Source organism: Methanofollis sp. UBA420 (assembly GCF_002498315.1).
Classification (GTDB): Archaea; Halobacteriota; Methanomicrobia; order Methanomicrobiales; family Methanofollaceae; genus Methanofollis.
The window spans coordinates 400,507-458,177 of sequence record NZ_DAGX01000002.1; the positions used below are offsets into that span (position 1 = coordinate 400,507).

General features: G+C 59.5%; 49 protein-coding genes, 1 tRNA gene, 1 pseudogene and 2 riboswitches. Of the genes and pseudogenes, 25 read left to right on the forward strand and 26 right to left on the reverse strand.

Going from position 1 to position 57,671, the window contains the following annotated elements; all coding sequences use genetic code 11:
- The first annotated feature begins 79 nt into the window (after nt 1-79).
- From BP869_RS02050 to BP869_RS02060, 3 genes are all read left to right on the forward strand, one after another.
- Nucleotides 80-1,699: an asparagine synthase-related protein gene (locus BP869_RS02050; RefSeq protein WP_342676412.1), complete on the forward strand. Its 1,620-nt coding sequence runs from the start codon at nt 80-82 to the stop codon at nt 1,697-1,699.
- 318 nt (nt 1,700-2,017) lie between these two features.
- Entirely contained in the window at nt 2,018-2,926 is a 909-nt protein-coding gene (locus BP869_RS02055; protein ID WP_342676414.1) for a hypothetical protein, read from the forward strand.
- Between the two features lie 289 nt (nt 2,927-3,215).
- Entirely contained in the window at nt 3,216-4,811 is a 1,596-nt protein-coding gene (locus tag BP869_RS02060) for an asparagine synthetase B family protein (RefSeq protein WP_342676416.1), read from the forward strand.
- Between the two features lie 379 nt (nt 4,812-5,190).
- On the opposite strand, the gene BP869_RS02065 is transcribed toward BP869_RS02060, so the two are convergent.
- From BP869_RS02065 to BP869_RS02080, 4 genes are all read right to left on the reverse strand, one after another.
- A complete protein-coding gene (locus tag BP869_RS02065; RefSeq protein WP_342676418.1) occupies nt 5,191-5,826 on the reverse strand; it encodes a GNAT family N-acetyltransferase in 636 nt (211 codons plus the stop codon).
- Between the two features lie 337 nt (nt 5,827-6,163).
- Nucleotides 6,164-7,189, reverse strand: coding sequence for a polysaccharide deacetylase family protein (locus BP869_RS02070; protein ID WP_342676420.1), 1,026 nt, complete (start codon nt 7,187-7,189; stop codon nt 6,164-6,166).
- A 534-nt stretch (nt 7,190-7,723) separates the two neighbouring features.
- Nucleotides 7,724-7,852 carry a hypothetical protein gene (locus tag BP869_RS02075; protein WP_342676422.1) on the reverse strand — a complete coding sequence of 43 codons (129 nt, stop codon included), beginning with the start codon at nt 7,850-7,852 and terminating at the stop codon, nt 7,724-7,726.
- Nucleotides 7,853-7,876: 24 nt separating this feature from the next.
- Complete coding sequence (locus BP869_RS02080; RefSeq protein ID WP_342676424.1) at nt 7,877-8,425, reverse strand: glycerophosphodiester phosphodiesterase; 549 nt, start codon at nt 8,423-8,425, stop codon at nt 7,877-7,879.
- Between the two features lie 97 nt (nt 8,426-8,522).
- Here BP869_RS02080 and BP869_RS02085 point away from each other — a divergent pair, with 97 nt between their 5' ends.
- On the forward strand, nt 8,523-9,956 hold the full coding sequence (locus BP869_RS02085) for a dihydrolipoyl dehydrogenase (protein ID WP_342676426.1): 1,434 nt from the start codon (nt 8,523-8,525) through the stop codon (nt 9,954-9,956).
- A gap of 26 nt (nt 9,957-9,982) precedes the next feature.
- Here BP869_RS02085 and BP869_RS02090 read toward each other — a convergent pair whose 3' ends face one another.
- Nucleotides 9,983-10,726 (reverse strand): transporter substrate-binding domain-containing protein, encoded by a 744-nt coding sequence (locus BP869_RS02090; RefSeq protein WP_342676428.1) that lies wholly within the window; start codon nt 10,724-10,726, stop codon nt 9,983-9,985.
- Between the two features lie 216 nt (nt 10,727-10,942).
- Here BP869_RS02090 and BP869_RS02095 point away from each other — a divergent pair, with 216 nt between their 5' ends.
- Together BP869_RS02095 and BP869_RS02100 are read left to right on the forward strand one after the other, a co-directional pair.
- Complete coding sequence (locus BP869_RS02095) at nt 10,943-11,215, forward strand: DUF504 domain-containing protein (RefSeq protein WP_342676430.1); 273 nt, start codon at nt 10,943-10,945, stop codon at nt 11,213-11,215.
- Nucleotides 11,216-11,298: 83 nt separating this feature from the next.
- Nucleotides 11,299-12,516, forward strand: coding sequence for a hypothetical protein (locus BP869_RS02100; protein ID WP_342676432.1), 1,218 nt, complete (start codon nt 11,299-11,301; stop codon nt 12,514-12,516).
- Nucleotides 12,517-12,539: 23 nt separating this feature from the next.
- On the opposite strand, the gene BP869_RS02105 is transcribed toward BP869_RS02100, so the two are convergent.
- On the reverse strand, nt 12,540-13,058 hold the full coding sequence (locus tag BP869_RS02105; protein ID WP_342676434.1) for a hypothetical protein: 519 nt from the start codon (nt 13,056-13,058) through the stop codon (nt 12,540-12,542).
- A gap of 144 nt (nt 13,059-13,202) precedes the next feature.
- Here BP869_RS02105 and mmp10 point away from each other — a divergent pair, with 144 nt between their 5' ends.
- Nucleotides 13,203-14,426, forward strand: coding sequence for a methyl coenzyme M reductase-arginine methyltransferase Mmp10 (gene mmp10, locus BP869_RS02110; RefSeq protein WP_342676436.1), 1,224 nt, complete (start codon nt 13,203-13,205; stop codon nt 14,424-14,426).
- Nucleotides 14,427-14,533: 107 nt separating this feature from the next.
- Here the strand turns inward: mmp10 and BP869_RS02115 are convergent, their stop codons facing one another.
- Together BP869_RS02115 and BP869_RS02120 are read right to left on the reverse strand one after the other, a co-directional pair.
- Nucleotides 14,534-16,186, reverse strand: a complete 1,653-nt coding sequence (locus tag BP869_RS02115) for an AMP-binding protein (protein ID WP_342676438.1) — start codon at nt 16,184-16,186, stop codon at nt 14,534-14,536.
- Nucleotides 16,187-16,940: 754 nt separating this feature from the next.
- Nucleotides 16,941-18,623 (reverse strand): AMP-binding protein, encoded by a 1,683-nt coding sequence (locus tag BP869_RS02120; protein WP_342676440.1) that lies wholly within the window; start codon nt 18,621-18,623, stop codon nt 16,941-16,943.
- A 194-nt stretch (nt 18,624-18,817) separates the two neighbouring features.
- Between BP869_RS02120 and BP869_RS02125 the strand changes: the two genes are divergently transcribed.
- The gene (locus tag BP869_RS02125) at nt 18,818-19,036 is read left to right on the forward strand and encodes a hypothetical protein (RefSeq protein ID WP_342676442.1); all 219 of its coding nucleotides are present in this window, start codon (nt 18,818-18,820) and stop codon (nt 19,034-19,036) included.
- A 70-nt stretch (nt 19,037-19,106) separates the two neighbouring features.
- Here BP869_RS02125 and BP869_RS02130 read toward each other — a convergent pair whose 3' ends face one another.
- Both BP869_RS02130 and BP869_RS02135 read right to left on the reverse strand, forming a co-directional pair.
- Nucleotides 19,107-20,156, reverse strand: a complete 1,050-nt coding sequence (locus BP869_RS02130; RefSeq protein WP_342676444.1) for a hypothetical protein — start codon at nt 20,154-20,156, stop codon at nt 19,107-19,109.
- A gap of 191 nt (nt 20,157-20,347) precedes the next feature.
- Nucleotides 20,348-21,325, reverse strand: coding sequence for a methyltransferase domain-containing protein (locus BP869_RS02135; RefSeq protein WP_342676446.1), 978 nt, complete (start codon nt 21,323-21,325; stop codon nt 20,348-20,350).
- Between the two features lie 133 nt (nt 21,326-21,458).
- Here BP869_RS02135 and BP869_RS02140 point away from each other — a divergent pair, with 133 nt between their 5' ends.
- The gene (locus BP869_RS02140) at nt 21,459-22,055 is read left to right on the forward strand and encodes a DUF5591 domain-containing protein (protein WP_342676448.1); all 597 of its coding nucleotides are present in this window, start codon (nt 21,459-21,461) and stop codon (nt 22,053-22,055) included.
- Between the two features lie 4 nt (nt 22,056-22,059).
- Here BP869_RS02140 and BP869_RS02145 read toward each other — a convergent pair whose 3' ends face one another.
- Nucleotides 22,060-22,311, reverse strand: a complete 252-nt coding sequence (locus BP869_RS02145) for a hypothetical protein (protein WP_342676449.1) — start codon at nt 22,309-22,311, stop codon at nt 22,060-22,062.
- Nucleotides 22,312-22,555: 244 nt separating this feature from the next.
- A riboswitch (Fluoride riboswitch) is annotated at nt 22,556-22,617 on the forward strand.
- Between the two features lie 177 nt (nt 22,618-22,794).
- Between BP869_RS02145 and BP869_RS02150 the strand changes: the two genes are divergently transcribed.
- The 3 genes from BP869_RS02150 to BP869_RS02160 all read left to right on the forward strand — a co-directional run bounded on the left by BP869_RS02150 (nt 22,795) and on the right by BP869_RS02160 (nt 24,479).
- On the forward strand, nt 22,795-23,469 hold the full coding sequence (locus BP869_RS02150; RefSeq protein ID WP_342676452.1) for a hypothetical protein: 675 nt from the start codon (nt 22,795-22,797) through the stop codon (nt 23,467-23,469).
- 57 nt (nt 23,470-23,526) lie between these two features.
- Nucleotides 23,527-23,591, forward strand: a riboswitch (Fluoride riboswitch).
- Between the two features lie 154 nt (nt 23,592-23,745).
- On the forward strand, nt 23,746-24,129 hold the full coding sequence (gene crcB / locus BP869_RS02155) for a fluoride efflux transporter CrcB (protein WP_342676454.1): 384 nt from the start codon (nt 23,746-23,748) through the stop codon (nt 24,127-24,129).
- On the forward strand, nt 24,126-24,479 hold the full coding sequence (locus tag BP869_RS02160; protein ID WP_342676456.1) for a DUF190 domain-containing protein: 354 nt from the start codon (nt 24,126-24,128) through the stop codon (nt 24,477-24,479). Before crcB ends, BP869_RS02160 begins: the two co-directional genes overlap by 4 nt.
- Before the next feature lie 24 nt (nt 24,480-24,503).
- Here the strand turns inward: BP869_RS02160 and dnaJ are convergent, their stop codons facing one another.
- The 4 genes from dnaJ to BP869_RS02180 form a co-directional block, all read right to left on the reverse strand.
- Nucleotides 24,504-25,640, reverse strand: coding sequence for a molecular chaperone DnaJ (gene dnaJ / locus BP869_RS02165; RefSeq protein ID WP_342676458.1), 1,137 nt, complete (start codon nt 25,638-25,640; stop codon nt 24,504-24,506).
- Nucleotides 25,641-25,646: 6 nt separating this feature from the next.
- The gene (gene dnaK / locus BP869_RS02170; RefSeq protein ID WP_342676460.1) at nt 25,647-27,494 is read right to left on the reverse strand and encodes a molecular chaperone DnaK; all 1,848 of its coding nucleotides are present in this window, start codon (nt 27,492-27,494) and stop codon (nt 25,647-25,649) included.
- A gap of 10 nt (nt 27,495-27,504) precedes the next feature.
- Nucleotides 27,505-28,062, reverse strand: coding sequence for a nucleotide exchange factor GrpE (locus BP869_RS02175; RefSeq protein WP_342676462.1), 558 nt, complete (start codon nt 28,060-28,062; stop codon nt 27,505-27,507).
- 120 nt (nt 28,063-28,182) lie between these two features.
- Complete coding sequence (locus BP869_RS02180) at nt 28,183-29,556, reverse strand: phosphoadenosine phosphosulfate reductase family protein (RefSeq protein ID WP_342676464.1); 1,374 nt, start codon at nt 29,554-29,556, stop codon at nt 28,183-28,185.
- A gap of 84 nt (nt 29,557-29,640) precedes the next feature.
- On the opposite strand from BP869_RS02180, the gene purH reads away from it, so the two are divergent.
- The 9 genes from purH to BP869_RS02225 all read left to right on the forward strand — a co-directional run bounded on the left by purH (nt 29,641) and on the right by BP869_RS02225 (nt 42,852).
- Nucleotides 29,641-31,125: a bifunctional phosphoribosylaminoimidazolecarboxamide formyltransferase/IMP cyclohydrolase gene (purH, locus tag BP869_RS02185; protein ID WP_342676465.1), complete on the forward strand. Its 1,485-nt coding sequence runs from the start codon at nt 29,641-29,643 to the stop codon at nt 31,123-31,125.
- Nucleotides 31,126-31,886: 761 nt separating this feature from the next.
- Nucleotides 31,887-32,549 (forward strand): DUF4013 domain-containing protein, encoded by a 663-nt coding sequence (locus BP869_RS02190; RefSeq protein ID WP_342676467.1) that lies wholly within the window; start codon nt 31,887-31,889, stop codon nt 32,547-32,549.
- A 167-nt stretch (nt 32,550-32,716) separates the two neighbouring features.
- Nucleotides 32,717-32,911, forward strand: a complete 195-nt coding sequence (locus tag BP869_RS02195) for a hypothetical protein (protein ID WP_342676469.1) — start codon at nt 32,717-32,719, stop codon at nt 32,909-32,911.
- 517 nt (nt 32,912-33,428) lie between these two features.
- On the forward strand, nt 33,429-34,904 hold the full coding sequence (locus BP869_RS02200) for a 2-isopropylmalate synthase (protein ID WP_394339007.1): 1,476 nt from the start codon (nt 33,429-33,431) through the stop codon (nt 34,902-34,904).
- Nucleotides 34,901-36,571, forward strand: coding sequence for a biosynthetic-type acetolactate synthase large subunit (gene ilvB / locus BP869_RS02205; RefSeq protein WP_342676473.1), 1,671 nt, complete (start codon nt 34,901-34,903; stop codon nt 36,569-36,571). Before BP869_RS02200 ends, ilvB begins: the two co-directional genes overlap by 4 nt.
- Entirely contained in the window at nt 36,568-37,071 is a 504-nt protein-coding gene (gene ilvN / locus BP869_RS02210; RefSeq protein ID WP_342676475.1) for an acetolactate synthase small subunit, read from the forward strand. Before ilvB ends, ilvN begins: the two co-directional genes overlap by 4 nt.
- A gap of 702 nt (nt 37,072-37,773) precedes the next feature.
- On the forward strand, nt 37,774-39,276 hold the full coding sequence (locus BP869_RS02215; RefSeq protein ID WP_342676477.1) for a sodium:solute symporter family protein: 1,503 nt from the start codon (nt 37,774-37,776) through the stop codon (nt 39,274-39,276).
- A 260-nt stretch (nt 39,277-39,536) separates the two neighbouring features.
- Nucleotides 39,537-40,409: a malate dehydrogenase gene (locus BP869_RS02220; RefSeq protein WP_342676479.1), complete on the forward strand. Its 873-nt coding sequence runs from the start codon at nt 39,537-39,539 to the stop codon at nt 40,407-40,409.
- Nucleotides 40,402-42,852, forward strand: a complete 2,451-nt coding sequence (locus tag BP869_RS02225) for a DNA-directed DNA polymerase (protein ID WP_342676481.1) — start codon at nt 40,402-40,404, stop codon at nt 42,850-42,852. Before BP869_RS02220 ends, BP869_RS02225 begins: the two co-directional genes overlap by 8 nt.
- A 569-nt stretch (nt 42,853-43,421) precedes the next feature.
- Here BP869_RS02225 and BP869_RS02230 read toward each other — a convergent pair.
- On the reverse strand, nt 43,422-43,667 hold the full coding sequence (locus BP869_RS02230) for a hypothetical protein (protein WP_342676483.1): 246 nt from the start codon (nt 43,665-43,667) through the stop codon (nt 43,422-43,424).
- 445 nt (nt 43,668-44,112) lie between these two features.
- Here BP869_RS02230 and BP869_RS02235 point away from each other — a divergent pair, with 445 nt between their 5' ends.
- A complete protein-coding gene (locus BP869_RS02235) occupies nt 44,113-45,723 on the forward strand; it encodes a sodium:solute symporter family transporter (RefSeq protein WP_342676485.1) in 1,611 nt (536 codons plus the stop codon).
- A gap of 368 nt (nt 45,724-46,091) precedes the next feature.
- Here BP869_RS02235 and BP869_RS02240 read toward each other — a convergent pair whose 3' ends face one another.
- The 6 genes from BP869_RS02240 to iorA all read right to left on the reverse strand — a co-directional run bounded on the left by BP869_RS02240 (nt 46,092) and on the right by iorA (nt 51,572).
- Nucleotides 46,092-47,084, reverse strand: a complete 993-nt coding sequence (locus BP869_RS02240) for a hypothetical protein (protein ID WP_342676487.1) — start codon at nt 47,082-47,084, stop codon at nt 46,092-46,094.
- A 228-nt stretch (nt 47,085-47,312) separates the two neighbouring features.
- Nucleotides 47,313-47,840: a flavodoxin domain-containing protein gene (locus BP869_RS02245; RefSeq protein ID WP_342676488.1), complete on the reverse strand. Its 528-nt coding sequence runs from the start codon at nt 47,838-47,840 to the stop codon at nt 47,313-47,315.
- Complete coding sequence (locus tag BP869_RS02250; protein WP_342676489.1) at nt 47,837-48,763, reverse strand: DUF2156 domain-containing protein; 927 nt, start codon at nt 48,761-48,763, stop codon at nt 47,837-47,839. The genes BP869_RS02245 and BP869_RS02250 overlap by 4 nt, the downstream gene beginning before the upstream one ends.
- Nucleotides 48,747-49,175 (reverse strand): GNAT family N-acetyltransferase, encoded by a 429-nt coding sequence (locus tag BP869_RS02255; RefSeq protein ID WP_342676491.1) that lies wholly within the window; start codon nt 49,173-49,175, stop codon nt 48,747-48,749. Before BP869_RS02255 ends, BP869_RS02250 begins: the two co-directional genes overlap by 17 nt.
- 49 nt (nt 49,176-49,224) lie before the next feature.
- Nucleotides 49,225-49,803: an indolepyruvate oxidoreductase subunit beta gene (locus tag BP869_RS02260; RefSeq protein WP_342676493.1), complete on the reverse strand. Its 579-nt coding sequence runs from the start codon at nt 49,801-49,803 to the stop codon at nt 49,225-49,227.
- Nucleotides 49,800-51,572 (reverse strand): indolepyruvate ferredoxin oxidoreductase subunit alpha, encoded by a 1,773-nt coding sequence (gene iorA, locus BP869_RS02265; RefSeq protein ID WP_342676495.1) that lies wholly within the window; start codon nt 51,570-51,572, stop codon nt 49,800-49,802. Before iorA ends, BP869_RS02260 begins: the two co-directional genes overlap by 4 nt.
- A gap of 135 nt (nt 51,573-51,707) precedes the next feature.
- On the opposite strand from iorA, the gene BP869_RS02270 reads away from it, so the two are divergent.
- Both BP869_RS02270 and BP869_RS02275 read left to right on the forward strand, forming a co-directional pair.
- Nucleotides 51,708-51,780, forward strand: a tRNA-Ile gene (locus BP869_RS02270).
- Nucleotides 51,781-52,387: 607 nt separating this feature from the next.
- A pseudogene (locus BP869_RS02275) lies at nt 52,388-52,540 on the forward strand (GNAT family N-acetyltransferase); the annotation flags it as partial.
- 125 nt (nt 52,541-52,665) lie between these two features.
- Here BP869_RS02275 and BP869_RS02280 read toward each other — a convergent pair.
- Together BP869_RS02280 and serS are read right to left on the reverse strand one after the other, a co-directional pair.
- On the reverse strand, nt 52,666-53,337 hold the full coding sequence (locus BP869_RS02280) for a TMEM175 family protein (RefSeq protein ID WP_342676497.1): 672 nt from the start codon (nt 53,335-53,337) through the stop codon (nt 52,666-52,668).
- Nucleotides 53,338-53,473: 136 nt separating this feature from the next.
- The gene (gene serS / locus BP869_RS02285; RefSeq protein ID WP_342676499.1) at nt 53,474-54,751 is read right to left on the reverse strand and encodes a serine--tRNA ligase; all 1,278 of its coding nucleotides are present in this window, start codon (nt 54,749-54,751) and stop codon (nt 53,474-53,476) included.
- Between the two features lie 397 nt (nt 54,752-55,148).
- Between serS and BP869_RS02290 the strand changes: the two genes are divergently transcribed.
- Nucleotides 55,149-55,601, forward strand: a complete 453-nt coding sequence (locus BP869_RS02290; protein ID WP_342676500.1) for a hypothetical protein — start codon at nt 55,149-55,151, stop codon at nt 55,599-55,601.
- 227 nt (nt 55,602-55,828) lie between these two features.
- On the opposite strand, the gene BP869_RS02295 is transcribed toward BP869_RS02290, so the two are convergent.
- Together BP869_RS02295 and BP869_RS02300 are read right to left on the reverse strand one after the other, a co-directional pair.
- Complete coding sequence (locus tag BP869_RS02295; protein ID WP_342676502.1) at nt 55,829-56,362, reverse strand: hypothetical protein; 534 nt, start codon at nt 56,360-56,362, stop codon at nt 55,829-55,831.
- A gap of 12 nt (nt 56,363-56,374) precedes the next feature.
- Entirely contained in the window at nt 56,375-57,619 is a 1,245-nt protein-coding gene (locus BP869_RS02300) for a tRNA (N(6)-L-threonylcarbamoyladenosine(37)-C(2))-methylthiotransferase (RefSeq protein ID WP_342676504.1), read from the reverse strand.
- Between the last annotated feature and the right edge of the window lie 52 nt (nt 57,620-57,671).

Here is a 57,671-nt window from a genome sequence, read left to right on the forward strand (position 1 = left end):
TTGCTATATCAAAGGCCACATATTCGTCGACAACATCCTGACAGACGACGAAGACCTGGCATCATATCTCTCGGGGGAGGTGTCTCTGTCTGTCAGAGACAGCGATGATATCGCAGGACTCTTCAGTCACCTGAACGGAGAATATGCGATTGTCGTCGATGCACCTGACTGCGTGCTCTGCGCCGTCGACAGGGTCAGGAGCATCCCCCTCTTTTATTCCCGGACTCAGGGAGGCCTCCTCGTCGCCGACGAGGCGCAGGCCCTGAAACAGTCGGTGCATGCGGTGCCCGACGACATACGTGCGGCCGAGTTTCTCGTGACCGGATTCGTCACCGGCAGAGACACTCTCTTTGACAGGATTGAACAGATACAGGCAGGAGAGTTTCTTCTGCATGATAAGATCACGGGAAAAACCGACCTCTCTCCCCATTACAGGTACGGACACGGGGACTTTTTTCCGGTCTCCGAAGAGGATATGATCGAGCGCCTGGACCAGGTCTGCACGAACGTCTTCGCCCGCCTCATCACGACCACCGTTGACCAGGGGAAACATATCGTCGTCCCCTTAAGCGGCGGACTCGACTCACGAGTCCTTGTGGCACTACTCAAACGTCTTGGAGTTGAGGACGTGACCTGCTTTACGTACGGGATCAGGAACAACCGGGAGTCGCGGTTCAGTCGGGAGGTGGCCGCTGCACTGGGGTACCCCTGGCATTTCATCGAATATACCCCGGCAAAGTGGGCCGACCTGTACCGTTCGCCCGAGCTGGCAGAAGCGCTCATATACAGCGGAAACTTCACGTCTCTCCCTCATATCCAGGACATGCCCGCCGTCAGGGAACTGAAAGAACGCGGGATCGTACCTGACGGATCGGTTTTTGTCCCTGGCCACGGGGCCGACGTGCTCTCCGGGTGTAAATTACCCCGGTCCTACGATGTCAGGCAGGGATGCACCCCCGAAGAGGCCGTGCGCTATGTCCTTGCCGACCACCATTCCTACTGGGACATAGGTAATGACGAACCGCTCAGGAAGATCTTTGAAGAGAGAGTCCGGTCTCTCTCCCCTGCGGTCCACGGGGACGACAGGGAGTCGGGAGCCAACGCCATCGAATTTTTTGATTACAGGGAGAGACAGGCGAAATATATCATCAACTCAGTCAGGACGTACGAATATTACGGGTATGAGTGGCGGACCCCCTTCTGGGACAACGAATTCATGGAGTTCTTCATGAAGGTTCCCCTGCAGTACAGGATGAAGCAGAGACTGTACATCCGTTTCGCACGGGAGAAGGCCTTCTCGGGCGACCTGAAAAAGTTAAAATCTATCGAATGTACGACCCGAATCGGCGATTCCCTCTCTCAGAGATGGATGTCGGCACAAAACAAACTCAGATTGGTCTACGACCGTATCGCGGACAGGGGAATCTATGCCCTGTGGTACCGGGATCTCCGGCCCCTCCTCCTCAAAAAGAATGCTCTTATGACAGATATCAGCGGCAGCAGGTATCCTCACGTCAGGACGATGGTAATGCAGCGCAGGCATGATCCATCTGCATTAACAATCATCAGCCTTCTGAACCTTGAATATCTCCTGCAATATGGAGATATTCCGCGTCTTGACGAAGGAAACCTGAAAAGCAAAAAAGAATGTATCTGGGAAGTCGGCATTCCCGAATACTCCAGAGAGACTCCTCGATGATTTCCCGCTTTTTTTTCACCCGGGATAAATATATATATCTGAATGAATATGGGATGGTCGGGGGGGCACGTGGCATACTTATCAGACAGGATGCAGGTTCCGGATTCTTCAGGATATAACGAAGCACTCCGACGGGTTCAGGATCTGGCCAGGAATGTACGGGGCCATGAGACGGTTAAAACAGATCATATTGATTACTCGCTTCCGATCGGAACCGACGAGAGAGTCGGTCACATGGACGGGAAACCCTGCAGGCGCCTTGTGATTTTTCTTCGGTCGACAGGGTGCGAATGGGTCCGGGAAAGTGGTGGGTGCACGATGTGCGGTTTTTACTGCAGCACCAACCAGGGGGTCAAGGTCTCGGACGAGGACTATATCAACCAGATCGAGCATGTCGCCGATACCGTGGATCTGAACGATTATCCGGTCGTCGCATTATACAATGACGGCAACTTCCTTGACGAGAGGGAGATCTCATGCGAAGCCCAGAAAAAGATCTCGTCCGTCCTCAACAGTTTTCCGGGCATCAGGAGAGTGGTCATCGAGTCCCGGATAAATGACGACTCCATTGAAATGGCACAGCGGATTAAAAAACATCTCCCGGATAAGGAACTGGAAATATTGTTCGGGTTCGAGTCGGCCAATCCCGAGGTCATGAACCTCTGCATCAACAAGGGCTTTACCGCCCGGAACTATGATCATTATCTTGCAAAGATGAATGGTTCTGGTGTGTCCTTCAAACCGCTTCTCCTGCTGAAACCCCCCTTCTTAACCGAGCAGGAGGCCATCTCCGATGTGGTTTCGACAGTGGGGTACCTGTATGCCCGAGGCATCCGCAGGGTGGACCTCGAGGTCACGACGGTCGAGAGGAACACGGTCGTTCACGAACTCTGGAAGAAGGGCCTCTACTCCCCGCCCATGTTATGGAGCGTTCTCGAAGTGATACGGCAGTATAAGGGGATGTACGGGGAGGGGATGGACATGTACATCAGTCCGTCCCAGTACTCGGTCCAGTCGCTGGACGTCGCCAGAAATTGCGGGACATGCGACAGGGAGATCCTTGAACGGATCGACATGCATAATCTGGATTTCAACACGGAGGTCTTTGACGGTCTCGACTGTGATTGCAAACATACCGGGTGGGCGGACAGGATGGGTGAGCAGAACCCGCGTGGCATCCCGGAGAGGGTGATGGGCCAGTTAAATCTGCTGGACACTCCCGATTAATATTTTAATGATTTTACATCGCTTTCAATACGAAAACCTGCCTTCCGAAGATGATTGTCGATGACACGATGGGAATACCGGTTCAGCGAAGGCGGGAAGAAAATACATTTATAGCATCACACGGACGTGACATCGATAGATCTAAGATTTCTGGGACGGAGAGCGCATGTATCTGGAACTATACCTGAATAATCCCTATTACCCATGGAAACAGGCAGAATCCGGGGGGTTCCGTTGCTATTACAAGGGGACATTTTTTCGGGGGACCGATGTCCTGTCTGATTCTGAGGTGGTCAGGGAAGTCATAGGGCAGGGTTCCGGCGTCCCTGAAGTCGACCGCCTCAGGGAGGTCGCGGCCAGAACCATCGGCGAGTTCTGCATCGTCATCGAAACGGACGCCCGCCTCTTCTGTATATCTGACCGGATACGGAGTGTCCCTCTCTTCTATGCCACAGTTCAGGACCGTATCATCGTCTCGGACGATGCGAACATCATCAGGTCTGCCCTGCACCCGGCACTGGACCCGGAGAGTGCAGCGGAGTTTCTGGTAACAGGGTATGTAACCGGCGAAGGCACGCTTTTTCAGGGCCTGAGGCAGACGAATGCGGGCGAGATCCTTGTCCTGGATAAGAGAACGGGATCGGTCCATACGACCCCCTACTATCGGTACCTCCATGGCGACTACTACCAGGAGGACGGGACAGCATTGATGAATGTCCTGGACGAGATCCTGTACAGGGCCTTCGAGAGGCTGATGGCATCCACTGCCGGGAGAGGGCAACAGATTGTCGTTCCTTTGAGCGGCGGACTCGATTCGCGGATCATCGCCGCAATGCTCCGAATTGTGGGGGCGAAAGATGTTGTCTGTTATAATTACGGGCACCCCATCAACAGGGAGAGCAGAGCAAGCCAAAAAGTGGCGGAGGCACTGGAGTACCCCTGGCATTTCATCGAGTACACGCAGGACGCCTGGGAAGAGTGCTACACATCCCCTGAGATGAGGACGTACCAGAAATATAGCGGAAACCTGGCGTCGCAACCTCATATCCAGGATTTTTTTGCCGTGCGTACGCTGAAAGCGGAGGGCATTGTTCAGGACAATGCGGTCTTTGTGCCGGGGCACGCGGGAGATATGCTCAGCGGGTCGCATATCCCGGCATCGTACCAAAAAGACGGGAACTATTCGCAGGAAAAAGTCATAGACGATCTTCTCACAAAACATTACTCCCTGCTGGGCTGGAACCACAATGGTCTTCGTTCTCTCTATTCACAGAAGATTGCACGGGGGTGCGGGGATATCAGGGTCCACGACAATGACTCCTGTGCAAACGCCCTTGAATATTTTGATTTCTACGAACGCCAGGCAAAGTTCATCGTAAACGCGGTTCGTGTGTACGAATTTTTCGGCTATTCCTGGAGTTTGCCCTTCTGGGATGCCGAGTTGATCGATTTTTACCTGCATGTGCCCCTGCACCACCGCATCGGACAGAAATTGTACAAGAGGTATGCCAGGGAGAGATTGTTTGTCGGAAAATATGAAGCCCTTCGCAAGATAGAGTGTACGAGCAGGTTTGAGACACCCCTGAACAACTTCCTCTCAGATGCGAGACACGGGCCGTCCTTCCTCATGCATCTCATCTGTACAGGGGGACAAAAAACATCATGGTACAACAAAATCCTTGCCATGCTGGAAGAAAACCGCCTGCCTCTTCCGGATGCGCTGATGAAGTACCCCTCCCTTGTCTCACTGGTCGGCCAGGAAAGTGCGGTCCCTGAAATCAGACTGAACGGCCTTATCATACAAAGCTATCTGAGTCTTATCATCCCTGACGACGGGATCCAGGGATCCTGCCCTGTGGCCGGAGAGGTTCGGATCGAGCAATAAATAGTGCGGAGACTCACTCCAGAAACATTCTTTTCAGGTGGCTCCATGAAAATGCTCCGGTGTATTTCAGGGTAATTCGACTCTGTTGATATCCTCGCAGAGAGCGATCGCGTAATCGCGTATTATAGAGTCCACAGTAAAATTCCTGTTCAGAAGTGCCAGTGACGAGGGTAAGCCCCCTTTCTCAAGTTCACGAGCGCTCGCTCCCCACACCCGGACAGAGGTGGAATAGCAACCATCCTCATCAGGATCCCTGTCTTATCTTTCCGGGGCCAATCCAGAATGAGAGATGAACAAAGGGATTCGAGAAAAACTCCAGACCGGCGGCGAGCAGATGAACACTATCTCCCGAGCAAAAAAAACAGGATGATGAGCCCTTTCAGGTACCCATGATCGCGGAAGAAAGTTTCAGATACGCGGACTTTTTCGTTACCCCGTAATAGGGGACGAGGTTCGGACTGAAATTCTGGGTAAACTCGGCGAGATAGGGAATATTTGCGGTCATCAGGTTCATCTCGCGGTATCCCCTCTCCTTGAACTCCCGGATGGCCTCGGAGAGAAGGAGGAAGGAGGCCCCGGAAGCCTTGGACTCGTGACTGGTTGCGGCAGCCCAGCGGTAGACCCTCCGGTTGTCGAAGAGATAGAAATCCCCACTGATCACGTCGCCGTCCGGGTTCTGCGCGGTGATCAGTTCGCAGTTGCCGCGTGCGTGGAAGGTCTCGAATATGCTGCGGAACAGGGGTTTCTGAAGGGGTGGCGCCATGCCCCTGTTCTGGAAAGTACGCTCGAAGAGTTTATAGAATGTGTCGATGTCTTCTGATTTTCGGATTACAATCCCGGTTTCTGTTCCTTTTTTCACATTCCTCTTTGCATTTCTCGACAAACTGACCGCGGCCGGGTCGATATAGTACGTATACAACACATTGGTCTGCCACCCTTCCCAGATGAAGCACCTGATATCTCTCCACTCCGGAGCGTTCACAATATGAAGGCTGTCAAAGTCCTCCGCATTCATATACCCGATCAGGGACCGTATCGCATCCTGCCGCCTCTGCTCGCGGGCACGGCCACTGCCCCCCTCCTGAGACAGAAAAACGATCCCGCCGTAGGGATTCATCGGCGGGATCGATGTTCCGATATGGAGGAGACCTCCGATCTGATAGAAAAAAAGAGGACAGCCCCCGATAAGTTTTCCCTCATCGAAACACCCGTAGATTTTATAGTCCATCCCCCGTGCACGGCTCATGACAGATAGCCACGGACTGGAATGGAATATCGAACCCTCAGGCGCAGATCTCACGACCGCGTCCCATGCAGGGAGTTCGTCCATGCCAAGACGCCGGACCGAGATGTCAGAGATACCTGGACCACCAATCATAAAGCTCCTTGCCCGATGTCATCCACGCACCTTCCTTTGAACAATAATCCAGCAGTTTTTTATACAGTTTCAGATAGTCCCCTGACATGCAGTTGTTATGCCAGAGGACATTGAGAACGCCGTGGCACTGCTTCACATTCTCAATAATCTGCCGGGTCAGCTCCCACGAGAGGTCCAGGTCAAGATGCATGTAGTAAAAGAGCGTCTTGTCCATGATCGCGAGAGGGATCTCAACGATGTCCATCGGCCGGTTATTCCTGAGATCAAACGGTTTGTACGGATAACACATCCCATTTCTGAAACCGGCGCAATCAGCAAATCCCATTGTCGAATCATACTGAAACCCGGCCTTTAAGAGATATTCCCAGGTATCAGGTACTTTAATTTTGAGATAGTGGTTCCGATAACCCACTATCGGTTCATTCAGCAATTTTTCCAGCCGTCTTTTTTTCTCCCTGATGTCCTCAGGATTATTATAGGTCTGGTGGCCGCCATGGAGGCCGACCTCATGTCCCTGGTCCACGATCATGCCCAGATCCGGCCCCAGATCTTCGATATCATAGGCATAATCCTCGCTTTCAGGGTCCAGAACAAGAAAGAAAAAGGTTGAACTGGCACCATAGGCCTGTTCCATCGCGATAATGTCCTGAAAATTGCACCAGGGCAACCTCTTCGTCTTCATCTGCACCAGGGACCGCTTCGCATCAGAGAAACGACCGTCGCGGAGGGCATTGAACGCTTTCACCCCTTTGCCATGGAGAGAACTGTACACTGTATCGATATCATGTGTCAGGCAGAGCGCGAACTGCCTGCCGTCAGGGTACTCAGGGCGGAAACCCCTGTCAAACAGATACCGTGAGGCAACCGGTTCGAAAATATTCCGGTTCTTGCTGAGATAGAAAGGAAAACGGTCATACCGGTCGCGGAAGCCGGGAGTATATTCTTCACTCCGTGTATAGAGGGCCCAGACTTCAGGATCTTCTCTGAGTATTCCCAGCATGAATCAGATATCCCTCGCATTATCCCCAAAATACGACACTACCTTTTCCAGGGAACAGTTTGAGACGTAGGTATTCGGATCAGATATATATAAGTTTCCCAGCCCTCTGGTCGATTCCCTGACGAGTGTGCCCGGATCCGGTGTGCACTCCATAATGGCGATTCACAGGCTATTCTCCCATGACTGAGATTATTTCTCACCTTTCCCTGCCCTCTGGATGGGCAGGCTGGACAGCCACACCGACCTCATTCCCATGAGGTTTTCACGACTAGTGGCCAGTCAAGAATGAAAGGTCGCCAACACGATGTAATTGAACGAGATCTCTCTCTCCTCATATGAAGAGAACTGAGGGAACGACATTATCCTCTTCATGATCCACCCTCTCCTTCCCGGCCCAATCACAATCCAGACCCACCCATGGTGATGATAGGGGCGGGGCGGCGACGAAGCGGTGATCCCCCTCGCCGCCTCGCCGTGAAGAGCGTGATCAGTGGCCCCCCGGTTAGACATTTGGGGGTTGACACGACACTAGCATCACTGTTCTCGTCTCCGGGTCTTCTCCGCGTCCGTGAGAAACGCTCTCATCGTGCAGGGGTCGTCCGATGCAAAGCCGTCGGCACCGGCGTCCTGTGCCGCCAGAACATCGTCTCCTGTATTCAGCACCCAAGGGATCACGATGAGGCCCAGTCAATGTGCCGGGTCAACGAGAGAGGAGGTAAGGAGGTCTTTCCTGGGGAGGATCGCATCAGCACGGACAGAAACGGCGAACGAGAGGGGATCCCCCCCGCATCGCGAGAAGATGAAACCTGTCCTGACACCGGGCAGGAGGTCCTTCACTTTTCTGATGCTTTCTTCATGGAATGATACGACAAAGAGTTTTTCAGGATCATATCCGCTCAGCACGCGGCAGACCGTCTCCTCACTCCCTTTCTCCTTGATCTCGACAAACAGGCCACATCGCCCGGTGACCAGAGAGACGATCTCCTGAAGAGTCGGGATTTTTTCTCCGTCTCCGGCGTCGAGCATCTTCAGTTCGGAGAGCAGGTACGTGCATACGGCCCCGCTGCCATCGGTCGTCCGGTCGAGAGTGGCGTCGTCCATGACGACGGGCACGCCGTCACGGCTCAGACGGATATCGACCTCGACATAATCGGCGCATGCCATGCCGATCTCCAGTGCACGCAGGGTGTTCTCCGGGGCCGACGCTCTGGCCCCCCGGTGACCGACGATGAACATGGCGCAGAATGAGGTTGTGGCCAGATAAATGTGCCGGGGAAGCGCCCGGCACCTATTTATTGCCGGGGATTGTGATGCAGGTGGAGGGGGACAGTGCATGAAGGAGTACGACCTCATCGCTATCGGCACAGGTTCGGCGATGCCCATCGTGGACGCGGTCCTGCAGGAGAACCCGGACACCCGCATCGCAATCATCGACAGGGACGAACCCGGCGGGATATGCCTGACACGGGGGTGCATCCCCTCGAAGATGCTGTTGTACCCGGCAGAACTGGTCAGGGAGATCGAGAGGGCGACCGCCTTCGGCATCGACGCGAGTCTGAAGGGCATCGACTTTCGGCGGGTCATGGAGAGAATGCGGGAGACAGTCGACCGCGATGTCGTGGCGATCAGGAAGGCGCTCGAAGAGTCGCCGGGTGTCGATTATTATCGTGCGATCGCTTCTTTCACCGCCCCGTACACCCTCACGGTGGACGGGACCGAGGTCCATGCGAAAAAGATCCTCCTCTGCACCGGTTCGAGGCCCGGCATCCCGCCAGTGGCGGGGCTTGAATGGGTGCCCTACCTGACAAGCGACACTCTCCTCGGCCTGGACACGCTCCCGCCGACGGTGGCGATCATCGGCGGGGGATACATCGCCGCGGAGTACGGCCACTTCCTCGCCGCCATGGGTTCAAAGGTCACGGTCATCGGGAGAAACCCGCAGTTCATCCCAGAGGAAGAACCCGAGGTCTCGGCACTGGCACGCAAAGTGCTCGGAGAGCACCTCACCATCGTCACCGACCAGGAGGTCAGGAGCGCAGAGAACCGCCCCGGCGGGAAGGTCGGGCTTGTCGCAAGGGACCGGGGCACCGGAGAGGAGACCGAGTACGTCGCCGACACCGTGCTCGTGGCCTCAGGGCGGAGCTCGAACACCGACATCCTCCACCCGGAGAGAGGGGGCGTCATGACCGACGCCCGCGGCTGGATCGAGGTCGACGATCACCTCCAGACGTCGCAGCCCGGCGTCTGGGCGCTCGGCGACGCAAACGGGAAGTACCTCTTCAAACACGTGGCGAACTACGAGGCGCGGATCGTGTATTTCAATGCCGTCCTCGGCGAGCGCGTCAGGGCCGACTACAGGGTCGTCCCGCATGCGGTCTTCACCTGGCCGGAGATAGCCGCGGTCGGCATGAAGGAGAGAGAGGCCGTCGAGGCGTACGGGGCCGACGGTATCTCCATCGGTTTCCAGCGGTACCAGGACACGGCAAAGGGGGAGGCGATGGGAGTCCGCGATGGTTTCGTCAAGGTGATCGTCGAGAACAGAAGCGGCCATGTCCTCGGCGCCCACATCATCGGGCCTTCTGCGTCGGTCCTCATCCAGGAGGTCGTCACCCTGATGTACACGGACCTGAATGCCAGAGCCCTCGTCCTCGCGAGCATGCACATTCATCCTGCCCTCAGCGAGGTCGTCCAGAGAGCATTCTCGTCTCTCATGAGTCCTGCGAAGTATCGTCGGCTTCTGGATGATTACGGGCTTTCGGCACAATAAAAGGATAGAAAAAAGGGGGAGGGGACTCACTCCATCTTGTACTTCTGGATGAGTTCCTGCCTGTAGGGGTCGTTCATGAACTTCTCAAGGCCGTCGTTGATCGTGGCGAGGAGTTCGTTGTCCCCCTTCCGGACCGCGATACCGAACTGTTCGCCGGTCTCAACGGACCCGATTTTCTGGAGTTTCTTGCCGGCGATGACGTCGTTGATCACGGTGCTGTCGAACATCACTGCATCGATGTTGCCGTTCTCAAGGTCGGTCACCGCATTGGCGATGTTGTCATGGTGCTTGAGGTTTTTCTTGTCCATGAGGCCCTTCTGGACGAGGTTTTCGTCGATCCAGATCTCGGCGGTGGTGCCGCGCTGGGTGCCGAGGGTCGCCGTGCCGGCAAGGACGTCGTCCATTGTCAGGGTCGACCCCTCGCGCACGATGACGGTCTGGTTGACGGTCCAGTATGGGACAGAGAAGTTCACCTGTTCCAGCCTCTCCGGCGTGATGGTCATGCCCGAGTGGACCAGATCGATGTTTTTGCCATTCAGGGCAGGGACCAGGCTGTCAAAGGCGATCTGCTTGAATTCGACATTGAATCCCTCTTTTTCCGCGATCCAGAGCATGGTTTCGGTGTCGAACCCGGTCGGCTTGCCGTCCTTACCCATGATGGAGAACGGCGGATAGGGGGCGTCAATTCCCACGACATAGGTCGGTTTTTCCTCTGCACCGGACTGTGCAGGGGTCTTGGAGTCGCTTCCGGTGCAACCCGCAAATGCCACACAGCACACTGCAATGCAGAGCACAAGTGCGGTCAGAATTTTTTGAGACATCAGAATGGTGTTTGAATGTAAAGGTAATATCTTTTATTAATTGTACCAGATGCATACAATGCAGGGCATGCATTGATATCTGAAAATATGGCCTGAAAATACCAGACATCTGATGCTGGTGCGAGGGGGTGAATATATAGGGGGAGACCGCCACCCTATCCACCGATGCGGACAAGCCACCAGATCCTCCTCAGACTCCTTCATGATCCTGCCTACGACTTTGCGGCGGTAGCGGTCGTCTTCATCGATCGCGGGGCCCCCGGCGACCGCTCACAGATCGACGGCAGGGAGATCGCGGCGATCGAAGGGGCGCATATGGTGGTTGAAACGGACAGGGGGCAGAAGTATATCCCCATCCACCGGGTGCTCAGGATCCTCTATCAGGGTGAGGCGGTCTGGGAAAGGGAGGGGTTCAAGCCCTGGGAAGAAGAGGTATAATCCGGATCATATCTCCGTTCAGGATTTGATAGACTCATGCCGCATAAAAAATCTATATATTCGACGGCAGCAAGGTACCGACGATGCAGACCCTCGTCGCCTTCGCGCTGATCCTCGTCCTCATCTCCCTTGCGACGGTGAGATATCGCCTCAACCCCTTTGTAACGCTCTTCTCGGCAGCTGTGGTGTATGGCGTCCTTGCCGGCGTCCCGGCAGAGTCCGTCGTCGGCATCGCGGCCGAGGGGGCCGGGAAGATCTTCGCCCTCCTTGGCGTGGTCGTTTTTGCCGGATCTGTCATCGCGAAGGTGCTCGAAAAGGGGAGGTTCCAGGAACGTATCTTCAGCGACCTCAGATCCTTTACCCATCGGCCCGCGTTGACCGGGGGGATTGCCGGGTTCATCCTCGCGGTGCCGTTCATGTGCTGCATCACTGCCTTCATCGTGATCTCTCCCCTCCTTTCCTGTTTTTCCGATAAGAAGAAGGCCATCTACGGCGCAGCCATCGGGAGCACCCTCTCCTTCTCCCTCATCTACCCGACGCCGGTAACGATCGCCGCCGCGTCGGCGGCCCAGGGTTTTTCGGCAGGGGAGTACATGGCCGTCGCCCTCCCCCTCTCTGTCGTCCTTCTGGTCGCTGTCAGTATGGGGATCGGACGACAGAGGAGTACCGCCGAGGCCGCTGAGCAGGTCTGCGCACCTGAGACAGGGCGGCGGGCATGGATACCCCTCCTCCTCCCCCTTGCCCTGACCGCGGCGGCGGTCGTCTGGCCTGTCTTTGGAAAAGGGTCGATCTCGGCCGCGCTGCTTGTCGGGATGGCCGTCGCCCTCCTCGTCCTCGCGCCCGACCTGCGGTACGCCGCCCTCAAAGACGGGACAAAACACGCCGGCGTGATCATCTACGATCTCTGCGGTGCCGGCGCACTTGGGGCGACGATCATGGCGAGCACCTTCGCCACCGACGCCTTCACCCTCTTCGGGGACGCAGTCCCGGCCGTGCTGGTGCCCTTCCTCCTCGGCGTCCTCCTCCAGGCGGCGCAGGGGTCGCGGGTGGTGACGGCCGTGATCACCGCGACCATGATCCTCTCGTCAGACTATGCGACAGCGATCGGTCAGGTCCCCCTCATGCTGATGATCGCGGCAGGAACCCTCTCTGTCTCGGCCTTCAGCGATCCCTTCTTCTGGGTGGTCAGGAACGCAAGCGGTGATTCCGTCCCCGCGGTGCTCTGGCGGTACGCCCTCCCCCTCTCGGCGGCAAGTTTTGTCATTGCCATGGTCGCCGTGATCATCGAGATGGCGGTCTGAAGAGAAGAGACGAAAAAAAGAGTTCAGGGGGTGGCCGGGACCTGGTGGGTGAAGGAGGGGATCTCCGCAACGTCCCTGAGGGTCTTGTTCCTCCCGTCGGCAAAGGTGATCTCGGTCACTGCAGGGGAGAAGTCGGCCTGTACCAGCGGCGCAAACCAGTAATCGTTCAGCGCTTTCTCCGCCTCTTCGAGATGGAGCGCCGGTGTCGTATAGACTGTTGCATTGTCGACCCGGGAGACGCGGGCAAATTTCTCTGCCCTGAAGGAGGCTGACTGATCGCTCACCGCGACAGATTCGACCTCAGACCCGGAGTACTTTTCCAGTGCCTTTCTAAACTCTTCATTCGGGTCCGCGATCTTGAGAAAGACCGCGATATTTTCGAGCCAGGTGAGGGAATAGTCGAAGGTGACCGTTGCGTCACCGTCTTCTTCAACATCTATCGTGAGTTTTTCGGCGGTAAAGGCACCGGCAGGCATCACGATCACGCCGATGAGGAGAAGGGAGAGAATACCGCCAAGCATCCTTTTTTTGTTGATAAACATTTCTATGGTTCACCACCGGAGTACAATTATAATTATTGAATTATAAAGCTGCCGGGTTCCCTCCTCAGGATTGAAGGGCAGAGAGATCTCAGTACCGCTTCGGATGCCATACCATATAACCCTTCAGCACAGACAGAGTAGCAGATGGCTCATCTGACCGTGGACATTGGCGGGCGCCCGGGCGTCGACTGCCGGGGCTTCTGCGAGTACTGCTATTTCAAGCATGTCGGAGAGGTCGAACCCTTCGGGTGCAGGTACTGCCTGCCCTTCAAAGTGGGCTGCGATTACTGCACGAGAGGCGTGAAAGAGCAGTATAGCGGGTTCAAACCCCTCTCCGCGGTCGCCGACGATACCCTTGCCCAGCTCCAGATGATCGGGGACGATCTCTCCCGGATCACCATCAGCGGCGGGGGAGACCCGAGTTGTTACCCGGAATTCCGCGACCTCGTCGAGATCCTGGGAAGTATGGGTGTGCCCCTCCATATCGGTTATACCAGCGGGAAGGGCTTTGACGACCCGGAGATCGCCGACTTCCTCATCGACAACGGCCTCTCAGAGGTCTCGTACACGATCTTCTCGGCAGACCCTGAACTTCGGCGGCGGTACATGCACGACCCCACGCCCGAAGCCTCCCTCGCGGTCCTGCACCACCTCTGCGAGAAGATCGACGTCTATGCCGCTGCGGTGGTCATCCCGGGGGTCAATGACGGCGAAGACCTCGAAAAGACCTGTGCATGGCTCGACGACGCCGGGGCGAAGGGCCTGATCCTGATGAGGTTTGCAAACACGACCGATCAGGGCCTGATCCTGGGCAATGCGCCGATCATCCCTGGCCAGCAGGTGGAGAGCGTCGAGGCGTTCAGGGACAGGATCACCGACCTGAACAGCCGGTTCTCCCTCAAGATCAGCGGCACCCCACTCTGGGACCCTGATATCGGGTCGCCCTTCGCCATCCTCCGGGAACCCGACCTCCTCGCGCGACTCCCCCGCGTGCGGGGGAAGGTCTCGGTGGTCACCGGAAGTGTCGCCGCACCCTTCATCCAGCAGGTCCTGGACGCCTGCGGCGGCGGGTGCAGGGTCGTGCCCGTGCAGAAGGAGATCGCCTGCCTGATCACCATCGACGACCTTGCCGCCCTCGACCTCGCGGACCTTGAAGAGACTGTGGTCCTGCCAGGCCGCTCCTTTGTCCATGACCGCCAGGCGGCGGAGGTGCTTGGCCGTGACGGGACGGTGCGGACGGTGCTCCGCGGCCCTGAGATGCTCACCGCCGACGCCGAGACCTCGATGGGGATGCGGAAAGAAGAAGTGCTCCAGATGGAACTCGACGGCTTTGCCGCCCTCATCCACTTGATAAACCAGAATGGGTGACGTGACGTGCCCCGGTTATAAATTCATCAATACCGCGTCCGGACATTCTGTAAGAGGAAAGCGGGGGGATCGGTGTTCCCCTAATTCTCAAGATCAAAAAAAAGATTTTATTCTGTCCCGTGATTGGAGTTGTGCCGCTCAAGTTCGAGGTTCCGCAGCACGTTCCTCCGGATCTTTCCTGAGATCGTCTTCGGGAGTTCGTCCACGAACTCGATGGCCCGCGGGTACTTGTACGGGGCGGTCGTCCGCTTCACGTACTTCTGAATGTCCTTGATCAGGGCCTCAGATGGTTCGAAACCGGGTGCGAGGATGATGAAGGCCTTGACGATCATGCCCCTGATGACATCGGGCGACCCGACGACTGCACACTCCTGCACAGCCGGATGCTCCATCAGGGCCGACTCCACCTCGAATGGGCCGATCCTGTAGCCTGAACTCTTGATCACGTCGTCGTCCCGGCCCACGAACCAGTAATAGCCGTCCTCATCCCTGTAGGCCTTGTCACCGGTATAATACCAGCCGTCCCTGAACGACTCCCTGTTGGCGTCGGGGTTGCCGACATACTCCATGAACATACCGGGGGGCCTCGGCTCGCTCCAGATGGCGATCCGACCTTCCTCGCCGACCGGGGCCAGCTGGCCGTTCTCGTCATGGAGTTCGATCTTCCAGCCGGGCACAGGTTTGCCCATGGACCCGAACTTCGGCTCCATGTCCTGCAGGGTACCGATGCAGAGCACCGTCTCGGTCTGGCCGTAGCCCTCATAGATCGTCTGCCCTGTCCCTTTCTTCCACACCCTGATCACCTCGGGGTTGAGGGGTTCGCCCGCGCTCGCACAGTGGCGCAGCTGGGAGAAGTCGAACTTGTCGAGGTCGGCGAGTATGAGCATGCGATACACCGTCGGCGGGGCGCAGAAACTCGTCACCTCATACTTCTCCAGCACGGGGAGGAGTTCGGTCGCCTTGAACTTGCCGCGGATGTCGTAGACGAGCGTGCAGGCTCCCCGCACCCAGGGCCCGAAGAACTTGCCCCAGGCGCACTTGCCCCAGCCCGTATCCGCAAGGGTGAAGTGGAGGTCATTCGGCCCGATGCCAAGCCAGTATTTCCCGGTGATCACATGGCCAATCGGATAGGCCTGATTGTGCATGACCATCTTCGGCTCGCCGGTCGTGCCCGAGGAGAAGAAGATAAGCATCGGGTCGGACGACTTCGTCCTCTTCATGCCCGGGAGCTGGACAAGGGTGGTGGAGGCAGGTGCCGGATAGGTGAGTTCGATAGGATAACTGAGCCATCCCGGGATCTCCCCGTCCACCACGAAGCGGGAGACGAGAGTGGGGCATTCGCTGCAGATCTCATCGACTTTCCAGGAGTTCTCGACGTCGGTGATGACCATCTTGAACTTCCCGGCATTCACCCGGTACTTGAGATCCTTAGGGGTCAGCATCGTAGGGGAGGGGCAGAAAATGGCGCCGAGCTTAATGGCTGCAATAGCAAAGATCCACCACTCAGGCACGCGGTGGAGCATAATCATGACCCGGTCCCCCTTGTTAATCCCGTACTTCAGGAGCATGTTCGCTGCCTGGTTCGAGAGGTTCATCAGGTGGCGGAAGGTGAAGTCCTTCTCGTGCCCTTCCTGATCGGTCCAGATCATCGCAAGACGATTGCGATCTTTCTTTGCCCACATATCGACGACGTCAAAGCCGAAGTTGAAATACTCCGGCACCTCCTCCAGATAGGAGGCGAGGACGTCCTCGGGATCCATTTGTGTATGCTCGGCGTCGTGCATAACGATATATCAATGGGGGTACAGGGTAGATATAGTGAGCGCTTTCCCGCGCACGGTGCCGGCAGGTCACATTCAGGGGTCGGGCAGACCAGGAGGGCTATCGTGCCGGAAGCCTTCATCGTGGCACATATGCCAGAATATGCGCAGAAAACTCGAAACGGGACTATGGAGAGATCCTCCTGTGTGGATCCACCATCGTACCATTATAGTTCGCCGGGGGACTACGTCCCCAGTCTCGAAAACCTACGGTTATCTTGACTCACTTCGTTCGTTCCCGCTCAGAATAGGGGAGGGGTGGCAACTCCTCCTCAGGATATCCTCCTCTGTCTTCCCCCATCCTATCCCAGGGATCGGGGGTCCGGGGGCAACGAGAAAGCCATCAGGCTTTCGAGGAATCCCCTGGCAGACAGTATGGGGACGGCAGTGGATCACCGTCCTCCACCGGACGCTGCCGCTCGGAAACATTCCTTTTTCTGGCTCTGTAGAATTCATTTTCATGAAATAGATAGGGAACAAAGCCCCGGACCCCAATTATGAGAAAGATGATGGATCGGTGTCCCGCGCCGGGGGACTACGCCCCCGAAACCCCCGCTCAGGATAGGCAGGGATAGGGCAATCTCCTGCCTCAGGATATCTGTTCTGTCTTCCCCGGGCCAATCGCAAGCCAGCGCCCGAGGTTTTCCCAGGGACCCAACAAAACTAAAAAAAACAGGACGAGAGACCTGTGCCGTCAGGCATCCGGGCCTTCGTCCGCGTGGTTGTTCTCGTACCTCTTCATTTCGAGCATCTTCAGTTCTTTCCGCTTGATCTTCCCGGAGATCGTCTTCGGGAGATCGTCCACGAACTCGATGGCCCGCGGGTACTTGTACGGGGCGGTCGTCCTCTTCACATGCTTCTGGAGTTCCTTGACCAGCGCCTCCGAGGGCTTGTACCCGGCATTCAGCACCACGAAAGCCTTGACAAGGAGGCCGCGGATGAGGTCGGGTGAGCCGACGACCGCGCACTCCTGGACGGCCGGGTGCTCCATCAGGGCGGACTCCACTTCGAAGGGGCCGATCCTGTAGCCCGAACTCTTGATCACGTCGTCGTCGCGGCCCACAAACCAGAAGTAGCCGTCCTCGTCAAAGTAGGCGCGGTCGCCGGTGTAGTAGAAACCGTTCTGGAAGGACTCCGCGTTCGCCTCCTTGTTGTCGAGATACTCGACAATCAGGCCGGGCGGCCTCGGTTTGAGGGAGATGGCGATCCGGCCCTCCTCGAATGCTTCGCAGGGCTTGCCGTTCTCGTCATGGATCTCCACATGCCACCCGGGCGAGGGTTTGCCCATCGAACCGAGTTTGGGCTTCATGCACGGGAAGGTGGCGATCGCGCAGACAGTCTCGGTCTGGCCGTAGCCCTCCCTGATGGTGAGGCCCGTCCCCTCCTCCCAGATCCTGATCACTTCCGGGTTCAGGGGTTCGCCCGCGCTCGTGCAGTGGCGGAGTTCGCGGAGGTCGTACTTCTTGAGGTCTGCCAGGATCAGCATCCTGTAGATCGTCGGCGGGGCGCAGAAGGTGGTGATCTCGTACTTCTCCAGGAGAGGCAGGATCTCGGTCGCCGAGAACTTGCCGCGGATGTCGTAGACGAAGATGGCGGCACCGCAGATCCACTGCCCGAAGATCTTGCCCCAGCCGCACTTCGCCCACCCGGTGTCCGAGAGGGTGAGGTGCAGGTCGTGCTCGGTGAGGTCGTGCCAGTACTTCGCGGTGATGATGTGGCCGAGGGGATGGGCATTGTTGTGGAGCACCATCTTCGGCTCGCCGGTCGTGCCCGACGTGAAGTAGATGAGCATCGGGTCGGTGGCCCGTGTCTTCTTCGCAACCGGCATCGAGACCGTGCGGTGCGAAACCGGGGCCGGGTATATCAGTTCGTACGGGAAGTTCGCCCACCCTTCGAGTTCGCCGTCCACCAGGAAGCGGACCTGGAGAGAGGGACACTCCCTGCAAATCTCATCGATCTTCCAGGAATTTTCCAGATCGGTGATGACCATCTTGAAATTCCCGGCATTGATCCGATACTCGAGGTCCTTCGGCGTGAGGAGGGAGGGGCATGGACAGTATACGGCGCCGAGCTTGATCAGAGCAATGACAAAGATCCACCATTCGGGGATCCGCGGGAGGAGGATGAGTACACGGTCACCCTTGTTAATCCCGTATTTGAGAAGGATATTCGCCGCCTGGTTCGAGAGGTTCATCATGTCGCGATAGGTGAACTTCCTCTCGTTACCTTTCTGGTCAACCCAGATCATGGCCAGGCGGTTGCGGTCTTTTTTAGCCCATGCATCAATGACATCGTAGCCGAAATTGAAGAATTCCGGGACGTCGATTTTAAAATTCGCATAGGTTTCTTCGTAGTTCTCCATGTTATGCTCTGCCATGGGATCTGTCCGTATAGGTATGGTACGTCACAGATTTTTAATCTGTCCGGTACCTCTGCCCACCTGTCTGCCACCTCCGGAAACCATATGTCTCCCGGCCCCTGCCGACAGGTCAGGGAACGGTGGATCCGTGAGGTTCCGCGCAATGCATAAATAGAGGCGCTGGAAGATAGCGCGGTACGGGAGGGAGCGCCATGCCGTACAGGTGGGTAAGCAGGAAAGATGTTGATGAAGCGATCGTCGTCATCATGAACACGATGGAGGAAGAGGAAGTTTTCCCAGAATGGCTCAGGAGAACGATACAGGCGGCAATTGACGACTCCGATCCGGAGTACGTCAGGTACTTCTACGACGAGGTGAAGAGGTTCGCTCCTGTGTCCCTCAAACTCTTCGGGGAGACGCCGGTGGTGTGAGGGGCGCACGGCCGGGGCCGGATCACCCCTGCCCCGACCTCAGCCGTTATCGCCCTGCACGATGGAAATATCAGGGCTTGCTATTTTTTCCCCCGGACGAAGGGGGGTGCTCGACAAAATACCGTAGAAGCGTCTTTGTCATCTGCGTCCCGAGAGACGGCTTTGTCCCTTCGAGCCAGAGGAAGAACCCGGCCATATGCGGCGTGCGCCTGCTCTCGTACTTGAAACCGCCGTTTTTCGAGGGGACCATCTTGTAATATTCCTTCTTCTTTTTTGACCTGAAGTAGAGGATCGGCCGGCAGTCGGGAAGGTTGACCGCAAGGATCACCTTGGAGAAGTCCTTCATGATGGCCTCGAAGGTGAGCGCCTCTCCCTTCATCGTGACCTCGGTGCGCTGACAGAGCAGACGGATCGACGGGGGGTAGAGCGCACCGAAGACGATCTTTTTGACGATCGGTGGGATCTCGTCGGGTCCGGTCAGTGCTTCGAGAGGCATGCCCGCGGCCATCTGTTCAAGGAGCCGTTCTCTCCTCTCGTCATGGAGTTGACGGTAGTCGAAGGGTCTTTTCTGCCTGATGTCGGCGAGGTGGAGGAGTTTCGGGTGGGCGATCGGTTTTCTCGGCCGATAACGGATCTCACGCGGGTTGAGCACACTTTTGATCTCCTCGCAGGATGCGGTCGTGATCAGGACCGAGTCAGGTTCCTTCATCAACCTCTGGATGATGGAGTTCCGCGAGATGTCCACCGACGAAACCAGGATGAAGGGGACGATGGGCTGGCCGAAAAGATAGCCGATGAGCCGTTTTTTAAAGATGATCTCCTGTTCGAATTCCTTCAGGTCGGTGGGGGAGGTGACGATCTCGCCGAAGGCGACGGTGTTCTCCCGGTCGACAAGAAGGAAATCGACCTCGGCGAGATCCTGGCCGTTGCCCCTGACCTTGATGTCGCCATAGTTCGAGTAGAAAGTGCCGTTCTGGTCCTGTGAGATCTTCTGCCTGACATAGGGGGCATCGGCCCCTTTCCGCACGACGCCCTTGATCAGGTCGCAGTCGGAGGCCACCTCGATCATCATCTCGTAGATGAGCCCCTCGTACCACCGCCCTTCAGCGGTCCGCATCATGGATATGTCTTCAGAAAACAGGTTTTTTTTCTCAGATTTGCGGAGATGACGCGTTGCTTTGAGGGCAAGTGTCCGTGTCGGCTTGACCGTATTGAAATGTGTCCGCAGCCACTCGATCATCTCCAGCCCGTTATTCAATGCCATTGGATGTCCTGTCTTTCGTTGTTTTGATCGTTCGGAGAGTAAATACGTTATGAATGGTCAGCGAGTTTTTCTTTTTCAAGAACCATAACCCTGCGGGTAAGGCTCTTGTGGACCCTCTGTTCATGGAACTGCAGTACGGTGAAATATTGTCCGGCGATCGGCCTGATGTCGCGGTGGGTGATGACGACGGCCCTCTTCCCGTCCTTGAGTACCCGCCTGATCTCCGTAAGGGCTCCCTCGTAGAGTTTGTTGAGGGTTTCGGCTTTGATGCAGACAGACTGGCCGTACGGGAAGTCTGTCACGACGGCATCGACCGACGACGACCTGAGGGGGAGGGAGGTGGCGTCCGCAAGCATGAGTGCGGCGGCAGGGATGTTCAGGCGCGAGCCGCGGATCATGAGGGGGTCGAAGTCGCTCCCGATTGTCCGCACGCCGATCATCTCCCCTTCGAGGAGCATGCCGCCTGTGCCGCAGAAGGGGTCGCACATCACCTCGCCGGGAGAGAGGAGGGAGAGGTTCACCATCGTGCGCGCCATCCTGGGCATCATGACGCCGGGGTGGAAGAAGGGCCGGGTTGCCGGGCCCCTGCTCTCGTAGGTGCTCCGGAGCCCGTCCAGAATGACGCGGCCGAAGTAGCACCTGTCCCCCGAGATCACGGCCCTGTAGACCTCTTCGGGTGACCGCAGGGAGACCGGGCCCTTGATGTGGCTCCCGATGAGCCTTTCCAGGTCGAGCTGGGAGGGGTATTCTCCGGGGCTGGGGATGACCTTCACCCGCGCCGCAAAGGGGCGGTCGGTGGAGAGAGCGAGGTCGTCGAGGAGGGCCGCCAGTGCCGGGGCGGTGGGAGCGCACTCGCCGAGATATTCCATGACCGTATGGGTGAGGGCGAGGCGGGCCGTCGCCGCCGGGTCGGGGCACTCTGCCACCGCGATCTGGGGGTGCCTGTCGGTGATCCGGCCCACGCATTCCAGTTCGGCAAAGGGGAGGGTTGGATGCTCTCCGGAGAGTTCAAAGAGCAGTTTCATGACTACCCATTAATAGGGGATTCTCAGATATATAGGGGCGTGCGAGGGCATATGACCATATCACGAAAGCAAAGGCACACTATTCGGTCAAATCCGGCATCCACAGTGAATATGAACTTTTTTTCGGAGCACCATGGCATCTGAGGAGAGAGAACCGATCTGGGCCGGGACGCCTCCCTTCTTCCGCCCGGAGTTCGAAGAGGCCTTCCAGTTCATCATCAGGGATTACACTGTCCGCGAGCGTGAGGTCGCCATATTCCTCCCCTGTTCGGTCCACAAGCCGTACAGCACGAGCCCGAGCCACCGCCTCTTCGACCGCGTGATCGCCGACGCCATCTCCCCGGAGAGGGTTCACAGGGTGGTCTTCGGCACCTGCGGCGTGGTGCCGCGGGAACTCGAACGGATGTACCCCTATGCCTCGTACAGGTACATGCTCGGCCGCTCTCCCGACCCTGCGGTCCACCGGTCGTTCCTGCGGATCGAGACGGTCCGCGTTGCGGCGTACCTGGAGAAGACCCGCGGCACATACAGGCACAGGGTGGCCTACTGTCTCGGCGAGTTCAGGGAGGCGATGCGGGAGGCGTCGGCTCGCACCGGCGTGCCTGTCACTCTCGTGCCGTCCGACGAGACGATCGCACGGTGCAGGAATCCCGAGGCGAGATTCGCCGACGGCAGTCTGAGCACGCAGGAGTACCTGGACGAGTTCGCGGCGGTGCTCCGGGGGCTGTGAGGGGTCAGGCCCGGTCTCCCGCACACTGCCGCACATAGGCGAGGAGTTCCCGGTCCTCTTCCGATGCTATCCTGAAGGACGCGTATGCGATTCTGAGATTGTTCAGGTACTGCATCACCAGCCTGTCCCGGCCGCCGGGCCCGGCCATGACGCCGGCGAAGAAGAAACCGAGGTTTGCGAAGAGGGGGAAGGCCGAGAGGACGTGTGTGACCAGGCGTATCTCCTTCCCTGCCGTGCCCGGGCAGACTTCGTCCATGAACGTCTTCATCATCCGCAGGCCGACTCCCTTTGGGGATCTGCGGTGTTCCCTTCCCGGGTCATCACCTCCGGGTCGAAGGCCCCCATAGCCATGTGATATTATGGCCCCCTCCAGTCCGGGCCGTATCGCCACGATATACCTACCAGAGCCGACAATCCCGTCCTTTCATCTCTTCTTGCGTCCATTTCCGGAGTATGAAAGGCTTATATCCTGCGCGGGCGAAGGAAACCCTGACCGATACACGGATGCAGGCGATGAAGTCCGCCGTCAACCGCCCACCGGGCTGATGACCTCTGCATGGACGCAGTCGTATGACCGGACGTGAACTCAGGGAATCCTGCATTAAGTACATCGCCGACCGGCGCTGCCCGGACGGCGGCTATTGTTTCTACCGCCTGAACGAACCAAACGCCGCGGACACCTTCTTCGCGCTCGACACCCTCCGCATGCTCGGGGCGGCACCCGGCGACCGCCCGCTGGTTGCTCACCCGCCAGCAGGACGACGGGAGGTACCCGATCTTCGAGACCGGGTATTATGCTCTCCTCGCCCTCCGCATCCTCAGGGCCCCACCCATGCACGACCCCGCCCCCTGGATCAGGTCGGTCGTGCCCCCGGCGCCGAGAGCGGAGAGGCCGGTCGAGTCGGAGAGCGTGCTCCACCACCCGTACCTCTATGCACGCCTCTGCCTGAGCACCGGCACCGGCATCACTCCTGCTGTCAGGGCAGGCCTGCTCTCCGCGGTGCATGCCTCCCGCACGCCCGAAGGCAGGCACGCCACCCTCGTCGAGACCTCTCAGGCCCTCGCTATCCGTGCCGCTACAGGTACCCCTCCCGGCGACGACGGGGCGGCGGCGTTCCTCCGGAGGTGCACGCACCCGGAGTACGGCTACGTGAACGTGCCCGGCACCTCCCCGGCCTACCTGGAACACGTCGCCGCCGGTGTCGCCGCGGCGCGGCTTCTGGGTATCGCTCCCTCCCCCGCGGCCGGCCCCTTTGTCCTCCGGTGCCTGACGCCCTCGGGCGGGTTTGCCCGGTCGGTCTTCGGCGGCACGGCGACCCTGGAGACGACGTGGACGGCGGTCAGGACTCTTACACTCATCGACACCGGCCATGACTCCTGCGCTTCTTCGATGAAACAGACGAGTTTACAGTAACGCCCGCGGGGGATGCCGCACGACGGCGCATACCCCTATATCCGTGTAAAAGCATACAGGTATTCAGGCGATGACGTCCGCCATCAACCGCCCCCTTCGGGACTGATGACGTCTATTTTCCGCCGGACGGACGTGCGACGCCATGGAACACCATTACACCTCTACCTCTTCATGTAGCTGCAGGTCCATCCGGCAAAGGGCGAAGGGATTCGCCCGGGTTTTAACATGACCGATCCTCATGCGGGCTGAATCTCTCCGCCCGGAGGACCACGAGAGATGCAAGCATGGATCATTGTGGGCATCGGCGGATTTGTCGGTGCCGTACTCAGATATTTCACCAGCGGGTGGCTGCAGGGGAGCGTCAGCACTTTCCCCATCGGCACCCTCGGCGTCAATGTGATCGGGAGTTTTTTCATCGGGCTCATCATGTACCTCTTCGAATACGGAGGTTTGTTTGACGTGGAAACCCGGATATTCCTGACCCTCGGCGTGCTCGGAGCGTTTACGACCATGTCGACATTCAGTTATGAGTCGTTCCGGCTCCTGGAACAGCAGGCATTCGGGATCTTCGCCCTGAACGCCCTCGCAACCTTTACCCTGACACTTCTCGCTGTCTGGGCGGGAAAGGTCACTGCAGGCTGTATGGAGGCTGCACTATGAAACTGGGAAAAAATGCACAGGCGGTTCTTCTCCGGATATATATCGGGGAGTCCGACCGGTATGGGGGGAAACCCCTCTATCGTTATCTCGTCGAACTCTTCAGGAAGGAAGGGTTCTACGGGGCGACGGTCCTTCGCGGGATCACGGGCTTTGGCAAGACCAGCCGGATCCACACACACTCTATTCTCCGGCTCTCCGCAGACCTCCCGGTCATCGTGGAAGTCGTGGACTCGCGGGAGAAGATCGAGGAGATCAAACCCGTCCTGGAAGAGATCATCGTCGGCGGTCTGGTCACCGAGGAAGAGGTGACGGTCTGCTTCTACCGCGGTGATGACGAGGAAAAAGAGTGATCGTCGAGAAGATGACGGGCCGGCCTACTCCTCGGGGCCGCCCATCACCTTGTCGACGAAGTCCTTGAAGAAGCCCTTCTTCTCGGGGCCCTTCTTGTTCTCGATCTCAAGCAGTTTCTGGTAGAGTTCCTTCTCCTCGTCGGAGAGACTCTTCGGGACGACGATCTTCACTCGCACGAGGAGGTCGCCGGGCCGGCCGCGGTGGCGCACGCCCTCGCCGGGGATGCGCAGCGCGGTGCCGTGCTGGATGCCGGCCGGGATCTTCAGCTCGACAGTCCGGCCGTCGATCGTCTTCACCTCGACCTTTGAACCGACCGCCGCCATCGCCGGGGTGACCTTCACCGTGGTTTCGAGGTTTTCGCCGTTGCGGACAAAGTCCGGGTTCTCCTCGACGATGATCTCGACGTACAGGTCGCCGACCGGGGCGCCGTAGTCCCCGGCCTCGCCATAACCCTCCATCCGCAGGCGGAGCCCGCTGTAGGCGCCGGGCGGGATACGGACAGAAACCTTCCTCTTCACCCGGGCATGGCCGCTGCCCTTGCAGCGTTTGCAGGGTTCCTCCGGCATCTTCCCCCTGCCGCCGCAGTCGGGGCAGGCGCTCATCCGCACGAACTGCCCGAAGAGCGACTGGCTCACCTGCCTGATCTGGCCGCTGCCTCCGCACTTCGGACAGACCCGGAACTTCTTGTTCTTGCTCCCGCTCCCGTCGCACTCAGGACAGGACTCGGTGTGCATGACCTCGATCTCCCGGTCTGTCCCGAAGACCGCGTCTTTCAGGCTGATCGAGAGGCGGTACAGGAGGTCGGCGCCAGGCCGCGGGCCTCTCGGCCCGCCGCCACCACCAAAGAAGGTGTCGAAGATGTCTCCAAAGCCGCTGAAGTCAGCCTGGAACCCGCCGCCGTATCCGCCGCCACCGGTGTACGAACCCTTCGAGGCGTTCTTGAAAGCCTCGTGCCCGATATTGTCGTACTGGGCGCGTTTCTCCGGGTCCGAGAGCACCGAGTAGGCCTCGTTGATATCCTTAAACTTTTCTTCCGCGTCAGGCTCCTTGCAGACATCAGGGTGATATTTCCGTGCAAGGTTGCGGTATGCCTTCTTGATCTCCTGCTCGCCGGCGTCCCGGGCGACGCCGAGGACATCATAGTAGCTTCCCGCACTCATCTATGCTCACTCTTTCTTCTCGTCCTTGACATCGAAGTCGGCATCGACGACATTGTCGTCCTGCTTCTTCTGTGCACCCTCGGCACCGGCGGCCTTCTGGGCCTCCTGAGCCTTCTGCGCTTCCTGGTAGATCTTGGCGGTGACCGCGTACACGGCCTCGGTGAGTTCTTCCAGTTTCTTCTTGATATCCTCGGTGTCGTCACCTTCGAGGGCCGTCTTCAGGGCGGCGGAGGTCTCCTCGATCTTCTTCTTATCGTCCTCGCCGATCTTGTCGCCGGACTCCTTGAGGGTCTTTTCGGCGGTGTAGACCGCGGTGTCGGCGGTGTTCCGCACCTCGATCTCCTCGCGCTTCTTCTTGTCGTCTTCCTCGAAATTCTTGGAGTCGTTGACCATGCGGTTGATCTCTTCCTCGGAGATCCCCTTGCCGCCCTTGATGGTGATGGTCTGCTCCTTGCCTGTCCCGAGGTCCTTTGCCGAGACATGGACGATACCGTTGGCGTCGATGTCGAAGGTGACCTCGATCTGGGGAATGCCGCGGGGTGCGGGCGGGATGCCGGTGAGCTGGAACTTGCCGAGGGTGAAGTTGTCCTTGGCAAGGGCGCGCTCGCCCTGGATCACGTGGATCTCGACGCTCGTCTGGCCGTCCGCAGCCGTCGAGAAGATCTGGCTCTTCCGGGTCGGGATGGTGGTGTTCCGGTCGATCAGCTTCGTGTCGATGCCGCCGAGGGTCTCGATGCCGAGGGAGAGGGGAGTGACATCAAGGAGGAGCACGTCCTTTGCCTCGCCGGTGAGGACGCCGCCCTGGATCGCGGCGCCGACGGCCACGCACTCGTCAGGGTTGATGCCCTTGTCGGGTTCCTTGCCCAGAAGCTTCCTGACCGTCTCGACGACGAGGGGCACGCGAGTCGAACCGCCAACCAGGAGGACGTGGTCGATATCGGACGCGGTCAGCTTCGCGTCGGAGAGGGCCTGCTTCACCGGTTCGACGGTCTTCTCGACCAGGTCGCCGACAAGCTGCTCGAACTTCGCCCTGGTGAGGTCCATGTCCAGGAACTTCGGGCCGCTGGCGTCGGTGGTGATGTAGGGGAGGTTGATGCTCGTCTTCTGGACGGTCGAGAGCTCTTTCTTGGCGTTCTCGGCGGCGTCCCTGATCCTCTGCAGTGCCATCGGGTCCTTCGAAAGGTCGAGGCCTTCCTTTGCCCTGAACTCGGCGACGATCCAGTCCATGACACGCTGGTCGAAGTCGTCGCCGCCGAGGCGGTTGTTCCCGGCAGTCGCCTTCACTTCGAAGACGCCGTCGCCGAGCTGGAGAATGGAGACATCGAAGGTGCCGCCGCCGAGGTCGTAGACAAGGATGGTCGACTCCTCTTCCTTGTCGATGCCGTAGGCGAGGGCGCTTGCGGTCGGCTCGTTGATGATCCGCATGACGTCAAGCCCGGCGATCTTGCCGGCGTCCTTCGTCGCCTGTCTCTGGGCGTCGTTGAAGTAGGCCGGGACGGTGATGACGGCCTTCTCGATCTTCTCGCCGAGATATGCCTCGGCATCGAGCTTCATCTTCTGGAGGATCATCGCGGAGATCTCCTGCGGGGTGTACTTCCTGTCGTCGATGTCGACGGTCTCGCTCGTCCCCATCTTGCGCTTGATCGAGATGATCGTCCTCTTCGGGTTGGTGATCGCCTGTCTCTTCGCGACGCTGCCGACAAGCCGCTCGCCTTCCTTGCTGAACGCCACGATCGACGGCGTTGTCCTGCCGCCTTCTGCATTCGCGATCACGACAGGCTGACCGCCCTCCATGATGGCCATGCAGGAGTTCGTCGTGCCAAGGTCAATACCAAGAACCTTTTCTGTTGCCATAATATTCCTCTTATTCGTTGTTTCCTTTTGACACCGCGACTTTCGCATGCCTGATTATCCTGTCGTGCATGCGGTAGCCGGGGATGAATTCTTCGACAACTGTGCCTTCCGGGTGCTCCGACGGGATGCAGGCAACCGCTTCGTGCTCTTCAGGGTTGAATGCCGTATGAAGGCACGGAAGAGGTTTGATCCCGTGTTTTTCCAGGATCCCGGAGAACTGTTTCTGTATGCTTTCAAGGCCCTCGCGGAGGGAGGCATCGTCGGACTTCCGCGCCCGCTCGAAGTTGTCGACAACGTCGAGCAGTTCCGCGGCGAACTTTTCCAGGGCGTACTCCCGGATCTCCTCGTTCTGCCGGGCAGTACGCTTCCTGAAGTTGTCGAAATCCGCAGCAAGGCGGAGATACCGTTCGTTCAGGTCGTCACAGGATCTCTTGAGGTCGGCGTTCGCCGCCCTGAGATCGTCACAGGCCTTCCTGAGGGACTCGATATCTTTGCCCTCTCCCGGGGGGCCGGGCTGTTCCAGGGTCGGTTGCTTCTCCGGCGCCTGATTATCTCTATCCGCCTCCATGGAAATCCTCTGTATGCAATATCAATTGCAATGTAGTTCTATATATAATTTTGTATCGTAGATATGGAGAGGGACACAGATTGACACCAGATTATCATTTCAAGAAAAGATTCGTGGTTTTTAAGATTTCTGTCTCTTTTTCGAGACTGAGACCCCGCACCGCCCGGCAAGTTCGCACATCTTCGGGGGCGGGTTCTCCCACCGCCAGAGACCGAGATCGATATAGCGCCGGGAGAGGCCCTTCTTTTTCGCCCACGACACCAGGTACTCCTCCCAGTGGCCGGCGAGATCGGGGTGGATCTCCCGCGTCCGTGCGGCCTCGCTCTCGAGCATTGCCGGACAGAGATAGCACCCCACCCGCTCATAGCCCATCTCATAGAGGGGGTTGTACGGCACCTTACGCCACCAGAGGTAGAGGAAGACTTCGAGGGCCCGCCAGTTCCTGATGGGCGAGATATTCAGCTGCAGCGGGTTGAAGGGATTGACTATGACACCCGGCAGAGTGGAGCGGGAGAAGGACTCGTACCACCTGTTCCCCTGCACGGTGACACAGGGGCCTTTCCGGGAGAGGTACTCTTTCACGGGCTGGAGCTTGAGCCTCTCGCAACACCAGCGGTTGTCCTTTCTCGGGAGGCCATTCTTTTCCACCTCTTTCCAGAAATCGTTCCCGTGGATGATGACCGGGATCCCCGACTGCCTGACAAACTCCACGGTCTCAGGAAACTCCAGGCCCGTATCGACAGAGAAGACATCTTTGACCCCGGCCCGCCGCGCGAGTTCGAGGCAGACCGTGCTGTCCTTGCCGCCGGAGAAGGAGACGTTCGCCGCGGGCCGGTCGTCCATGTGCTGCCTGATGAACCTGACAGCCGTGCGTTCGAGGTCCTTGAGGAGGGGGACGTTCACGCGGACCGCCTCGCCCCACGAGGGGTCTGGCGGCGACTCGGGCTGGACCTTCCCGATCTGCCGCACCCTGACGCCCCCGTCGTGGAGCTGACCGACGCCGAGGAGGTCTTTCATCCTGACGACTACCGGGCCGTCGGAAAGGTTGGTCCTGACCATCACCTTCTTCCCGCCGAGACGGCGGTTGCCGAACCCCTGCTCTTCGGCCTCGGCGGTGATGTCCACGACCCCCCTCGTGATGAAGGGGGCGAGGAAGCGGAGAGCGTCCTGCGAGAGGTCCAGGGTATAGGCATGCCCTGCCGGGTCATAGGAGAGGCGCCCGAACTCGACGCCGTTTGCGATGACGACCTCGGTCCTGTCGACGCCGCTGCTCTTGTTGAAGAGGACCACCTGGGGGAGGCGGTCGGTGCCGTAGCGTTCGAGGAGGAGGGACCGCAACAGCTCGTGGTCGTGGGCAAGGGCCGGGCGGAGGTCATAGGGTTTCTGGATCGGGATCTCAACGCCGGCCGCGCCGCACCGGCAGGTCTTCCCGATCAGAGGAAGGTTACACTCCCTGCACCAGTACAGCGTCTTCTTGACGGCAGGTTCCCGCATAGAATAACGTGTACCGGGCAGGGGGATAAGAGATTGCATCCTGCCCTTGAAAGATATAAGAGATCTGAGGCCCATATCTTCAGTATGAAATGGGCACTTCTCTCTGTCTGGGACAAGGCCGGCATCGTGGACCTTGCGCAGACGCTTGTTGAGAACAAATACCGTATCATCAGTTCCGGGGGGACTGGAAAGGCCCTGAAAGAAGCAGGGATCGACTTTATCGAGGTCTCCGAGTACACGGGCTCGCCCGAGATCATGGACGGCAGGGTGAAGACCCTCCACCCGCGCATCCACGGCGGCCTCCTCGGCCGGCGCGACGTCGACGCCCAGGTGATGCAGGACCTCGACATCAACCCGATCGACATCGTCGTCGTGAACCTCTATCCCTTCGAGAAGATGTCGGGCGAGCACCTCGACCTCGACAAACTCATCGAGTTCATCGACATCGGCGGCCCCGCGATGATCAGGGCGGCGGCGAAGAACTTCAAGTTCGTCTCTGTCGTCGTCGACCCGGCCGACTACCCGAAGGTGAAGGAGGCCGTCGCGAAGGGCGGGTTCGATTACGAGGAGAGGCTTGCCCTTGCAAAGAAGGTCTTTGCACGGACGGCTGCCTACGACGCCGCGATCTCGAACTATCTCTCCGGCCTCGACGGCGGTTTCCCGGAGACCTACTCCTTCCAGTTCAGGAACGGCCGGTCTCTCCGGTACGGCGAGAACCCGCACCAGCAGGCGGCCGTCTACGGCGACCACGGCATCGCCGGCCAGGTGCCCCTGCAGGGGAAGGAGATGTCGTACAACAACTACCTCGACGTCGATGCGGCCGTCTCCCTGCTCCGTGAGTTCGACGAACCGACGTCGGTGATCGTCAAGCACAACAACCCCTGCGGCGTCGCCATCGGGAAGAACGGACTCGAGGCCTACCTCGCCGCCCGCGAGGTCGACCCTGTCTCCGCCTACGGTTCGATCGTCGCCCTCAACACCCCGGTGGACACGGCGATCGCGGCAGAACTCTGCGGCACTTTCGTCGAGGTGATCGTCGCCCCGTCGTACTCGCCCGAGGCCGTCGAGATGATGAAGAAGAAGCCGAACATGCGTGTCCTCGTGCTGCCCGAGAAGACGGCGGCCGACGAGGTCAGGAGCATCGACGGCGGCATCCTCGTCCAGCGGACTCCCGCACCGAAGGAGGAGTGGAAGGTCGTCTCAGAGCGCGAACCGACCGAGCAGGAGATTGCGGCGATGCGCTTTGCGATGAAGATCTGCAAGCACACGAAGAGCAACGCGATCATCTATGCCAACGACCATGCCGCCCTCGGCATCGGCGCCGGTCAGATGAACCGCGTCGACTCCGCGAAGATCGCCGTCGAGAAGGCGCGGTCTTCCCTGAAGGGCTCTGTCGTGGCGTCCGACGCCTTCCTGCCCTTCGCCGATACCATGGAGGTCGCGGCGGCGGCCGGCTCGACGGCCCTCGTGCAGCCGGGCGGATCGATCCGGGACGCGGAGGTCATCGAAGCGGCAAACAAGCTCAATGTCGCGATGGTCTTCACGGGCGTGCGCTATTTCAGGCACTGAATCATTCCCTTCTTTTTTTCTGCCCGACGACTTCGGTAATCTCGCCATCGATAGTAACACCAACACCGACCTTGTCCGGAAGGCGCTCTCTTCCAAACCTGCCGGGTATCAGGTGCGGGCATCGAAGAGTTTCCGAACGAAGTGCGGGTCGGATATCGGTACCTACGACACCTTCTGCCACCGGTGAGGCACCAGAATCAGATAATCGTCCGGTCCTGAGAGGGGGGACGATCTCTCTCCTGTCAATTTTTTTACAGTGGACGCATGACCCGGGGACGAAGCATCCGTCAGGCAGGGCGATGTCGCCGCGCAGGCGATGTCATCCAGTTACAGAACACGTCAGGCAGGGACGTGAAGATGGTACCTGTCCGGAATGCGGGATCGCAATAAAAACGGACGCGTTTTTCTCGCGCGAACAGCAGCACGAAGGTCGGGCAAGAGTATCTTCTCATCCTCAACGCGTTCCCACTTTTTTTCCTGCCGTCGCCACAGAGAGAACACGCCCTTCAGGTCCATTCACCCCCGGCCATAGTAATCATGCCCAAAAAATGGAATGCACATTATTGGACAGAGTGCCAGAAAAAGGCGCACCTGAAAGGGCACTGAACCCTGATCACACCATCAAGAAGAGGGGTACTATTATGCAGCAGGGGAAGGTTTTCCTTTTTGAAGGATCGAACCCATTCAACATATCCCATTTACGGAATCAATAAATACAAACACCTTAGAGTCTCGTATGCACACCCCCAAGGTGATTTGTTATGGATTACGGTTCTATGCTTGGAAGCTCCTTCGAGTATGCGAAGGAAGCGGTCTGGGGAAAATGGATGAAGTGGATCTTCCTCGTCATCTCCACCATCATCTTCCCCCTGATCGTGGGATACATCATGGAGATCTACCGGGGCAAGAGCCCGGCACCCGATTTCGAAGATTGGCTCAAACTCTTCATCGACGGGATCAAACTCTTGATCGTCCAGATCATCTACAGCATCCCCCTGATCATTGTCATGATGATCTTCTTCGGCGGTTCCTTCGCCCTCCTTGCAGGCGGCGGTTCTGACGCTGCGATCGCTGCGGCGGCCGGGACGATGATCCTCGGGACGCTCATCCTGATCGTGCTTGCCTTCATCATCGGCCTGATCGCCGCCTTCGGCGTCATCAGGTTCGCACGGACAGACAGTTTCGGCGAGGCCTTCAACATCTCGGCGATCCTGGCACACATAGGTGCGGTCGGCTGGGGCAGTTACATCATCGCCCTCATCGTCCTCTGGGTGGTGGCCGTGGTCTTTGGCGTGGTCATCACCATCCTCATGGCGATCCCGGTCATCGGCTGGATCATTATCTTCTTCATCGAACCGGTGGTCGCGATCTTCGTGGCCCGGTACATGACCCAGATCTATGAGAGTGCGGCGGCCCCCGCCTGAAACCCCCTTTTTCTCCCCCTTTTTTCTTTTCCGGTTCCGTTCTGAATTGAAACCTCGCATGATTCCCCGTACAGTTTACCGGGGGACTCTAGAACAGGGATTATCATGAAAATCACAGCGGTGATTTTCAAAGAACCGCCTGAAACTTCGTTTTATGAGCGATTGCCATGAAAATGATCCAGAAGATCGATTCTCCGGGTTTTCATGAGGCTTTGACTCTCATCGAGCACCCCATGATGGAGATGGAGAGGACAAAACCACCTTCAGAAAGGTCCGCCCTCTGCCTTCCCCGCCCTATCGCAATCCCGGGGGCCCAGGGAAACGACCAGAGGGAGCTTGAGAAGATCTTTGATCTTCGATAGCGCCCCTGGCGCGAGCGTGCGGGAAGGCACGTCGACCAGACAATCTCCTCAGAACAATTTTCATGCGATATGCTTGAGTCTCCCTCCGGGACTCATGCCTGATTCTACAAAACCAGGCCCCGAAGAAATACCCCTGACCCCGTCCCTGTGGCACCTGCATGTCAGAGCGTGAGGGGGTGGCCCCTCGGGAGACGGGCCGGGCCAGATACGCCCGGATCTGCCTCAGATCGGGGGATCACACCCGTCGTTCAGGGCCATATCGGGGAGATCCGGCGATCCGGGCATACCGGGGGCCGGGGGCAGAACAGGATAAAATTCGGCAGGACTCAACGCCCTCAGGCCACCGGTATGATTGCAGGTAATGTCTACCCTTCCCGACCTCCCCGGCTGCCGGGGAGGGGAAGGGAGCGGGGTTGGAAAATGTCCCGATCGGGCTCTGGAGATCATAAAAGCCAAAATATAAATATCGTCGTCATGCCATACTGGCCTATGGCAAGCACCATGAGTGATTGTTTTATTGGCCGCTAAATGCCGCTTTTTTGATACCACCCTACGGGACGGCGAACAGACGCCGGGCGTCTCGCTGAAACCGTCGCAGAAACTTTCGATCGCAACCATGCTCTCCGAGATCGGCATCGACACCGTCGAGGCCGGTTCAGCCGCCGCATCGGAGGGGGAGAGGGAGGCGATCAGGTTGATCGCGGATGCCGGACTCTCCGCCGAGGTCGCGACCTTTGTCAGGGCCCTGCAGGTGGACATCGACTATGCCGCGGAGTGCGGTGTCGACTGCGTCCACCTCGTCGTGCCGGCAAGCGACCTCCATATCAGGGCGAAGATGCGGAAGACCCGTGAGCAGGTCTGCACGATGGCATGGGACGCCGTGGAGTACGCAAAGGACCGGGGCCTTGTCGTCGAACTCTCCGGGGAGGACGCCTCCCGCGCCGACCCGGCCTTCCTCGCCCATCTCTTCAGGGGCGGGGTGGAGCGCGGCGCCGACCGCCTCTGCTTCTGCGACACCGTCGGGCTCATGACGCCCGAGAGGATCGCGGAGGTGGTCCCGGGCCTCCTCTTCGCGCCACTGAGCATCCACTGCCACGACGACCTCGGCTTCGCCCTCACAAACACCTTCGCCGCCCTGAAGGCCGGAGCATCGGCTGCGCATGTCACCGTGAACGGTCTTGGCGAACGCGCCGGGAACACACCCCTCGAAGAGGTCGTGATGGCCCTGGAGGTGCTGTACGGCACGAAGACCGGGATCAGGACAGAAGGGCTCTACCACCTCGCGACCGAGGTCTCGAAGATGACGGGCGTGCCCCTGCCGACGAACAAAGCGATCGTCGGCGAGATGGCCTTCACCCACGAGAGCGGGATCCACGCCCACGGCGTGCTCCGCGAGGCGAGCACCTACGAGCCGATCGGCCCGGAACGCGTCGGCCGGACACGGCGGATCCTCCTCGGCAAACACTCGGGGTCGGCCTCGGTCAGGGCCGCCCTCCAGGAACTCGGTTATGCCTGCGACGAGATGCAGCTCGCGGAGATCGTCGCCAGAGTTAAAAGCCTCGGAGACGAAGGTCGAAGGATCACCGATGCGGACCTGATGGCCATCGCCGACTCGGTGCTCAACCTCGTGCGCGAGCCGGTGATCCGGCTCAAGCAGGTGACGGTCGTGTCCGGGAGCAATGTCGTCCCCACCGCATCGGTCACGGTCACCGTCAACGGGGAAGAGGTGACCTGCGCCGCCACCGGCAACGGCCCGGTGGACGCCGCGGTCGAGGCCCTGCGCCGGTCCATCGCCGGCATCGGCGAGATCAGGCTCGAAGACTACCGGGTGGACGCGATCAGCGGAGGGACGGACGCCCTCGTCGATGTCACCGTCTGCCTGAGCAGGGACGGGCGCATGCTCACCTCGCGGGGGGCGCGGACCGACATCATCATGGGAAGCGTCGAGGCGATGGTCTCCGGGATGAACAGACTTCTCGAGGAGCAAAGATGAAGACAGGAGCAAAACTGCTGGTTGAAAGCCTGCAGCGCGAGGGGGCCGAGACGATCTTCGGCTACCCCGGCGGGGCAGTCCTGCCGATCTATGACGAACTCTATGACGCACCTATCAGGCACATCCTGGTACGCCACGAGCAGGCGGCGGCCCACGCGGCCGACGGCTATGCCCGTGCGTCGGGGCGCGTAGGGGTATGTCTTGCCACCTCGGGGCCGGGCGCCTGCAACCTTGTCACCGGCATCGCCACCGCCTACATGGACTCGGTGCCCCTTGTCGCCATCACCGGTCAGGTCCCGACCTTCATGCTCGGGAACGACGCCTTCCAGGAGTCTGACATCACCGGGATCACGATGCCGGTCACGAAGCACAGTTACCTCGTCAAGAGGGCGGCCGATATCGGCCAGGTGATGAAGGACGCCTTCTATATCGCGGGCACGGGACGGCAGGGCCCTGTCCTGGTCGACATCCCGAAGGACGTGATGACCGCCCAGATCGACATTGAGCCGCCGATCGGCCGGGCAAAACTGAGAGGCTACCAGCCGACCTATGAGGGCCACGCCCTCCAGATCGAGAAGGCGGTCGCCCTCATCGGCGAGGCCGAGAGGCCCCTCCTGTACGTGGGTGGGGGCGTGATCGCCTCCGGGGCGTCTGAGGATGTGAGGAGACTCGCCGAACTGATGCTCATCCCGGTGACGACGACCCTGATGGGGCTCGGCGCCGTCCCCTGCGACCACCCCCTCAACCTCGGCATGATAGGGATGCACGGGACAGAGGCGGCGAACTACGCGGTCACCGAGTGCGACCTGCTCATCGCCGTCGGCGTCCGCTTCGACGACCGGGTGACAGGGAAGATCGATGCCTTCGCTCCCAATGCCCGCATCATCCACATCGACATCGACCCGGCCGAGATCGGGAAGAATAAGCCGGTCGATATCCCGATCGTCGGGGACGCCGGAAAAGTGCTCCAGAGCATCATCAGGCGGCTGATCAAGAAGGAGGGGCGGGAGATGTGGCTCGCCCGCGTCGGCCACTGGAAGGAGAAACAGACGGTCAGGGACGGGGAGGACGGCCTCTCGCCGGCCTATATCATCGGGGAGATGAGCGACCTCCTCGGCGACCGCGGCATCGTCGTCTCTGAGGTGGGGCAGAACCAGATGTGGGCGGCCCAGCACTACTGCTTCAGGCGGCCTCGGACCTGGATCTCCTCCGGAGGACTCGGGACGATGGGCTACGGCTTCCCGGCGGCGATCGGGGCGCACTTCGCCAGGCCCGACGAGACGGTCGTCGACGTCGCGGGCGACGGGAGTTTCCAGATGAACATCCAGGAACTCGGCACCGTCGTCCAGTATAAGGTACCGGTGAAGGTGGTCGTCCTGAACAACATGTACCTCGGCATGGTGAGGCAGTGGCAGGAACTCTTCTACGACCGCCGGTACTCGTACACCGAACTCCCGGCCGTGGACTTCGTCGGCATCGCCCGCGCCTACGGCGTCGATGGCATCAGGGTCGAGGAGAAGGAGGAGGTCAAGCCGGCACTTGAGGCGGCCTTTACCACAGACGGCCCATTCGTGCTCGACTTCAGGATCGAGAGGGAGGCAAACGTCTTCCCGATGGTCCCGGCCGGGGCGGCGATCAACGAGATGATTGGGAGGAGGCAGAGATGAAGTTCCACACCCTCCACGTCCTCGTCGAGAACAGGGCGGGCGTCCTCTCCCGGATCGCCGGACTCTTCTCCAGGCGGGGATTCAACATCGAGAGCCTGGCCGTCGGGACCTGCGAGGAGGCCGGGATGAGCAGGATGACCATCGTCGTCCTCGGGGACGACGCCCAGATCGAGCAGGTCAAGAAGCAGTTGAACAAGCTCATCGACGTGATCAAGGTCTCCGACATCACCGAGCAGAGCACGGTCGCCCGCGAACTCGCCCTGATCAAGGTGGCGGCCGAGCCCGGCGAGACCAGGGCCGAGGTGATGCAGATCGCAAGCATCTTCAGGGCCCAGATCATCGACGTCGGGGCGAAGACGGTCATCCTCGAGGTCACCGGCGACTCGGAGAAGATCGACGCCCTCGAAACCCTCCTCCGTCAGTACGGGATCAAGGAGTTCGTGCGGACCGGGAAGATCGCCCTCCTGCGGGGGCAGAAGGCGATCAAGAGCACGAAGTAGGGATTGCCACCCGGAGGAAAGAGCTGACCCCCTCCCTTCCCCACAATCGAGACCGGGGGCTCCTCGAAGACCTTTGGTCTTCTCGAACTCGCTATCGCTCGTTGCCCCTGGACAGCGAAAATCAAAGATTTTCTCGACTTCCTCCAGTCGTCCCCCAACTCGGGACAGGATGGGGGACGAAAGAACACGAGATTCAGAGAAGAGAGATTCCCATCTCCTCTCTATCCTGAGCGGGGACGACCGAAGGGAGTTGAGAAGACCATCAGGTCTTCGCTGGTAGCCCCCCAGCACAGGCACACCAGAACAGGAATTCTGTAGACCAAAAATTAAAGATTTTCTCGACTCCTTCCTGTCGTTCCCCCTAGAGTTGAAGATATTCGACACCCCTCATCACGACAAAACCTTCACTCCTCTCAACCCCTATACCGGGCATCCCCCGGATCGAACCGACATCCCCCGCGGATCTCCCCTCTCTCCCTCCTCCTGCGTGTACCCCCCCATCCCACGCGAATAAGGTCTGATTTCCCGTATCACGGACAGCACCCCCGCCAGGCACCGATTGTGTTATATGTTAGCATGCCACACGTTAGCACAGCATATGATCGGACTTCCTTTTGAGACTCTGGCACTCGTCGGAACAGCATTCATCTCAGTCACCGCCCTCCTCCTGGTCTGGGCCTTCCTCTTCAAAGAGGTCGAGGCATGATAGAACCGATTACCGGAGGTATCATCGGGCTCTACTTCGTCGTCCTCCTGGCCATCGGAGCATGGGCATCGAAGAAGATCCACAACACCGAGGACTACATCGTCGCCGGCAGGTCGCTCGGCTTCTGGGTCTTCACCATCCTGATGATCTCCTCGATCTGCTCGGGCATGACCCTCCTCGGCGTCAGCGGCCTTGGTTTCACCACAGGGTGGCCGTCGATCTGGGAGCAACTCTTCGTCCCTCTTGCGGCGTCCTTCTGTATCATCGTCTTCGGGGTCAAACTCCACAGGATCGGGAAGCAGAACGGTTACCTGACGGTCGAGGACTACTTCGCCCACCGTTTCGAGAGCCCGCAGGCGATGCGGGGTCTCTCGGCCCTTGCCGGCATTATCGTCTCCCTCATCTACCTTGTCGGCCAGTACACCGCTATCTCGATCGTCCTAGTCTGGCTCTTCGGCCTGCCCCACTGGGAAGCGCTGATCATCTCCGGCGTGATCATCACGGCCTACACTGTCGTCGGCGGGCTGTACGCCGTCTCCTGGACGACGGTCATTCAGGGCGGCCTTCTGATCGTCGGCGTGATCGCCATCGCTCCTGTCCTGATCATGAAGGCCGGCGGGATGGCGCACATCAATGAGGTGATGGCAGGAGTCGACCCGAACCTGGTCCAGCCGTACCTCACCGAGGGCATGGCCTTCACACCGGAGTTCCTCTTCTCCTTCGGGCTGATGCTCGTCGTGGGCCTCGCCTGCGCCCCGCATGTGATCAACAATGTCCTCGCCGCGAAGGAGGAGAGGTACTTCAAGTGGTCGCCCCTGATCGCCTTTGCCGTCTACGCGGTGGTCATGCTCCTCGTCAAGTTCGCCGGCTTTGCCGGGCGCGTCCTCGTCGAGGAGGGGCAGATCGCCCTGCCGGCCGTCCCGAACGCCCAGGACTACATCTTCATATCAGGGCTCGAATATGCCATGCCCAACATCTGGGTCTGGTCGTTCTTCGCCGTCATCGTGCTCGCGGCCGTGATGTCGACGACCGACCGACTGATGCTCACCGTGGGCACGATGTTTGCCTGGGACATCTGGAAGAACCTCTTCAGGCCGTCGGCGACCGACAGGGAGACCCTCCTCGTCTCCCGGGTTGCGGTCGTGGTGGCGGCCGGCGGGACACTCCTCCTCGCGGTCAATCCCCCGGAGATGCTCGCCTGGCTGATGTGGTCGGGCATCGGGATCATGCTCTCCACTTTCGCGGTGCCTCTCCTTGCCGGTCTGTACTGGCGGGGCGCGACACGTGAAGGCGCCCTCGCCTCGATGGCGGCAGGTCTCGTCTCGGGCGGTGTGCTCGGCTACTGGTACTATGTGGTCGACAAACTCCCTGTCCACTTCAGCCTCTACGCCGTCGTCATCTCGGCGGTCGCGATGGTCGCGGTCAGCCTCATGACCCGGAAGACCGATGCGAAGGTGCTGGACACCACCCTCACCGGCGGCTTCATCCAGCCCAGATAATACTAATACTCTTTTTTCAGCTCCGGGGAACCGCTTGCCAGACGGTTCTCTGAAAAATACCGCAGCCATTTTTCATGGCAACCCCCCTCTTCTCCCTGCCAGATCCGAAGATGGGCGCGGTCCATTCCAGGCCCTATCCTGACAGGGGGAACGACCGAAAAGATCAGGAGAAAGCCATCGGTCTTCGAGAGGTGGCTCCCGGCACAGGCAGACCGCAAAGATTCTACTATTTATGATTGGCATTCCCATAGAGAGATCATATGACAAGCCTCGCTGTGATCGGAACCGGCAGAGTCGGTGGCGAAGTCGCATTTCTCGCCGCAGCGCAGGGGCTCGTCGACGACCTCATCCTCTGCGACGCCGTCAAGCCCCTCGAACGCGCGCAGGTCCTTGATATCGGACACGCGGCCTTCGACGTCTCGATCGGGACCGACCCCGCCCTCATCAGGGACGCGGACATCTGCGTGTTTACCGCGGGCAGCCCGAGAACCCCCGATGTCAGGACGCGGGCAGACCTTCTCTCCGCAAACCTCCCAGTTCTCGGTGACTGCTGCCGCCACCTCGGCTCATTCGGCGGCGTCCTTATCACCGTCACCAACCCCATGGACGTGAACAACTACTACCTTAGCCACTGCCTCGACCTCGAACCGTCGCGGTGCATCGGTTTCGGCGGGCAACTCGACAGCGCCCGCTTCGTGTACCGGATGGCAGACGACGGCGTGCATGCTCCTGATGCTCTGGTCCTCGGCGAACACGGGGAACATCAGGTCCCGGTCTTCTCCCGCCTCGGCGTCCCTGTCCCTGAGGCACAGCGCGACGCGGTGCTCGCTCACCTCAGGGGAGCGAGCATGGAGGTGATCAAGGGAAAGGGCGGCACGGTCTTCGGACCCGCCGCGCATATCGTCAGGTTGGTCGAAGCGGCTCTCGGCAGGCGACCCGACGAGGTGATCCCGTGCTCGTGCATCGTCGACGGCGAATACGACCTCTCCGGTCTTTCCATAGGCCTCCCGGCCAGAATCGGCAGGGAAGGGATCAGGAAGGTCGTCGAATGGGACCTCGACTCATGGGAGAGGCAGAAACTCGACGAAGCGGCATCGTTCATCGGGAAACTCTGCAGGGATCTCCATGTCTGAGAAACAGGCGACCCTCTTTGAGGGCGCAAAGCCCGGCATCAGGATCGCGATCAACCAGGTGGAGTACACCGTCTCGGGCACCGGCCCGATCGTCCACATCTTCGGCCGCGAACCGGACGGCAGGGCCGTGCACCTCCAGGTGACAGGCGTGCGGCCATATTTCTATGCGCCTGTCGACGAGGTCGCGGAGATGGTGGCAAAAAAGACCCTCCCCTCTCAGGTCACCGCAGTGGACGACCCCCTCTATCACTCGATCAAGGGGGAGGACCTGAAGCGCCTGTACACCTTCAGGCCGACAGACGTGCGCGACATCCGTGACCTCTACTCACACCACTTCGAGGCCGACATCCCCTTTGCGACGCGCTATATGATCGACGCCAGCCTCACCGGCGGGGTCGAGGCGCCCGCGGAGATCGCCGACCAGACCGAGGTCTCCCCAGTGGAGGTCGAGGCCCCGGCCCGCCTCTGTTTCATCGATATCGAGTGCGAGGACGTGCGGGGCTTCCCCGAACCCGGGCGTGACGCCATCATCTGCATCACCGCCTGGGACTCCTTCGACGACGCCTACTCCACCTTCCTGTACGCCTCGCCCGGCACCTCGCCCTCCTTCTCCGAGGAATGGACCGCGAAGAACGGGTGCCTCTGGAAGGGGAAGAGCAGGCACACCGTCTGCTCGTACGCCACCGAAGTAGAGATGCTCAAGGCCTTTGTCGCCTATATCAGGGAGAAAGACCCTGACATCCTCTCCGGCTGGAACTTCACCGACTTCGACTTCCCCTACATCACCGGCAGGATGCAGGCCCTCCGTCTCAACCCCGCCGACCTCTCCCGCCTCCCCGGCATGACCGAGCGGGCCGCGGTGCGGGGCCGGGCCCTCTTCGACCTCCTCACCGCCTACAAAAAACTCCAGCCCTCGCAGAAGGAGTCATACCGCCTCGACGCCATCGCCGAGGAGGAGGTCGGCGAGAGGAAGGTCCGCTACACCGGCACGGTCAGCGGCCTCTGGGCCGACGACCCGGAGAAACTCGTCGAGTACAACTGCACAGACGTCGAACTCTGCGTGCGCATCAATGAGAAGAACAACATCGTGGACTTCTACCGCATGATCGCACGCTACGTCGGCGTACCCCTCGACCGCACCCTCAACTCCTCCAATGTCATCGACATCTACATCCTGAGAAAGGCGCACGGAAAGTTCGTCCTCCCGTCCAAGGGGAACGTCGTCGCCGACGAGTTCGAGGGCGCCACCGTCTTCGAACCCTCTCTCGGCGTGAAGGAGAATGTCGTCGTCCTCGACCTCAAGTCCCTGTACCCGATGGCGATGATGACCATCAATGCCTCGCCCGAGACCAAGGACCCGTCAGGCGAACTCACGGCGCCAAACGGCATCAGGTTCAGGAAGAACCCTGACGGCCTGACCCGGAGCATCCTTGCAGAGTTGATGGCCGAGCGCGACTCCCTGAAGAAGCGCCGGAACGAGCACCCGTACGGCTCGCCAGGGTACATCCTCCTCGACCTCCAGCAGGGCGTGATCAAGGTGATCATGAACACCTACTACGGTGTCTCTGGATACTCCCGGTTCAGGCTGTACGACCGGGAGATCGGCGCCGCGGTCACCTCGGTCGGCCGTGCGATCATCGGGCACACGCGGCAGGTGATCACCGGCATGGGCTACTCCGTGCTGTACGGGGACACCGACTCGTGCATGGTCGAACTCCCGAATGCACCTCTGGAGGAGACAATCACGATGGCCCGTGCGATCGAGGCGCGTCTCAATGAGAGTTACTCGGTCTTTGCACGGGAAACCCTCCATGCCGACCGCCACTACTTCTCCATCAAGTTCGAGAAGATCTATGCCCGTTTCTTCCAGGCAGGCAAGAAAAAGCGGTACGCAGGCCACCTGGTCTGGAAGGAGGGAGTCGAGGCCGACAAGATCGACATCGTCGGTTTCGAGATGAGGAGGAGCGATTCGCCCCAGATCACGCGCGAGGTGCAGGAGCAGATCCTTTCCCTCATACTGAAGGGGGCACCCCTCTCCGAGGTGAAGGCATTCCTCGGCAACGTGATCAGGACGTACCGCCGCGGCGGTTATTCCCTCGACGAGGTCGGGATCCCGGGCGGCATCGGGAAGGCGCTGGAAGAGTACGAGATCAAGGACGCGCATATCAGGGGTGCGATCTACTCGAATACCTATCTTGGCACCGACTTCAAGAGAGGGAGCAAGCCAAAGAGGATCTATATCCGGTCGGTGACGGCGAAGTACCCCCAGACCGACGTGATGGACTTCGAGTACGCCGATCAGGTGCCGCCCGAGTTTGTGGTGGACTGGGAGACGATGCTCGAGAAGACGATCAAGCAACCGATCGAACGGATCATCGAACCCCTGGGATGGACCTGGACCGACGTCGACCCTTCCAGGACAACCCTCTTCGACTTTGCGTGAGGAGCGGGCCGTCGGGAATCTGAAGTGCGACCTATAGGCGGTTTACAGTGGGGGTGCGGTGCCATCATGGAAACCAGGGATGGCACGCCCCCACAAAACGAGGGGAGACGGGACGGACACAAAATGAAAAGGTTCAGATTTTCAGGGCGGAAGATGCCCTGCAACCCACTATAATCCTTAGTTTCGTCTCTTATTCTTTTTGTTGGCTGCGATCTTCTCTTTTGACGTCATGGGAGCGTTCTTGACCACGGGTTCTGTCTTTTCGGCTCCTGCCGGTGATTTTACATCCGTACTTTCCGTTTTGGGACTCTTACCCTTTGGACTGCTCTGACCTTTCATAATGTGTCCAATGGTGTTGAAGTGTATATATTCTCCTGTCGGATACGTAATCAAGCGCCGAAAAAAGATCTATTTTAAAAAATACGCGACGAGATCCGGATACGCCCCGAACCTTCTTCGGCCAGGCATCGGCCCTGCCCCGGGACGGGATATGTGCAGTGCCGTCTCCTGGAGCAGGAGGAGATTTATCCTGGGATTAGCCCGAACATTTGGTACGGTTCAGATAAATGTCAGTGCTTTTTTCCTTTCTTCATTTTTGCGGCGTATTTGTCCTTGAGCGAGTCGATCTTCTCCTTTGAGAGGGTCTCTTCGGCCTTTGACTTTGCCGGTGATGGGGCGCCCGGACCTTCCGTTGCCTTGTGCCCTTTTGTCTTCTGTTCGCCCTGTTTTTTCATAATTGTAGACTGTGACCTCGGGGCGTATATATTTGCCCGATATTTCGCTGCTTTTTTCATTGGACAGGGCATTGGGTACATCGAGCGCACACCCGGGCCTTCTTTCTGAGTCCGTCCTGACGTTCCCGGCCACCGTCCCGCGGCACACACCTGCCACTTCTGTTCGGAGAGCAGATGCACCGTACCTTTCCGGATGACGCCATCCGCCACAACCCGACGACGAGGCGGGCGGGCACATGACCATTCCCATCGGCCGGTTTTATCCTGCCGGAGGCCCCATCGGAGTGCGGGCACCCCCCTTCATACCCGGATCCTCGGGGCCGCAGGGGCCGCGAGGGAGTACCTTTTGTGCGCCAGTCGGCACTCTCCCGGCCCTTTGCCGCATTCTGGGTGGTCGCCGTTCGCAGACCTCACAACCCCCCTTCTGCCAGATAAATCCCAATTTATCCGGGGATTCAGGAGAATTCCCCCGCGGTTCATTCCGAAATTCTCAAAACACCTGAGGAAAACCTATGATAGTTACCAGATGACCATAGAAGTCCTGATTATTCTGCTGTACCTCGCCTCGATGCTTGCCATCGGCTTTATTGTCCAACGCCGCGGAGGCGTCGAGACGTCCAAGGGGTACCTGGTCGCCAACAGAAACGTGGGCCCTGTTCTTATCGGGGGGACGCTTTTTGCCACGTTCTGGGGCGGCGGCACTCTTCTCGGGGGTGCCGGTGCGGCCTATGGGGGTCACATGCTTGCCACCATCGCGGACCCGTGGGCCTCGGGCATCACGCTCCTGCTGATGGCGATATTCTTCGTGACGATCCTGCGGAAGATGAAGATCGCGTCCCTCGGTGAGATGTATTACCTGCGGTACGGGTCGAAAGGGGCACTTGTCGCCTCTCTTCTCTCCCTCCCCACTCTCATCTTCTGGACCTCGGTGCAGATCCTCGCCATCAGCAAGATCCTCAACGTCCTTGTCGGCATTCCCGGCGTCGAGAGTGCCATCATCGCAGGGCTGATCGTGATCATCTACACTTATCTCGGGGGTATGCTCGCCGTCATCATCACCGACAACATCCAGATGGTCCTCATACTGCTCGGTCTCGCCGTCCTCATACCGACAGGGATCACATACGTCGGCGGCTTCGATGTCATCGCCGCCAACACGCCGACGGACTTCTGGTCGATCCTGCCGAGCGACAACTCCCCGAGCGGGATCGGATGGACGGTCACCGGTATCATGGCCTGGTTTGCGGCATGGTGCGGCATGGGTCTTGGCAGCCTTGCGTCCCTGGACATCTCACAGCGTGTCTTCTGCGCCCGTGACGACCGGGCCGCAAGACAGGGCCTTCTCCTTGGCACCGGGCTGTACTGGGTCGCCGGCCTCGGCCCGATCTTCCTCGGCCTTCTTGGAATCGTGATGATCAACACCGGCATGATCGACGGCGCCATCCTTGCCGAAGACCCCGAACTGATCGTCCCCTTCTTGGCAAAGACCCTCCTCTCCCCCTGGATGATGGCCCTCTTCATCGGTTCCCTGATGGCGGCGATCATGTCAACGGCGAGTTCCGCAATCTTCGCGTCCGCGGCCGTGATCTCGACCAACTTCGTCCACGGTGCGGTCTCCGACCACATCAGAGACGAAAAGGCGGTCCTGCGCTTCACCCGTTTCCTCGTCGTCGCTATCGGCATCTTCTGCATCGGGATCAGTTTCTGTGCGCCCGGCCTCTACGACCTGATGATCTTCGGGTTCACCCTGCTCTTCGCCTGCCTCTTCTGGGCCGTCGTCTGCGGCCTCTTCTGGAAGAGAGCGAACGCACCCGGGGCCATCTCCTCGATGCTCGGCGGTCTTGTCACGACGGTCCTCGGAATCGTTGTCCTCTCGATACAGCAGGGGGCGCCGACCGTTGTCCCGCCCGACAACGAGTGGACAGTCTTTTTCACCTTCGGGCCGATGGTCGTCGCCGGCATCGCCATGTATGTCGTTTCCATGATGACGCAGGGGACGTACCCGCCTGTCCCGCTGAAGGACACGGACGGGAACATTCTCAAGTGGCCTGACCTGGAGACAGGATCCGGAGGAATGGTAAAAGAGCAGGGGCATCCTGCCGTGCTTGCCTCGCCGGTGAGCACCGAAGACGATTGAGGGGGGGGTTCCCTCCTTCTTTATTCTCTCATTTTTGGGCTTTGTAGAAACCCTCATGTTCTGGTTTATGTCGCCCCCAGAATTTCATTGCGTGAGTGTGGACCCATCGCCTTCCCCTACATCCGAACCGGGGGCTATCGCTCGAAAATCAAGATTCACGGAAAATCGAAGATTTTCCTGTTCTGGCAAATCTCTGATTTGCCGTTGACCATAGGTTTTCGCTGTGCGACCGAAGGGAGTCGAGAAACCGAAGGTTTCGCTGTGCGACCGAAGGGAGTCGAGAAGGTCGAAGACCTTCGCTGGAGTCCCCCGGCACAGGAACTCCTGAACAGGATTCCTACAGAGCCCATTTTTGATCTTTTTCTGCCTTACGTCGTCGTCTCGTCCTCGGGACTCTGGTCGAGGAGATAGATGTCGGCCTTCCCGTTCCTGAGGTCAGTCCAGACGATCCGGTCCTCGTATATCGCAGGCCACAGGTGTTCTGCCGTGTCTGTGGTGGGGCGGTCTTCGGCCCGGGTCCAGATATCGTACCGGACGATATCTTTTCTTCCCTTGCGGGTCTCCATCCAGACGATACTCTCGTCCGAGACCACTGGCCAGGACTGGGTTATGTCGTCCGCGGTGACCTGCCTCTCTTCGCCGGTCAGAAAATCGTACATGTAGATGTCGGCGTTCCCGTTCCTCTCGTCTGTCCAGACGACATAGTTCTCGTAGATTGCAGGCCCGTACTGCTCGGCCTCCTCGGTGGTGATCTGCCGCTCTTCACCCTTTTCAAGGTCGTACATGTAGATGTCGGCGTTCCCATTCCTCCAGTCTGTCCAGACGATCCGATCTTCGGAGATGTCAGGGCCGTACTGGTCCTCTTCCTCGTCGGTGATCTCTCTCCTCTCCGCCGTTTCGAGGTCGTAGAAGAATATGTCGGCATTGCCGTTGCCGAGGTCAGTCCAGACGACCCGGTACCCGTCGATTGCGGGGTCACCCTGCGGTGCGGCGTCATCTGTGACCTGCAACTCTTTCCCGGCCTTGATATTGTAGAGGTAGATGTCGGTGTTCCAGTTGTAGTCGTTCCCGTTCCTGCGGTCTGTCCAGACAACCCTGTTCCCCGAGATCGCAGGGTCGAACTGGTCTGCCGTGTCTTCGGTGATCCGCTTTTCCCTCCCGGTCGTGAGGTCATAATAGTATATGTCGGCGTTTCCGTTCTGGTAATCTGTCCAGACGATCCCGTCTCCGTCGATATCAGGGAAGATCTGATACTCTCTATCGTCGGTGATCCTGACCTCGTCGCCGGCGGCGACGGCAGGTGCGACTATCGCGACGATGAGAAGCAGCACCAGCAGGTGCGGGGCATAGTCTCTCGGCATGATCATCATCTCCTTTGGTGCGTGACGGGGGGTGGCCGGGCTGGAGGTATCCCGGAGGCCTGCTGAGAATAGAAACAATAACGCTCTCTTTCTGGAATGAGGCCGATACGATATCCTCTGCAGCCCGTCCCCCTCACGGATGATGTGCTCTATAGCGCAATGGCATTATAAATGTATCATTATGAAAATAGATGTGTGGCAGGGTTTGTCTGTCACGGCAATCTGCTGTCACTCCTTGAGAGTGAAGAGGACCGAAGGCAGGGCCTCTGCCCAGCGGGCGACCTGACTCCAGTCCCGTGCATCGCCGGGCACGGCGCCTGCCATCTTCATCATGTCGAGGTCTGCCCTGCTCATCCCCTCGGGGTCGAACCTGCCCGCGAAGAGGCCTTCGACCTGCGGCCTGACATAGATCCTGACTTCGGTCATCGACGCCGCCGCCGACTTCCTGATCACGTCTGTCTCGTCTTTCATTGAATAGCCGACGGCGAAGACGGCGAGCGGTTTCTCATTCAGTTCGATACAGAACCTCTTGACGAAGTCCACCGCCTCGACGAGCCATTTGCCCATATAGATCGGGCTCCCCGCGACGACCGCCGCATAGGGGGAGATGTCCGAGACGTCCATAACATTCCTGCAGTCGACGCTATAGCCCGCCTTTTCGAGTGTCCGTGCCACCGATTCGGCGATCTCCCGGGTCGAGCCGTACCGGCTCGCATAGGCTACAAGGATCTTCGTGTTCATGGTCTCCTCTATCATATTTCCCCCCTCTCCTGATGTCTCTTTTCCAGGTCGGCCTTCTCCGCCACATAGACTTCTGCCATGTGGTGGGGGTGGTACCTGAGCTTTGCCTCCCGCAGGCCAGGCACGCCGACGTCTGACTCGCGGTTCACGTATGTGTGGTCGGGGGCAAGCAGCCGTGCGGCCTCCTGGTTCACGGCCTTGTACACCCCTTCGCAGTCTGGTAGCCCTTTCTCGAAGTGGATGAGGGCCGTGTCGGGGTTGAGGTCGTCATAGACAGAGATGGCGGCGATCGCCCCGTTCACCCGGATCATCAGCCCGGAGAGGCCGAGGTCGGAGAAGTGCTCCATCGCGTAGAGAACCGCCTCCTTCTCCTCGGCCAGCACCGGTGACTCGTCGCAGTGCCGCCACGCACACCATTTCTTCAGGAACTCCCGCACCTCTGCAAGATTCTCTGCGTGCATCTCCTCGACGACAGGTTCGCAACTCCGCCTGAACCTGTTGAGGTGGCCGCGGATGGTGAGGTATTTCTTTCCCGGCAGATCGTCGAGGTCTGAGGCAAGGTAGACATAGTCGGCGAAGTCCCGGTCAGACCTGAATGCGAGGCCGGGATAGAGGGATCTGACCCACTCCAGGGTTTCCTCATCGAAGACATAATAGGGGGCGGCACAGCCCTCCCTGACGGCGAGGTTGAAGACGTCCTCCAGGGTCGCGGGGTCTTGCGGGCCGATCGGCCCCCTGAAGGTCCGATCACCCCCGATGGTGCTCATGATCACGACGCCGTCCCCGACACGGGCATAGGCATAGTGAGCATAGTGGTTCCAGCACATCATGGTCACGAAGCTCATGTCAGAGTGCCGCTGCGGGTATTTCGCATAGAGGTCGAGGAAAAAGGCCCTGTCCTCCTGGGTCACGGGTGTGAAGTCATCGAGTGTGAGCATTGTTCTCTCCGAGGAGCATGGGCACGTGCCCCTCCATGGGGGCGAAGCCGTGCCTTTCATAGAATGGTACGGTCCCTGGCTGTGCGATGAGGCCGATCCAGGCGATCTCCTTCTCCCTACAGACGGCGACGAGTCTTTCGACGATCGCGTCGCCGATCCCCTGACGCCGGTATTCGGGGAGGACGACGATGTCCTGGAGATAGGCGTCCGAGCAGCCATCAGAGATCGCCCTGCCCATGCCGACGGTGCGGTCGCCGTCCGTGGCGACGACAAAGCAGAAACTCCCAGCGATGAGGGGGGAGATGCCGTCGAGCGACCACTCCTCCTGCCACCACCTGCCGGCACGGTACAGGTCGACGATCTCACCGGCGTCCCATGAGGAGACGACGTGGAGGGCGATCCCCGGGTCCATGGAGAAGACTGGTCGCTATCCTATAAAGACGCAACGAAAAAAATGTGGGTCAGGACCGCCCGGCCTCGCGGCCGAGGGCAAAGGCCCTGAGGTTGAGGTCGAGGAACTTCTGCGGCACGAGGCGCCTGACCGCCTCCTCCAGGCTCTCCGCCTTGAGGGGGAGGTGGGGGGCGGCGGCGCCGAGCATGACGACGTTCTGGACGATGAGGTTGCCCGCCTCAGCGGCGAGGCCCGCGGCGTCGACGAGTGTGACCGGGTGGCCTTCGAGGGCAGCGACGAGGTCGTCGCGTGCGGGCATCGGGAGTTTTTGCATGAAGACCGAGGTCGGGACGACGGTGTGGTCGTTGACGATGATCCTGCCCTGTGGCTTGAGGTAGTGGCGGTAGCGCACCGCCTCCATGAGATCAAGAGCGATCATCAGGTCGGCCCCGCCCGGCGAGATCAGGGGGCCGAAGGTGCCGCCGATACGCACGTGGCTCTCGACGGAACCGCCGCGCTGGGCCATGCCGTGGGTCTCGACGCCCTTGATCGGGACGCCTTCGAGGAGGCAGGCCTCGCCGATGATGTTCGAGGCAAGGATCGTGCCCTGCCCGCCGATGCCGACGATCAGAAGATCATAACTGCTCATTTTCTCCCCTCCTTCACGATGGCCCCGGCAGGACAGATATCCGCACAGACCCCACAGCCCGAGCAAAGTTCGTTGATCTCCGCCTTTCCTTCCGCGTCCTTCCCGATGGCCGGGCACCCGAAGCGGAGGCAGGCGCCGCAGGCGGTGCAGGTTTCGGGGTCGACCCGATAGTGCGCCCGCCGCACGCCGGCACGCCGCGCCGTGATCACGCAGGCCTGCCTGGCGATGATCACCTTCGTGCCCGCACGGGCCTTTGCCGCCTTCAGGGCCTCGAGGGTGGCGGTCAGGTCGTACGGGTCGATGGTCTCGACAAAGGACGCCCCGCAGGCCCGGCAGATCGCCTCCAGGGATATGGGGACGCTTGCCTCGCCCATCGCGGTCTCGCCGGTGTTGGGGTTGGGCTGGTGGCCGGTCATGGCGGTGATCCTGTTGTCCAGAATGACGAGGGTCATGTCCGCACCGTTGTAGACGGCGTTGAGGAGGCCCTGGATGCCGGTGTGGAGGAAGGTCGAGTCGCCGATGGTGGCGACGACCGGCCTCTTCTCACCCGAGTTTGCGATGCCGCTCCCGACTGTCACCGAGGCACCCATGCAGATGGTGGTGTCCACCGTGCCGAGCTGGAGGCCGAGGGTGTAGCAGCCGATGTCGGAGGGGAAGATGCCGTCGGGGAAGACCTTCTTCATGGCGTAGAACGTCACCCTGTGTCCGCACCCGGCGCAGAGAATGGGGGGGCGCGGCGGGAGGCCTTCGGCAGGGGCGGGGCTCTGGAAGGGGTTATCCTTCAGGATGCCGGCCTTCACCATCGAGGCGGCGACGGCCGCGGGGGAGAGTTCGCCCTCCATAGGGACGGCGCCGTTCATCTGGCCGAAGACCTCGACGCCGCAGGCGAGTTGCCTGAGACGTTCCTCGACGATCGGCGCACCTTCCTCGACGACGAGCACCTTCTTGTGCTGCTGGACGAATGCCTCCATCCAGGCGCCGTCGATGGGGAAGCAGCCGACCTTCATGAAGGAGACGCCCTCGGGGATGACCTCCTGCACGTACGAAGCGGCGATGCCGCTCGCGACGACGGCTGTCTCGCCCCGCACCTCCGCGGTGTTGTAGCCGAGAGCCATGACGGCCTTCCTGACCACGGGCTGTTTCTCGTTCAACTTTTTGTGGAGGACTCTCGTGTGGGCCGGGATGACGACATACTGCTTCGGGTCCTTCTCGAAGACGCCGGTCCGGTGTTCCCCGGAGACCTCGCCGAGGTCGACGTCGCCCTTGGAGTGGCAGATGCGGGTGGTGGGGCGGAAGAGGACAGGGAGGCCGACCTGCTCGGAGAGGGCGAAGGCGTCCTTCATCATGTCGTGCGCCTCCTGCACGCTCGACGGGTTCATGCAGGGGAGTTTGGCGAAGTGGGCGTACCTCCTCGTGTCCTGCTCGTTCTGGGAGGAGTGTGCATAGGGGTCGTCGGCGGAGAGGACGACGAAACCGCCCTTTGCCCCGGTGTATGCGCTCGTCAGCAGGGGGTCGGCGGCGACATTGAGGCCGACGTGCTTCATCGTGACCATCGACCGCTGGCCGCACCAGGAGGCGGCGAGGGCGTTCTCGAACGCGACTTTCTCGTTCACCGACCACTCGATATAGAACTCACGCTTTTTCTGCGCCCGCAGGGTGTCGATCACCTCGGACGATGGGGTTCCCGGATAGCCGCTCGCGAAGTCGAGGCCTGCCTCAATGCAGGCGTGCGCGATGGCTTCGTTTCCAAGGAGGTATTGTTTAGCCATGGATCTCGTCCCAGTGCTATTACTCCTGCGTGTTCTTTAATGATGTCGTTCTCAGGCGGCCGTGAAGCGGGGTTCTGGCGCAACCTTTAAATCGGAGGTGGTACAACATTTACAGGCACTAATACGAGTGTATTAGGGCCCGTAGCATAGTCGGTGGTGCACCCGGCTGATAACCGGGAGGTCATGAGTTCGAGCCTCATCGGGCCCACTTCTTTTTCATTGGTTTCGTGTGTATTCTTGAGATTGCGAGTATTTTCCAGGGTGTTGTTTCTGGTGGTGTTCCCGCGTCGTCGGGAGTGCCCCTCGTCTGGATGACGAAAGACTGAGACCCCTGATGACCCCATATCTCCGCCCTTTTCACAGACCACGCCCCTGATCGGGGCCCGTATCGCGCTCCATTCCCGATCCGGCCAGAGTGACGTTTTTTCGTGCGACGCGGCACGGGGACCATGTCTCTCCCGGCCCTCTGAAGGGCCGTATGACTGAAGATAATAACCCCTTTATGACCGGTCGGGACGGCCGACGAGGGGGCGGGAAAGAGGCAGAATAAATGACCTTATTTGTTCATATTTCAAGCGGGAAATAGAAGTCCGACATCTCACACACTTTCAAGATGGCCTTATTCCGGATTCATTCCTGGGTCCTTCACCTGAAAGCCTTCTCTCCGGCCTCGTTCTCGCTCTGGTAGTCGTCACCGGAGGCGCTGATCGTCTCTTTCATCCTGTACCGGCGTCTGCCTTCCCGGCCCCTCTCTGACCATCACTGTTGAGATCGATCCCTCCCCGTCCCTCCCTTGAAGCAGCCAGGGCTATGGTACGTTTCTTGTGAAATACATTCTCGATTATTACAGAGGCAGATGTGAAACCATGTTCGTTGGTACGGGTGATAGTCCAGTGGCCATTCGCTTTTATGAAAATTGCGGATTTCGGATCTCGCATAGAGTCAAAAATTTTTTTCTGGACAACTAAGATCACCCGATTTTTGAAAATGTTGTTCAAATCATAGATATGGTTTATTTGAGAATTGAATTAAGTGAAATCTGAACACGCCCCCCTTCGTGCACCTGCCGTACATCGCACCGGCATCGGCCCCCTCACCCCTTCACAGACCTTCTAATCGCCCTTTTATAGATCAGAGGATGCACGAAGAAAAAGACCGTCACGGCGATGTACACGGCGACCGCCACCAGGGGCACAAAGAGGGCGAGCAGCACGCCGACACCGCAGGAGGCAACGCCCGCACGCCGCCGTCGCACCATCTCCCTGAGGTCCTCTTCGGCAAGGCCGTCGACGAGCAGTTTCGGACGCCAGACAAGATAGCGCATGATCATGCTCAGCATGACCGACGTGATGAAGAGGTCCAGTCCGTACAGGAGCACGGCGAGATGCGAACCTGTTCCGGTGAGGTGGCCGGCCATCACGCTCGTCGTGAAGGGCATCAGGGAGACGAAGAAGAGCATCAGGAGGGTCAGGCGAAACGTGACCTTATCCTCCTGTTCCGTCAACTGAGTGATGGACGCGTGCGTCATCCAGATCCCGCCGATAAATACGAAACTGATGACATACGCGAGGAAATCGGGCCACTCTTCCATGAGTGCCAGGAACAGGCTGTCGGCCCCCTCCGGAACAGGCAGTTCGAGGACGAGCAGGGTGATGACGATCGCGAACACCCCGTCGGCAAACGCGTTCAGTCGGTCAGGGGGGAGAAAGTCGGTGAGGCGACCCCTGTCAGGTCCCTCTGCCTTCTCATCCCCGCGGTCGGCCACCACCCCTCACCTGCACGCCGCCCAGATGGGACAGGGAGGTGAAAAGAGTTTGGGCTGTGTACCCCTGTGCGGCTCCCGGCGGTTTCCGTCACCCGACAGGGCCAAGACCCTTCAAAAAAGGAGAGGGATCCCTCTCTCACAGCGTCTCAAGCCCGTACATGTAGGGCCTGAGCACCTTCGGGACCTCGACAGAACCGTCCTCCTGCTGGTAGTTCTCCAGAATCGCCCTGATCGCCCGTGATGTTGCGATCGCAGTGCTGTTGAGGGTGTGGACGAACTCCTTCTCCTTGAAGTCGGTCGGGCTGCGCATCTTGATGTTCAGCCTCGTCGCCTGGTACGAGGTGCAGTTCGAGCAGGAGACCGCCTCGCGGTACCGGTTCTCGCGCGGCATCCAGACCTCGATGTCGTACTTCTTCGCCGCCACCGTCCCGATATCGCCGGTGCAGATATTGACCACATGGTACGGGAGGCCGAGGCCCTGGAAGACCGCCTCGGCATTTGCCAGCAATTCCTCGTGGAAAGTCCAGGAGTCTTCTGGCCTGCAGAAGACGAACTGCTCGATCTTGTTGAACTGGTGGACGCGGAAGAGCCCCTTCGTGTCGATGCCGTGAGAACCGATCTCGCGCCTGAAGCACGGGCTGATCCCGGCGAACTTGATCGGGAGGGCGTTTGCCTCGAAGATCTCGTCCTTGAACATCGCCGCCATCGGGTGCTCGGCGGTCGCGATGAGAAACGCGTCCTCGCCGTCGATCTTATACATCACGTTCTCGAAGTCGGCAAGGTCGGTGACGCCCTCGTAGGCCGCCCTGTTCATCATGTACGGCGGGGATATGGGGGTGTAGCCGCGCTCCACGAGCAGGTCGAGGGCATAGCGCTGGAGGGCCATATCGAGCAGGACAAGTCTCCCCTTCAGGTAGTAGAAGCCGGAGCCGGCCACCTTGGTGGCGCGCTCGAAGTCGGCCCAGTCGTGCTCCACAGCCAGTTCGCCGTGGTTCTTCAGTTCGAAGGCGGGAACCTTCGGCTCGCCCCACCTCTTCACCTCGACATTCTCCGTGTCGTCCTTGCCCACGGGCACGCTCTCGTGGAGGATGTTGGGGATGCGCATCTGGTAGAAGTGGACTCTCTCCCTGATCTCCTCAAGCTCGGCCTCGGCCCCCTTGATCTCTCCGGGTATGGCTGCCGCCTCGTCAAGGAGAGCGGCAGCGTCCCCGCCCGCCTTTCTGGTCGCGTTGATCTCGCGTCCGATCACGTTGCGCCGGTTCCTCAGCCTGTCGACCTCGATCTGGAGTTCCCTGCTCCTCCTGTCCTTCTCCAGCAGGTCATCTATCCAGGCCGGTTTCTCGGTGTCCCCCCTCTTTTCCAGGTCTGCCCTGACGACCTCGGGGTGGGCGCGAATGAACTTTAATTCAAGCATGTATTTTCCACCATCTCTCGTCTGTTGCGGCGTCGATCAGGGCCGGAGATCCGGCCCTGTACCGTAACGATCAATCCCTGAGATATTAGTCTTCATCTACAATATTATCTGCTGTGGTGCAGATGGCTGCACAATCGGTGCTATTCTTTTCAAATCAGGCTGCGGAAGTTCATCGGCATGGTGGGGGGAAATGTGGAGGTGTCATAATGAGTTTACTTCTGAAGAGGGGTACGGATCGTGGTGGTGGCACCGGGCATACCCGAGCAGACGAAGGGGATCGGATATGGAGTTTATCATTGCCTCGTGGCCTCCGGACGGTGAATATCTGTTATGAAGAGGGTGACGCCGAGGGGAGCATGTCTTCACCTCTTATATGATGTGAGAGAGACTCCATAGTATGGATAAGGTCCCGGTTCTCATCCTTGCCGCCGGTGTGGTCATCGGCCTCGTTCTCGCCGTCGCCGAGAACGTCTTCATGGGGGTCTCGATCTTCGTCGTCCTTATGACCGCTGCGATGTGCCTGCAGATCATGACCGAGACGAAGAACCTCCCTGCAGTCACCTGCCAGCTCTCCGACGATGCAAAGTCGGTCGTGGTCGTCAACGGAGGAAACGCCCCGGCAGAGGCGATCCATGTCGCCCTCGTCCCCATGAACCTTGAGTTCGACGTGACAGGCCTCGGCGTCGATGCGGAGTACGCCTATGCCCTGCCCGCGATGGCCGAAGAGATCAAGGCTGTCGTCACCTACAAAAACAGCGAAGGCCGGGAGTTCGGCCGTTCTTTCAAGCTCTCGTCCCTGGAGGAGAACGACCCCCTCAGGCCGGCCTTCCCGATGTTCTCCTGGAAGTAAGAAAGAATGGATCTGTAGAAATCCTCTGGATGGCCCTCTCTTCGGGGGGCTGGCCGCCCCCTTCATGTTCGTTGATTTTGCCTTCCTGACCCAATCGCAATTCCGGGGGTCCAGAGGCAGAGCCCCCGGCGCGAAGATGTAGGAAGGCGGTTGAGTCACGCTCGTACCTAGAAAAGGTGAGGGTTTCTACAAAGCCGAAAAAATATGCGGCGGCGACCGTCGCCGCGTCATTCCTTTTTTTCGTTCCTGAGGAACTCGACGGCCGTGCCGAGCGCCGCCACAAGTTCCTCCTCCCCTTTCAGGTATTCCCTGAGCGCCCGGTAGAGCATGAGCATGGCCTCGTAGCCATAGATCCCGAAGGCGTCCTCGGGGCCGAGGGGGCAGGCGTACGTGTCGATGGTCTGGCCGTCAGAAGAATACATCAACTCGACGAACTCCCCCTTCTCGTTGAGGGCGCAGAACTGGTCGTTCACCTTTTTTGTCGGGTCGTCAGGCCTGTACGGCATCGGTTCTGTCTTGCCGAGGACGATCATCCGCTCGCGGTAATACTCGGCGTTGAAGATCTCCCCCTTCTGGTCCTGCCGCCCCTTCTTCAGGAGGTTCATGCCGATCTGCCCGACAAGGGGCGCCGCCATCCCGGCCATCCTGGCGAGAAGAGCACCCTCCTGCCCGGCAAGTTCCCCGACAAACTTTTCCTTCTCCTTCTGCGCCTCGCCGATCGTCCTGATGAGCGCGGCATACCCTGCTTCGATCTCGTCCATGCTATCTCTTCCTTACAATCTGGTTGTCGGCACCCGTATAGTGTCTTTCGGCACCCCTGTCAGGTAGACAGTCCTGTTCCCGGTGATATCGACGGAAAGCCATTCGCCGGGCCTGAAGTCGCCGGGTACGACGATCTCGCGGTACGCCCGGTCCCGCGCCACCCATGACCCTCCCTTCTTCCGTGCGGTGACCACCGCCTCGACGGTCGTCCCGACGAGACCGGCATTCTGTTCGGCATAGATCGCCTTTGCGGCGGCGTCGAGGAGACGCGACCTCTCCTTTGCGATCCTTTCCGGCTGCGCCTTCAGGGCCGCCGCCGCCGTGCCAGGCCGCGGCGAGTAGCGCGTCACATTCACCTTGTCCGGCCGGACCCTCCGGAGGAGGGCGAGAGTCCCGGCAAAGTCCTCCTCGGTCTCTGTCGGGTAGCCGACGATAAAGTCGGTGCAGATCCTGACATCAGGGCAGACCTCCCTGAATGTGGCGACCATACCCTCGTATTCGGCCACGGTGTAGCCGCGCGCCATTCCCGCCAGCACGGCGTCCGACCCCGACTGGACAGGGAGATGGAGGAAGGAGAAGACCTTCCCATCCCGGCACGCCTCTGCGAGGGGGACCAGGATACGCTTCACGGTCGCCGGGTTCATCATGCCCAGGCGGACCCTGAAGTTTCCCGGCACCGCACTGACGGCGCGGATCAGGTCCGGGAGCGTCTCGCCGGTGTCCATCCCCCAGGCGCTCACGTCCTGCGCCGTGAACTGGACTTCGCAGGCCCCCTCCTCTGCGAGGGCCCCGACCTCCCGGCAGATCTCCTCCATCGAACGACTCCGCAGGGGCCCGCGCGCAAATCTCGTGATGCAGTACGCGCACCCCCCCGCGCACCCGGCCGCCACCTGGACGATCCCGATGCCGTCCTTCCCCTTCGTACACCTCCCGCAAAAGCGCCGCTCGATCTCGTCGGGGAGGATGACCCGTGCGTCCGGGGCGGCGGCGAGGATCTCCTCCCTCTGGACAACAGGCATGCACCCTGTGACATAGAGGGTGCGCCCGGCGCACGCCCGTATCCTCCTGAGCATGTGCCTCTCTGTCCAGCCGATGACGGTGCAGGTGTTGATGACGACGGCGTCCGCAGACCCCAGGTCGGAGACGATCGTGCAGCCCTGGTTCCGGAGTATCCCGGCCAGCCTGAGGGTGTCCGCGTGGTTGTAGGTGCACCCGTAGGTCTCGATGTACACCCGCTGATCAGTGAGCCGGTCCATTGGTACGTACTGGGGCGCCCGACCTTATCATTCTGCAGACAAAGGCACCCTT

Coding starts and splice junctions, on each gene's coding strand:
- BP869_RS02055 (WP_342676414.1), top strand. CDS start 2,018: ATGTGCGGTTTTTACTGCAGCACCAACCAGGGGGTCAAGGTCTCGGAC.
- BP869_RS02065 (WP_342676418.1), bottom strand. CDS start 5,826: ATGAATGCGGAGGACTTTGACAGCCTTCATATTGTGAACGCTCCGGAG.
- BP869_RS02070 (WP_342676420.1), bottom strand. CDS start 7,189: ATGCTGGGAATACTCAGAGAAGATCCTGAAGTCTGGGCCCTCTATACA.
- BP869_RS02080 (WP_342676424.1), bottom strand. CDS start 8,425: ATGTTCATCGTCGGTCACCGGGGGGCCAGAGCGTCGGCCCCGGAGAAC.
- BP869_RS02085 (WP_342676426.1), top strand. CDS start 8,523: ATGAAGGAGTACGACCTCATCGCTATCGGCACAGGTTCGGCGATGCCC.
- BP869_RS02095 (WP_342676430.1), top strand. CDS start 10,943: ATGCGGACAAGCCACCAGATCCTCCTCAGACTCCTTCATGATCCTGCC.
- BP869_RS02100 (WP_342676432.1), top strand. CDS start 11,299: ATGCAGACCCTCGTCGCCTTCGCGCTGATCCTCGTCCTCATCTCCCTT.
- BP869_RS02105 (WP_342676434.1), bottom strand. CDS start 13,058: ATGTTTATCAACAAAAAAAGGATGCTTGGCGGTATTCTCTCCCTTCTC.
- mmp10 (WP_342676436.1), top strand. CDS start 13,203: ATGGCTCATCTGACCGTGGACATTGGCGGGCGCCCGGGCGTCGACTGC.
- BP869_RS02115 (WP_342676438.1), bottom strand. CDS start 16,186: ATGGATCCCGAGGACGTCCTCGCCTCCTATCTGGAGGAGGTGCCGGAG.
- BP869_RS02120 (WP_342676440.1), bottom strand. CDS start 18,623: ATGGCAGAGCATAACATGGAGAACTACGAAGAAACCTATGCGAATTTT.
- BP869_RS02125 (WP_342676442.1), top strand. CDS start 18,818: ATGCCGTACAGGTGGGTAAGCAGGAAAGATGTTGATGAAGCGATCGTC.
- BP869_RS02130 (WP_342676444.1), bottom strand. CDS start 20,156: ATGATGCGGACCGCTGAAGGGCGGTGGTACGAGGGGCTCATCTACGAG.
- BP869_RS02135 (WP_342676446.1), bottom strand. CDS start 21,325: ATGAAACTGCTCTTTGAACTCTCCGGAGAGCATCCAACCCTCCCCTTT.
- BP869_RS02140 (WP_342676448.1), top strand. CDS start 21,459: ATGGCATCTGAGGAGAGAGAACCGATCTGGGCCGGGACGCCTCCCTTC.
- BP869_RS02145 (WP_342676449.1), bottom strand. CDS start 22,311: ATGGACGAAGTCTGCCCGGGCACGGCAGGGAAGGAGATACGCCTGGTC.
- crcB (WP_342676454.1), top strand. CDS start 23,746: ATGCAAGCATGGATCATTGTGGGCATCGGCGGATTTGTCGGTGCCGTA.
- BP869_RS02160 (WP_342676456.1), top strand. CDS start 24,126: ATGAAACTGGGAAAAAATGCACAGGCGGTTCTTCTCCGGATATATATC.
- dnaJ (WP_342676458.1), bottom strand. CDS start 25,640: ATGAGTGCGGGAAGCTACTATGATGTCCTCGGCGTCGCCCGGGACGCC.
- dnaK (WP_342676460.1), bottom strand. CDS start 27,494: ATGGCAACAGAAAAGGTTCTTGGTATTGACCTTGGCACGACGAACTCC.
- BP869_RS02175 (WP_342676462.1), bottom strand. CDS start 28,062: ATGGAGGCGGATAGAGATAATCAGGCGCCGGAGAAGCAACCGACCCTG.
- BP869_RS02180 (WP_342676464.1), bottom strand. CDS start 29,556: ATGCGGGAACCTGCCGTCAAGAAGACGCTGTACTGGTGCAGGGAGTGT.
- purH (WP_342676465.1), top strand. CDS start 29,641: ATGAAATGGGCACTTCTCTCTGTCTGGGACAAGGCCGGCATCGTGGAC.
- BP869_RS02190 (WP_342676467.1), top strand. CDS start 31,887: ATGGATTACGGTTCTATGCTTGGAAGCTCCTTCGAGTATGCGAAGGAA.
- BP869_RS02195 (WP_342676469.1), top strand. CDS start 32,717: ATGAAAATGATCCAGAAGATCGATTCTCCGGGTTTTCATGAGGCTTTG.
- ilvB (WP_342676473.1), top strand. CDS start 34,901: ATGAAGACAGGAGCAAAACTGCTGGTTGAAAGCCTGCAGCGCGAGGGG.
- ilvN (WP_342676475.1), top strand. CDS start 36,568: ATGAAGTTCCACACCCTCCACGTCCTCGTCGAGAACAGGGCGGGCGTC.
- BP869_RS02215 (WP_342676477.1), top strand. CDS start 37,774: ATGATAGAACCGATTACCGGAGGTATCATCGGGCTCTACTTCGTCGTC.
- BP869_RS02220 (WP_342676479.1), top strand. CDS start 39,537: ATGACAAGCCTCGCTGTGATCGGAACCGGCAGAGTCGGTGGCGAAGTC.
- BP869_RS02225 (WP_342676481.1), top strand. CDS start 40,402: ATGTCTGAGAAACAGGCGACCCTCTTTGAGGGCGCAAAGCCCGGCATC.
- BP869_RS02230 (WP_342676483.1), bottom strand. CDS start 43,667: ATGTACCCAATGCCCTGTCCAATGAAAAAAGCAGCGAAATATCGGGCA.
- BP869_RS02235 (WP_342676485.1), top strand. CDS start 44,113: ATGACCATAGAAGTCCTGATTATTCTGCTGTACCTCGCCTCGATGCTT.
- BP869_RS02240 (WP_342676487.1), bottom strand. CDS start 47,084: ATGCCGAGAGACTATGCCCCGCACCTGCTGGTGCTGCTTCTCATCGTC.
- BP869_RS02245 (WP_342676488.1), bottom strand. CDS start 47,840: ATGATAGAGGAGACCATGAACACGAAGATCCTTGTAGCCTATGCGAGC.
- BP869_RS02250 (WP_342676489.1), bottom strand. CDS start 48,763: ATGCTCACACTCGATGACTTCACACCCGTGACCCAGGAGGACAGGGCC.
- BP869_RS02255 (WP_342676491.1), bottom strand. CDS start 49,175: ATGGACCCGGGGATCGCCCTCCACGTCGTCTCCTCATGGGACGCCGGT.
- BP869_RS02260 (WP_342676493.1), bottom strand. CDS start 49,803: ATGAGCAGTTATGATCTTCTGATCGTCGGCATCGGCGGGCAGGGCACG.
- iorA (WP_342676495.1), bottom strand. CDS start 51,572: ATGGCTAAACAATACCTCCTTGGAAACGAAGCCATCGCGCACGCCTGC.
- serS (WP_342676499.1), bottom strand. CDS start 54,751: ATGCTTGAATTAAAGTTCATTCGCGCCCACCCCGAGGTCGTCAGGGCA.
- BP869_RS02290 (WP_342676500.1), top strand. CDS start 55,149: ATGGATAAGGTCCCGGTTCTCATCCTTGCCGCCGGTGTGGTCATCGGC.
- BP869_RS02295 (WP_342676502.1), bottom strand. CDS start 56,362: ATGGACGAGATCGAAGCAGGGTATGCCGCGCTCATCAGGACGATCGGC.
- BP869_RS02300 (WP_342676504.1), bottom strand. CDS start 57,619: ATGGACCGGCTCACTGATCAGCGGGTGTACATCGAGACCTACGGGTGC.